The sequence below is a fragment of the Pedobacter psychrotolerans genome, from assembly GCF_004340665.1.
Taxonomy (GTDB): domain Bacteria; phylum Bacteroidota; class Bacteroidia; order Sphingobacteriales; family Sphingobacteriaceae; genus Pedobacter; species Pedobacter psychrotolerans.
The window spans coordinates 1-47,868 of the sequence record NZ_SLWO01000013.1; the positions used below are offsets into that span (position 1 = coordinate 1).

The 47,868-nt window shown below is 39.5% G+C and carries 36 protein-coding genes; 25 read left to right on the forward strand and 11 right to left on the reverse strand.

Annotation, left to right across the window (positions count from 1 at the left end; all coding sequences use genetic code 11):
• The first annotated feature begins 237 nt into the window (after nucleotides 1-237).
• On the forward strand, nucleotides 238-1,998 hold the full coding sequence (locus EV200_RS21345) for a S8 family peptidase (protein ID WP_132536450.1): 1,761 nt from the start codon (nucleotides 238-240) through the stop codon (nucleotides 1,996-1,998).
• A gap of 2 nt (nucleotides 1,999-2,000) precedes the next feature.
• Here EV200_RS21345 and EV200_RS21350 read toward each other — a convergent pair whose 3' ends face one another.
• Genes EV200_RS21350 through EV200_RS21360 form a run of 3 tightly spaced genes read right to left on the reverse strand, consistent with a single transcriptional unit; the run spans nucleotide 2,001 to nucleotide 4,899 of the window.
• Complete coding sequence (locus EV200_RS21350) at nucleotides 2,001-2,786, reverse strand: polysaccharide deacetylase family protein (protein WP_132536452.1); 786 nt, start codon at nucleotides 2,784-2,786, stop codon at nucleotides 2,001-2,003.
• Nucleotides 2,786-3,718 (reverse strand): glycosyltransferase family 2 protein, encoded by a 933-nt coding sequence (locus EV200_RS21355; RefSeq protein WP_132536454.1) that lies wholly within the window; start codon nucleotides 3,716-3,718, stop codon nucleotides 2,786-2,788. The genes EV200_RS21350 and EV200_RS21355 overlap by 1 nt, the downstream gene beginning before the upstream one ends.
• Complete coding sequence (locus EV200_RS21360) at nucleotides 3,715-4,899, reverse strand: glycosyltransferase family 87 protein (protein ID WP_132536456.1); 1,185 nt, start codon at nucleotides 4,897-4,899, stop codon at nucleotides 3,715-3,717. The genes EV200_RS21355 and EV200_RS21360 overlap by 4 nt, the downstream gene beginning before the upstream one ends.
• A gap of 185 nt (nucleotides 4,900-5,084) precedes the next feature.
• Here EV200_RS21360 and EV200_RS21365 point away from each other — a divergent pair, with 185 nt between their 5' ends.
• Both EV200_RS21365 and EV200_RS21370 read left to right on the forward strand, forming a co-directional pair.
• Nucleotides 5,085-5,279, forward strand: coding sequence for a hypothetical protein (locus EV200_RS21365; protein WP_132536458.1), 195 nt, complete (start codon nucleotides 5,085-5,087; stop codon nucleotides 5,277-5,279).
• Nucleotides 5,280-5,480: 201 nt separating this feature from the next.
• Nucleotides 5,481-8,246, forward strand: a complete 2,766-nt coding sequence (locus tag EV200_RS21370; RefSeq protein WP_132536460.1) for a DUF5695 domain-containing protein — start codon at nucleotides 5,481-5,483, stop codon at nucleotides 8,244-8,246.
• 11 nt (nucleotides 8,247-8,257) lie between these two features.
• On the opposite strand, the gene EV200_RS21930 is transcribed toward EV200_RS21370, so the two are convergent.
• Together EV200_RS21930 and EV200_RS21375 are read right to left on the reverse strand one after the other, a co-directional pair.
• A complete protein-coding gene (locus EV200_RS21930) occupies nucleotides 8,258-8,419 on the reverse strand; it encodes a hypothetical protein (protein ID WP_188754137.1) in 162 nt (53 codons plus the stop codon).
• A 152-nt stretch (nucleotides 8,420-8,571) separates the two neighbouring features.
• Entirely contained in the window at nucleotides 8,572-10,935 is a 2,364-nt protein-coding gene (locus EV200_RS21375; RefSeq protein ID WP_132536462.1) for a glycoside hydrolase family 127 protein, read from the reverse strand.
• Between the two features lie 266 nt (nucleotides 10,936-11,201).
• Here EV200_RS21375 and EV200_RS21380 point away from each other — a divergent pair, with 266 nt between their 5' ends.
• The 8 genes from EV200_RS21380 to EV200_RS21415 all read left to right on the forward strand — a co-directional run bounded on the left by EV200_RS21380 (nucleotide 11,202) and on the right by EV200_RS21415 (nucleotide 23,936).
• Entirely contained in the window at nucleotides 11,202-12,875 is a 1,674-nt protein-coding gene (locus tag EV200_RS21380; protein ID WP_132536464.1) for a M1 family metallopeptidase, read from the forward strand.
• Between the two features lie 198 nt (nucleotides 12,876-13,073).
• Nucleotides 13,074-13,991, forward strand: a complete 918-nt coding sequence (locus EV200_RS21385) for a dihydrodipicolinate synthase family protein (RefSeq protein ID WP_132536466.1) — start codon at nucleotides 13,074-13,076, stop codon at nucleotides 13,989-13,991.
• A 12-nt stretch (nucleotides 13,992-14,003) separates the two neighbouring features.
• Nucleotides 14,004-15,587 (forward strand): aldehyde dehydrogenase (NADP(+)), encoded by a 1,584-nt coding sequence (locus EV200_RS21390; protein ID WP_132536468.1) that lies wholly within the window; start codon nucleotides 14,004-14,006, stop codon nucleotides 15,585-15,587.
• Entirely contained in the window at nucleotides 15,584-16,585 is a 1,002-nt protein-coding gene (locus EV200_RS21395) for a 4-hydroxyproline epimerase (protein ID WP_132536470.1), read from the forward strand. Before EV200_RS21390 ends, EV200_RS21395 begins: the two co-directional genes overlap by 4 nt.
• 31 nt (nucleotides 16,586-16,616) lie before the next feature.
• Entirely contained in the window at nucleotides 16,617-17,858 is a 1,242-nt protein-coding gene (locus EV200_RS21400; RefSeq protein WP_132536472.1) for an NAD(P)/FAD-dependent oxidoreductase, read from the forward strand.
• 1,021 nt (nucleotides 17,859-18,879) lie between these two features.
• Nucleotides 18,880-19,782, forward strand: coding sequence for an AraC family transcriptional regulator (locus tag EV200_RS21405; RefSeq protein ID WP_132536474.1), 903 nt, complete (start codon nucleotides 18,880-18,882; stop codon nucleotides 19,780-19,782).
• A 230-nt stretch (nucleotides 19,783-20,012) separates the two neighbouring features.
• Nucleotides 20,013-21,428, forward strand: a complete 1,416-nt coding sequence (locus EV200_RS21410; protein ID WP_132536476.1) for an APC family permease — start codon at nucleotides 20,013-20,015, stop codon at nucleotides 21,426-21,428.
• Between the two features lie 216 nt (nucleotides 21,429-21,644).
• Entirely contained in the window at nucleotides 21,645-23,936 is a 2,292-nt protein-coding gene (locus EV200_RS21415; RefSeq protein ID WP_229676896.1) for a S9 family peptidase, read from the forward strand.
• A 432-nt stretch (nucleotides 23,937-24,368) separates the two neighbouring features.
• Here the strand turns inward: EV200_RS21415 and EV200_RS21420 are convergent, their stop codons facing one another.
• Both EV200_RS21420 and EV200_RS21425 read right to left on the reverse strand, forming a co-directional pair.
• Nucleotides 24,369-25,304 carry a glycoside hydrolase gene (locus EV200_RS21420; RefSeq protein WP_188754136.1) on the reverse strand — a complete coding sequence of 312 codons (936 nt, stop codon included), beginning with the start codon at nucleotides 25,302-25,304 and terminating at the stop codon, nucleotides 24,369-24,371.
• 14 nt (nucleotides 25,305-25,318) lie between these two features.
• Nucleotides 25,319-26,755: a POT family MFS transporter gene (locus EV200_RS21425; protein ID WP_132536478.1), complete on the reverse strand. Its 1,437-nt coding sequence runs from the start codon at nucleotides 26,753-26,755 to the stop codon at nucleotides 25,319-25,321.
• 158 nt (nucleotides 26,756-26,913) lie between these two features.
• Here EV200_RS21425 and EV200_RS21430 point away from each other — a divergent pair, with 158 nt between their 5' ends.
• Together EV200_RS21430 and EV200_RS21435 are read left to right on the forward strand one after the other, a co-directional pair.
• Entirely contained in the window at nucleotides 26,914-28,311 is a 1,398-nt protein-coding gene (locus EV200_RS21430; RefSeq protein WP_132536480.1) for an aminopeptidase P family protein, read from the forward strand.
• A gap of 5 nt (nucleotides 28,312-28,316) precedes the next feature.
• Complete coding sequence (locus tag EV200_RS21435; RefSeq protein ID WP_132536482.1) at nucleotides 28,317-30,089, forward strand: aminopeptidase P family protein; 1,773 nt, start codon at nucleotides 28,317-28,319, stop codon at nucleotides 30,087-30,089.
• Between the two features lie 25 nt (nucleotides 30,090-30,114).
• Here the strand turns inward: EV200_RS21435 and EV200_RS21440 are convergent, their stop codons facing one another.
• Entirely contained in the window at nucleotides 30,115-31,101 is a 987-nt protein-coding gene (locus EV200_RS21440; RefSeq protein WP_132536484.1) for a 2-hydroxyacid dehydrogenase, read from the reverse strand.
• 749 nt (nucleotides 31,102-31,850) lie between these two features.
• Between EV200_RS21440 and EV200_RS21445 the strand changes: the two genes are divergently transcribed.
• Nucleotides 31,851-32,723, forward strand: coding sequence for a universal stress protein (locus EV200_RS21445; RefSeq protein WP_132536486.1), 873 nt, complete (start codon nucleotides 31,851-31,853; stop codon nucleotides 32,721-32,723).
• Nucleotides 32,724-32,794: 71 nt separating this feature from the next.
• On the opposite strand, the gene EV200_RS21450 is transcribed toward EV200_RS21445, so the two are convergent.
• A complete protein-coding gene (locus tag EV200_RS21450) occupies nucleotides 32,795-33,847 on the reverse strand; it encodes a response regulator (RefSeq protein ID WP_132536488.1) in 1,053 nt (350 codons plus the stop codon).
• Nucleotides 33,840-35,039 carry a PAS domain-containing sensor histidine kinase gene (locus EV200_RS21455; RefSeq protein WP_132536490.1) on the reverse strand — a complete coding sequence of 400 codons (1,200 nt, stop codon included), beginning with the start codon at nucleotides 35,037-35,039 and terminating at the stop codon, nucleotides 33,840-33,842. Before EV200_RS21455 ends, EV200_RS21450 begins: the two co-directional genes overlap by 8 nt.
• A 381-nt stretch (nucleotides 35,040-35,420) precedes the next feature.
• Between EV200_RS21455 and EV200_RS21460 the strand changes: the two genes are divergently transcribed.
• The 5 genes from EV200_RS21460 (at nucleotide 35,421) to EV200_RS21480 (ending at nucleotide 39,583) form a co-directional block, all read left to right on the forward strand.
• On the forward strand, nucleotides 35,421-36,275 hold the full coding sequence (locus EV200_RS21460; RefSeq protein WP_132536492.1) for a universal stress protein: 855 nt from the start codon (nucleotides 35,421-35,423) through the stop codon (nucleotides 36,273-36,275).
• A 68-nt stretch (nucleotides 36,276-36,343) separates the two neighbouring features.
• Entirely contained in the window at nucleotides 36,344-36,493 is a 150-nt protein-coding gene (locus EV200_RS21465) for a phosphoketolase family protein (RefSeq protein WP_132536494.1), read from the forward strand.
• A gap of 86 nt (nucleotides 36,494-36,579) precedes the next feature.
• The gene (locus EV200_RS21470) at nucleotides 36,580-36,948 is read left to right on the forward strand and encodes a BON domain-containing protein (protein WP_165877999.1); all 369 of its coding nucleotides are present in this window, start codon (nucleotides 36,580-36,582) and stop codon (nucleotides 36,946-36,948) included.
• Nucleotides 36,949-37,101: 153 nt separating this feature from the next.
• On the forward strand, nucleotides 37,102-37,932 hold the full coding sequence (locus tag EV200_RS21475; protein ID WP_132536498.1) for a hypothetical protein: 831 nt from the start codon (nucleotides 37,102-37,104) through the stop codon (nucleotides 37,930-37,932).
• Between the two features lie 109 nt (nucleotides 37,933-38,041).
• On the forward strand, nucleotides 38,042-39,583 hold the full coding sequence (locus EV200_RS21480; protein WP_132536500.1) for a L,D-transpeptidase scaffold domain-containing protein: 1,542 nt from the start codon (nucleotides 38,042-38,044) through the stop codon (nucleotides 39,581-39,583).
• Here EV200_RS21480 and EV200_RS21485 read toward each other — a convergent pair.
• Complete coding sequence (locus EV200_RS21485) at nucleotides 39,560-40,072, reverse strand: tautomerase family protein (protein ID WP_208864594.1); 513 nt, start codon at nucleotides 40,070-40,072, stop codon at nucleotides 39,560-39,562. The two genes, EV200_RS21480 and EV200_RS21485, sit on opposite strands and share 24 nt — an antisense overlap.
• A gap of 51 nt (nucleotides 40,073-40,123) precedes the next feature.
• On the opposite strand from EV200_RS21485, the gene fumC reads away from it, so the two are divergent.
• Genes fumC through EV200_RS21515 form a run of 6 tightly spaced genes read left to right on the forward strand, consistent with a single transcriptional unit; the run spans nucleotide 40,124 to nucleotide 47,578 of the window.
• Nucleotides 40,124-41,557 (forward strand): class II fumarate hydratase, encoded by a 1,434-nt coding sequence (gene fumC / locus EV200_RS21490; RefSeq protein WP_132536502.1) that lies wholly within the window; start codon nucleotides 40,124-40,126, stop codon nucleotides 41,555-41,557.
• A gap of 45 nt (nucleotides 41,558-41,602) precedes the next feature.
• The gene (locus EV200_RS21495; RefSeq protein WP_165878000.1) at nucleotides 41,603-42,754 is read left to right on the forward strand and encodes a porin; all 1,152 of its coding nucleotides are present in this window, start codon (nucleotides 41,603-41,605) and stop codon (nucleotides 42,752-42,754) included.
• Between the two features lie 10 nt (nucleotides 42,755-42,764).
• A complete protein-coding gene (locus EV200_RS21500) occupies nucleotides 42,765-44,195 on the forward strand; it encodes an anion permease (protein WP_132536506.1) in 1,431 nt (476 codons plus the stop codon).
• Nucleotides 44,196-44,232: 37 nt separating this feature from the next.
• A complete protein-coding gene (locus tag EV200_RS21505) occupies nucleotides 44,233-44,898 on the forward strand; it encodes a succinate dehydrogenase cytochrome b subunit (RefSeq protein WP_132536508.1) in 666 nt (221 codons plus the stop codon).
• Nucleotides 44,898-46,808 carry a fumarate reductase/succinate dehydrogenase flavoprotein subunit gene (locus EV200_RS21510; RefSeq protein WP_132536510.1) on the forward strand — a complete coding sequence of 637 codons (1,911 nt, stop codon included), beginning with the start codon at nucleotides 44,898-44,900 and terminating at the stop codon, nucleotides 46,806-46,808. The genes EV200_RS21505 and EV200_RS21510 overlap by 1 nt, the downstream gene beginning before the upstream one ends.
• Before the next feature lie 23 nt (nucleotides 46,809-46,831).
• Nucleotides 46,832-47,578, forward strand: a complete 747-nt coding sequence (locus EV200_RS21515; RefSeq protein ID WP_132536512.1) for a succinate dehydrogenase/fumarate reductase iron-sulfur subunit — start codon at nucleotides 46,832-46,834, stop codon at nucleotides 47,576-47,578.
• The last annotated feature ends 290 nt before the right edge of the window (nucleotides 47,579-47,868 follow it).

Sequence of the window (47,868 nt, forward strand, 5' to 3'; positions counted from 1 at the left end):
TATGCACTAACTGTCTTCAATAAACATGATGGAAACAGAAATCCTTTTTGTTAAACGAAAATTCTATTTTAAGATTAACCCTAACCAAAAGATTGAAGTGTACAGCAGGACTGAAGCAGCCAAGCGATGCTGGCTTTCATTTCATAATGATTCATTTCTCTTCCTGTTAAAAAATGTAAATTCATTAAATGTCCATATAATAAATCCGTATTATTGTACCATTACGTATTTCATCACATGACTAATCTCTGCCAAAGAAAATTATTTCCGCTTATTTTTTTTATTCTTATTCAAATTGGTGCTTTCGCACAGAATAAAAATGTAAAACTTCCTGCCAATTGGTTTAATTTAGATTTAGCTGAAAATGGTTATTTTGGAATTAGTACAGAGAAAGCTTATCGTAATCTTTTGAAAGGTAAAAAACCAAAAGAAAATATTATAGTAGCTGTAATTGATGGTGGAACAGATATTAATCATCCTGATTTGAAGTCTGTTTTGTGGGTTAATCAAAAAGAAATTCCGGGAAATGGTATTGATGATGATGGAAATGGTTACATCGATGATATTCATGGCTGGAATTTCATTGGTTCTAAAAAGGGTAATCTGGAATTTGATAATCTGGAACTGATTAGACTTTTGAGAATCTATACACCAAAATATCAGTCAACTACCAATCTGACGCCTCTTGATAGTAATCAAAAAGAAGAATTTAGGCTTTACAAAAAAATGGTTGGTGATTTTGGAAAAAAGTATGAAGATGCTAGCAATACATTTTCTGTACTTGTTGCCATTAACAAGGTTTTAGATTCTGTTGCTACTATAAATCATAAGCAAATTCCAACTTATGAAGATATAGAAAAATATAAAGCTGATGATGAAACAGAAGAGCAGATTAAAACCATCATTCGAAAGGGATCAAAAGAAGATGGTGGCTTCGACAAATTCTATAAAAGCATAAAAGATGGTTACAAACAATATGATGCCATGTTAAAGTACAATCTAAACCCTAAATATGATAAAAGGGCAGAATTAGTAGGAGATGATTATGCCAATAGTAATGATAGAATATATGGTAATGCAGATGTAAAAGGTCCGGATGCAATGCATGGAACACATGTAGCTGGGATTATAGGTGCCGATCGCAACAACGGTTTGGGTATTTTAGGAGTAGCCAATCATGTGCGTATTATGCCGATTAGGGTTGTGCCAACAGGCGATGAAAGGGATAAGGATGTGGCTAATGGAATCAGGTATGCCGTAGATAATGGTGCCAGGGTAATTAACATGAGCTTTGGAAAGGCTTATAAGTGGGGCAAAAAAGTTGTTGATGAAGCGGTAAAATATGCTGAATTTAAAGGCGTATTGCTGGTTCATGCTGCTGGTAATGATAATCAAAATAATGATATTGAAGAAAATTACCCTAATAAATATTACGATAGTCCTGAAGCTGAAGCATACAAATTGGCACATCGCAAACCTGTGAAACCAGATTTTACACCGCCAAAGTCTATGGGACAAAATACGATGGGCATGAGGCCTCCAATGGGTATTGCTGTTCCGAAACAAGTTCCGCTTGATTCTGCGAAATTTAGGTTACCAAGTGCTTCCAATTGGATTGAAGTTGGTGCCAGTGCATATAAAGATGATGAGACACTTAAGGCTGATTTTTCAAATTACGGGAAATATAGTGTTGATGTTTTTGCACCAGGCTTTTTAATCAATTCTACTATTCCAGATGGTAAATACGAAGATCTTGATGGTACGAGTATGGCTTCGCCAGTGGTATCTGGTTTGGCCGCTCTAATTTTGAGTTATTACCCTCAACTGAAACCTGCTCAGGTAAGGGAAATTATCATGAAATCTGTTTCTAAAGTAAACCATAAGATTAAATATAAAAACGAAAAAGGTGAGAATACCAGAATGCTATTTAATGAAATTTGCGTTAGTGGGGGCATAGTTAATGCTTACAATGCCTTAAAATTAGCTGAAACGTATTGATATTAATTGGCCTTAGTTTTCGTACTAATAAATTCCTGAAAGGTAGCAAATGAATATTTTTTGTATTTCATCCAGGTAATCAGGCTATCCATTCTTTTGATCATTTTTTGACCTGTATTTTTTCTGATATAAGCCGGAAAGCCGAATCTTTCTACATCATTTAGATCAGTAAATTCCCATGGATGAAAATAAATATTTAAGTATTGATCTTTTTGATAAGTCCAGCCAGCTAAGAACTTGTAGATACCTAAGGGTAGATTATGAAAAGAAAGCCAGAATAGGGGAAACCTTATAAATGGACTAACAGAAGCTGGAATTTGTAATACATTCTGCTTGGTAAAAAAGGTTCTGGAGATATTGAAATTATTATATCGGCCAGGTAAGTAAGTTGGATTAATAGATGTATTATAGGTATAACCAGCCTTTTCTATTTCTTTTTCATCGACGGGCATCATACGGGCCATGCGGTAACCCGTAATTTCTTTTCCTGAGAGTTCCTGTAATCTGAGTTTAGATTGAAGCAAATGTTCTAGTTTGAAATCAGAGTGATAATAGCCATGTGAAGCCAACTCATGTCCGCTCTTTGTAATGCGTTCAATTAAATCTGGAATATTTTCTGCGAAAGTAACGGTACAGAAAAATGTTGCTTTAATCTGGTGTTTATCCAGTAAATCCAAAATGGCTATTGTACCTGCTCTGGAAATAGAAATCTGGTCTGCAAATGAAATATCCTTGCCATATTCAAAGGGCATATCAAATTCTTCAATATCAAAACTTAATAGCACCATTATTTTTGAGGGATATTGGTTGAACGGATAATATAATTTGGACGATTTTTAGTTTGCATAAACATTTTACCCACGTAAATACCAATGATCCCTAAAATAATCAACTGCAAACCACCGAAAAATACAATGGTCATAATCATAGATGCCCAACCGGAAACTTCAACATGATTGACGAATGCGTAAATTACATAGGGAATATATAAAACAGACGCTAATGATAAAATAAAGCCTAAGTAAACAGCTGAATATAATGGTTTTATACTGAAGGAGGTAACGCCATGAAGCGCCAGTCGCATCATTTTTTTTATGGTGTACTTACTTGTTCCTGAAAAACGTGCTGCCGGGTGATACTTAATCGCATATTGCTTAAAGCCCAACCACTTTACCAAACCGCGAAGAAAAGGTTCATTTTCCTGAAAATTCCTGAATACATTCACCACTTTTTGATCCAGTAAACGGAAATCTGCAGCTCCTGGTTCAAGGTCAATGTCTGATAGCCAATTCAATATTTTGTAAAAAAGATTAGATGAGCTTCTTTTTCCTTTAGAAAGGTTTTTATCTTCTGCTCGGATGGTGTAAACCACTTCAAAACCCGCTTCCCACTTTTTAAGCATTTCAGGAATTAGCTCTGGCGGATGCTGCATATCGCAATCCATTGAGATGACACAGTCGCCGAAAGCGTGATCCATACCAGCTTTTACTGCAAGTTGATGCCCAAAATTTCTACTAAATTCCAGGAAGAAAATGTTTTCTGCAGTAGAGGAGTATTCCTTAATTTTTTCTAGCGTATGGTCTGCACTTCCATCATCTACCAGAATGATTTCATAATTGTAATTGATCGTGGAGAAAACGTTTTTAATACTTTCAGAAATAACAAAAATATTATCAGCTTCATTATAAGCTGGTATGACTATAGAAACTAATTTCTTCATTTATCAGCAATCAAATACGATTCAAAATCTTCTTTCATCATTTGGTAAATAATTGCAAACCAAATGATCATGCAAGGTAGGGCTTTGAGTGAATATAGACGAATAAATTCTTTTACAGCTCTTGGGAATAGATCCGTTGGTGATAAGCTGGTTAAGCAAAATGCAAATACAAATAAGGCAATTACCCATTTACTTTTAGGAGTTTGCTGAACTATAAACCAGACCGCCACCCCCGCAAAGGCAATAATATAAGTCGGCGATTCAGATCCACTGCTAAAGATCACAGTAAATATTAATGTAGATGCCAATAGCATTAAGCGAAAGGCAAGATGTTTATATTGGCTGATTCTTAAATATGGCAAAGCGAAAAGGATTAATCCACCAAGTAAAAAGGGCATATTAGGAATATTTACGTTACCACTTATTCTTCTTGCCATACCCATAACCGAAATATCCTGAAAGGAAGTAAGTGAAGCATTCGAGGTGTTTTTATGCACAAGGGAATGAAACCAATTTAGGTAAGATTGCATAACGAAGGCAGGCGAAGAAATGGCCATGGGTAATATGAAGAGCAAAAACATGGCTAGCACTCCTGACAAAATGAACTTTACTTTATACTGGGTAAAGAAGAAAAATGCCAAACCCACAATGCCATATAGTTTCACAAATGTGCCTAAAGCAATAAAAAAAGCGGATTTAATTTCTTGCTTTTTTATTAAATAAGAAAAGCTAAGCAATATAAATCCAGTTAAAGCGATGTTGAACTGAAAACTGAATAATGCCGTGAGTGTTTCATGTGCACAAATCCAGGCAATAACTGTTCTTTTATTCAGCGAAAGAGGTAAACTGTAAATGCCCCAAAGTAAAACCAAAACATTTGCAATGTTCCATAAAATCATGCCTAAGCCATTGGGCAACCAGGCAAAAGGAGCAATGAGTAGTGAAAAGATGATTCCATAATGATTACTATCGCCATATTCTGCATAATTGTTATACAAATTCTGCAAATCAATCGTATGCAAATAAACGTATTTGAAAATAAGGTAATTATTAAATGAATGGTGAAGGTATTGTTTCGTGCCGGCAATAATAGCCAATATCACATATATGCCAATAACACACTGTTTCTTTTGTAAAAGGGCAAAAATTTTGGTAAAGGTTGAGTTTTTTACTGTGCTCATATGATTAGTGCGCAAATATAATCAATTTAACGATCGATTTTTGGGTGTCATTTAAGTTCAGTGATCAATGGCCATATTTTTTTTGCTGCAGTGTATTAGAAATAATTATAATTACTTATCTTGGTGAATAGAATTAATAAAAACATGATAAAGTAGTTATCGTTCATTAACATTAAACAGCAAACATGGCAACTTTTGTAATTTCTTATTCTGGTCTTTTTGAAGATGAAAAATATAATCACACAGATGGTAGGCATGCGATGAGAACTGTTCAAAATGAAGTTCTTGGTGATCATAAACTGAACGAAGTAAAAGACGAAAAAGAAGTTTATACATCCAAATCATTTTTAAAATCATTGATTCAGAAAATTTTCAAATAGCATTATTGTAGAATGGATTGACTGGATATTCCTTAACTCGACCGATTCTCATTGAAATTACTAATTTCCGATATTACCAATCACCATAATTAAGCTTATACTTTACCGATCTTGCCCAAATTGTCAGATCAGTTTTCCTTTATTTCTTTAAAGACTATTTTTGATTGACTATACTAATCATAGTTTTTAATGTTTATCATCATGAATACAACACTTGAAATATCTATAAGGAATAAAAGGCCATTATCCTCAGCTTTAACCTTTTTTATCATGCTCTTTTTCTACGCAGGTGTTGTCAATGCACAATCACCCTGGATTAGTTTAGGCAAAAAACCTTCCACATTAGGTTTAGAAAAAGGCTATCTCTCTTTAAATGCCGGTGCATTTAATTTAAAACTGGTTAAATCAGCTCAAACTGTGGCAGGATTACAGCCAAAAAATGTTAAAGATTTTGATTTTGTGCCCAGTGATAGCTTGAAAGTTAGAAGCTCAGATGGACTTTACCACCTGGGTGATCTTAACTTGAAAATTAGAGAAGAAAATAGCAAAGACTGGACAAGCTACAGCACTGCTGCCAAAAGGATGCCAGTGAAAGCGTTAGCGATGGGCAATAAAGTACTGGCATCGGCAGATCTTGCCGCTACTTTGCCTGCAAGTATTCCCTTACAAATCATTCGAAGTTGGGAAATGAGTGATGGAAAGCTAATCTTGAAATTTTCATTAAGAAACAAAACAGCTCAAAACATAGAAATTGGTGCTTTGGGAATACCCATGATTTTTGATAATATTCTTGAAGGCCGAACATTGGAGCAAACCCATGCTAAAAATGTTTTTTACGATCCCTACATTGGTAGAGATGCAGGTTATTTGCAAGTAACCAGATTAAGCGGTCATGCACCATCATTATTAGTTTTGCCTTTTGGAAAAACGCCATTTGAAGCTTACAACCCTTTAAATGATGACCGTACGCCCAGAGGAATTGCCTTTGAAGGTTTTTATGAGTGGATGATTTATAGCAAGGCTTATGCGGAGAATGAATGGAAAAACGCAGATCAATGGAATGTACCTACATCTACCAGCTTAAAGCCCAATGAAACCAGAACGTTTGGACTCCAGTTTATCTTATCTGGTACGGCAAGGGATATGGAGCAAAAACTGATTGAAAATAAACGGCCAGTAGCAGTTTCTGTTCCGGGTTATGTGCTGCCAAGAGATGTAGATGCTAAGTTGTTCATTAAATACGGCAGTAAAATTAAATCAATTACGGCCTATCCTGAAAAATCAATGGTGATTAAGGCTATTGGCACGACCAAAAATGGTTGGAAAAGTTATGCTGTTAATGGCATTACCTGGGGTAGATCGAGACTCACCATTTTATATGAAGATGGTTTAGAGCAGACAGTAAATTATAAAATTATAGAGCCCGAGGCTAATGTTATCGCTAGTTATGGAAATTTCTTAACTACAAAACAATGGTTCGATCAACCTCATGATCACTTTAAACGTTCGCCATCAGTGATTACCTATGATAATGAAGAACAGAAACAAGTGGTACAGGATAATCGTGCATGGATTGCCGGCCTGAGTGATGAAGGGGGAGCTGGCTCCTGGCTCGGGGCCATCATGAAGCAACTCGTTCATCCTGAAAAAGCTGAAATAGATAAGCTGCAAAAATTTATAGATACCGTGATGTTTGGAAATATCCAGCTTAAAAACGGTGCGCAAAAATATGGCGTAAAAAAGAGTTTGTTTTTTTATGAACCAGATTCGATGCCTAAAAATACTTATTCCAATACCATAAATTTTAAAACCTGGTCTGCCTGGCCTAAAAAAGAAGCTGATAATCTGGGCCGTTCGTATAATTATCCGCACGTTGCAGCTGCACACTGGATCATGTATCGTCTGGCTCGAAATTATAAGGACCTGGTGAACCAATCCACCTGGAAAGAACATCTTATTGATGCTGCTGAAACAGGAATGGCCATGGTAAACATTGCGCCTTATTATGCACAATTCGGACAAATGGAAGGAACCATTTTTTACCTTATCCTTACTGATCTGAAAAATGAAGGCTTAACTGAAGAAGCTGCTAAGTTGGAACTGGAAATGAAAAAACGTGCTGATCATTGGAAATCACTCGAATATCCTTTCGGTAGCGAAATGCCTTGGGATTCTACCGGGCAGGAAGAGGTTTATGTATGGTCGAATTATTTTGGTTATAATGATAAGGCAAAAGTAACACTTGATGCCATTTTAGCGTATATGCCGGTTATTCCTCATTGGGCATACAATGGAAATGCCCGCCGTTACTGGGATTTTTTATATGGAGGTAAATTGCAGCGTATTGAAAGGATGATCCATCATTATGGTTCCGCCTTAAATGCCATTCCGGTGTTAATGGATTACCGTAAAAATCCCACTGATTTTTATCTGTTACGTGCTGGTTATGGTGGCTTAATGGGCTCCATTTCTAATATCACCAAAGATGGATTTGCACCTGCAGCATTCCATGCTTATCCATCTACGTTAAAGAATGATGGCATTACAGGAGATTATGGCTCTGGCTTTTTTGGTTATGCAGTAAATACCTCATCGTATGTGCTGTTGCATCCAGAATTTGGCTGGCTGGCTTTCGGTGGGAACTTGAAGAAGGCGAAACATATTATTGATATTAAACTTACTACTGCCGCAAAATCATCGGTTTATTTAGCTCCAATTGGACTATGGATTTCACTTGATGCCGGTAAAATAGCATCCGTAAAATATAATTCCTTAACTGGCGAAGTAAAGCTGAATTTAGAAAAGGCAGATCAGTATACGCCAACTGCCATCATCAGAATTGCTCAGCCTGCTAAAATATCAGGTGTAGGTACTTATGAAATAAAGTCTGTAAGCACGAAAGAACGTGGAGCGAGTTTCGTTAATCTTTCTCCAACCGGAACTACAGAGGTGCTGATTCAAAAATAACTTTAACCTAATTATCTATTTGAAAGCCCTGTTCTCACAGGGCTTTCTTTTTTTCTGATATCTTGAAAGGTTTGTTCTAAAATATTTGCCAAACGGAGTTGGATAATAATTTTCTGCTTTTTACACCCCAGGCTGCGACCATCCATCTGAAAAAAGGGAATTAAGATTGCCATTCCCCTCTTTGGAGGGGTGCCCGAAGGGCGGGGTGGTTAAAAACAAAAATATCCAGTCTATATAGTATTCTAAAGTATATTCTTAATCGAACTCCTATGTTTACCCTGTAAAAGTAGATATCAAAAGTGCAATTAGTTTGTTGCTGTGTTTATCATTTTTCTTTAATCACTCTGATGCTGTAAACCGGGCCAGCACTATTCTTTGCTTTTGGAGATAGTTTGACCGTTACCTTAGTTTTACCTTTGCTTAGTTCAAGCGGAATTTTATAGGAAATTTCATAGAAGCGACTTTCTTTATATCGGTTTAAATCTTCGGTTGCAATGTTTACGTTGTCGACCAAAATATCAAAGTTTCTTCCCCGGTTATCCATTCCCCAATAAGATGCGATAATGGTATTTTGTGCATTCGGATCTACTTTAACATCAAACTGAATGAAACCCTCTTCACCAGCCATACGCCACTTGCTGCCATGTTCTTCACCCATTGATTCTTTAGCTGCCGTAAAATTGTGGTCACGTTCTGGTTGCATCTCACCAAATCTGAAAACATCTAGCGTTTTATCTTCTAGTTCTTTTTGTTTACGTTTTTGTTCGTCGTAAATTTTCTGCTGCACTGCCCATTTTTCCGGGGTAAATACATCCCAATAAACACTATAAAACTGATTTTTAGTTTGATAGAATGGAATCATGGTTACATCCTGTGGCTGTGCTATATTTTTTGTGTGGAATTTCAATTCGGACTGATCCACAACATTTAACCATTCCTTAGGATCTTTATTTGCACTTACAAATACCGGAACACCTTTAATCGGATCGGGTTCCGTAGTCCCCAAAACTCCGGCAAGCAATACAGGTCCAAAAAATACGGCCCTACGATCTGTATTATCTGGCATGGCCTCAGTGTATAATTTTTCTGGCGTTACATAGCTGATCTTATCGTCGTTTTTCCATTTTCGGGTTATCACATAATATCCGGTTTGATCAGGTGTAATTTTTTGTAGTTCACCATTCACGGCTATAGTTGTTTCCGTTGACCATTTGGGCTTTCTTACCCGAATAGAGAAGGTAGATGCTTTTGTTAACTTGAGGGTGAGTGTGGTTTGGTCTCCCTGTGGTAAAGCTGTTTGTTGCGTTAAGGTTAGGCCTCTTTCTTTCCAGTTTAATACTGATGGAATGAAAAGGTTCACATATAAACTGCCATCGTCTCCTCTCGAATAAATACTTTCATTGTATTTTACATGATTTTCCATGCCCGTGCCTACGCAGCAGGTAAAGGTATTAAACTGATCACTGTATTCTTTTTTACCCCCCATGCGTAATGGAACAAAATAACACATCATGCCATCATCGTGATTTTGTGAGGCCAAGATGTGGTTATAAAGAGCTTTTTCATAATAATCAAATAATTCTGCTGATGGGTTTTCTGCAAAAAGGTGTCCCGTTAGTTTCAGCATGTTATAAGTATTACAGGTTTCCGTTGTATTTTCTGTTAGCTTATCATTTAATTTATTGGGTTCGCTTAAATATTCATAATTGCTGTTCCCCCCGGTAGCATAAGAATGGTGGTAAACAATCGTTTTCCAGAAGAAATCTGCAATTGCCTGATCATTTTGATCACCCGTAATTTCATGCCTTCTAGCACTGGCGATAATTTTTGGGATTTGAGTATTGGAATGTTTTCCAGGTAAGATATCCTGTTGTTTAGCCAAAGGATCAAGAATGCGCTTATCATAAAATTTGTAAGATAAGTCCAGGTATTTTTTCTCACCAGTAATGGCATAAAGGTTAACCAATGTTTCGGCCATTCCGCCATATTCACAGAAAAGCATTTTTTGTAAAAGCTCATCATTCAGTTTGCTAATGATATTTTGGGTCCAATCTGCCAGATCAATGGAAGCGCTGAGGGCTTTTTTATTGCCTGTGTAAAAATAGGCATCTAAAAGCCCTGCCATAATTTTATGAACGGTATACCAAGGAGACCAGCCACCATTCAGATCAAAGCCACCCGTTTTGACATTCCCCTTCGCCAGTTCACCCCAAATTTTATCTTCGTTACCGAAAGCACCCAGATAACCACTTTTTCTTGCTTTCTGACAGGCTACAAGTTCATCAATAATATAATTTACTTTGGCTAAAACCGCCGGATCTTTTGTGGAAGCATATTGCATGGATATGGCCGATAAATAATGTCCTAAGGAATGCCCTGCCAAACCATCACCTTCCCAGCCGCCATAAATTTTGCCTTTAGGCTCAAGCCCTGCATTTTTTCTGAAACCAGATAACAGGCGATCCGGATCAATTACTGCCAGATAGCATTCATCAGCTAGCATAGCGGTTTTAAAAGTGCTTTCCAACAAACTTACCTGCGACAAATCAAAAGCATATGCTTTAATTGGTGTGCTGTTTTTAACTTTTATACGGCTATCATTAAATTGTGGAAAGTAATTTTGTGCTTTGATATCTGCAACGCCTAAAAATGCTACGATGAGCAAGCATTTGATAATAATCTTATTCATGATGGTGGAGGTTTTTATCTAATCAATAAAATTAAACAAAAGGTACTGCTTACAAATCACTATAATTTGCCAGTATTGAGCATATTTTAACCCTATTTTAAAGATTTAAGTAATTTAAGGTGATTATGATACTACAGCAATTGCCATTAATTGTCTGATTCATCCCGTATTTTATCCGATTCTACTAAAAATTCCTGATTGATCAACACATTGGTCATCTTCGTGTAGCGTAAATATCAACCGCATAAACTGTTTAGTTTTTTACGATGAAAAATTCAATTATTATTTTTTTTCTCTTTGTTATTCTATATTCTCCTGCGGCATTTCCTCAGGTAAAAGCACCATCCTACACTTTAGCCGATACCCTTAGGGGAAGCCTGAATGCAGAAAGAACCTGGTGGGATGTACAACGGTATGAGCTTGCTTTCAAACCTGATTACGGTAATAAAAGCATATCGGGAGCCAACGAAATTATTTATAAGGTAGTGCAACCCAATGATGGAAAAATCCGCATGCAAATTGATCTTCAGGAGCCACTGGTAATTGATAGCATCTGGTATAATAAACAATCGAAGCTTAAATTTGAGCATGTAGGGAGTGTTTGGTATGCACATGTTCCTGGCCAGAAAATAAAAACGGTTAACCGTCTAAAGATCTTCTATCATGGAAATGTACATCAGGCAAAACGTGCGCCCTGGGATGGAGGTTTCATTTTCACGACTGATTCTCTGTCGAGGCCATGGATGACTGTTGCCTGCCAGGGTTTAGGTGCATCAGTTTGGTATCCTAATAAAGACCATCAAAGTGACGAACCAGATTTAGGTGCTTCCTTGACGATGACCATTCCTGATACACTTGTGGGCATCGGTAATGGCAGACTGGTTTTTAAAAAAAACAATCATGATGGTACGGTAACCTATAAATATAATGTGGTTAACCCCATCAGCAATTATTGCATCATTCCCTACATTGGTAAATATGTTAATTTCAAGGAGCAGTATGCAGGTGAAAAAGGAAAACTTGATTTAAATTACTGGGTATTGGATTATAACTTGAACAAAGCCAGAAATTATATGCCAGACCAGGTTCATAAAATGATGAAAAGCTTTGAACATTGGTTTGGTCCTTATCCGTTCTATGAAGATGGCTATCAGCTCATCGATGCCTCACATACCGGGATGGAACATCAGTCAGCAGTTTCTTATGGCAATAAATATAAGTTTGGTTATTTAGGCCGGGATATGTCTGGCAATGGCTGGGGGCTAAAGTGGGATTTTATCATCATTCACGAAAGCGGCCATGAATGGTTCGGCAATAACATTACTACCAAAGATCTTGCGGATATGTGGGTACATGAAGGATTCACCAATTATAGCGAAACCCTGTTTGTAGATTATAATTTTGGAACTAATGCTGGCAATGAATATAATTATGGCATCAGAAAGGGTATTCGAAATGATCAGCCGATTATTCCGCCTTATGGTGTGAATGCTCAAGGTAGCGGAGATATGTACCCCAAAGGCGGCAATATGCTGCATTCCATCAGGCATAGTTTAGATAATGATGAACTTTTCAGATCAATCTTAAGAGGGTTGAATAAAGTCTTCTATCACCAAACGGTAACAAGCGCTCAGGTAGAAGCTTATATTTCCAAGCAAGCTGGTTATTCTTATTCAAAAGTTTTTGATCAGTATTTAAGAACTACGCAAGTACCTGTATTCGAATACTACATCAAAAACAATGAAGTATTTTATCGTTACACCAACTGTGTTGATGGATTTAATTTGCCGCTAATCCTTAAAAAAGACGGTGTTAAAACTTTAAAAATTATTCCAACACCAACCTGGGCGCACAGTAAGTTATTACAAGGGGAAGAATCTTTGCTTGAAAAAACAGCGATTGAATTCATGTATTATTTACAGGTTAAAGCTGGCAGTTAGATTTTAACCTAAATAGGTCTATTTATAGTTGGTATCGGTTAAAATCCAATAATTGTAGCCTGAAGCTATGGCGTAACTTTGGATATAAGATGAAGATTGTAATAGAAAAACATCCTGCAGGCTCTATAGCTTATGGAACATCTCATTGGGCAATCTTAGTAATTTTTTGAAAAATATATTTATAAAATTAATAGTAAAATGGCAATAAAATGGACAGGGGTTTTCCCGGCTGTAACCACAAAATTTACAGCAAATGATGAATTAGACTTTGCAGCTTTTGATTTAAACGTCGAAGCCCAACTGGAAGCAGGTGCAAAGGGTATTATTCTTGGCGGATCACTTGGTGAAGCCAGCGTATTAACAGATGAAGAGAAATTCGGATTATTATCGCACACTTTAGAAGTGGTGAACGGCCGTGTGCCTGTTTTACTAAACATATCAGAATCTACTACAAAAAAAGGAATTGAAGTAGCTAAAAAGGCAGAATCTCTTGGTGCGCAAGGATTAATGTTATTGCCTCCGATGCGTTATTATGCATCACCAGATGAAACACTGGCGTTTTTTGGCGCTATTGCTGAATCAACTTCATTACCGATTATGATTTACAACAATCCTGTTGATTATAAAATTGAAGTAACACTGGATATGTTTGAGGTGTTGACAAAATATCCAAATGTACAGGCCATTAAAGAATCTACCAGAGATGTTTCTAACGTAACGAGATTAATTAATCGCTTTGGCGATCGTTTCAAAATCTTCACTGGTGTAGATCCATTAGCGATGGAGAGTATTGTAATGGGTGCCGATGGATGGGTGGCTGGTTTAGTTGATGCCTTTCCAAGAGAAACCGTTGCGATTTTCAATTTGATTAAAGAAAACCGCATTGCTGAAGCCTTAACGATTTACCGTTGGTTTTTGCCTGTGTTAGAATTGGATATTCATCCAAAACTTGTTCAGTATATTAAACTTGCTGAAGTGGCTACGGGCTTAGGAACTGAAGCTGTGAGAGCGCCACGTTTAGCCCTTGAAGGTGCAGAAAGAGAAAAAGTATTAAAAATTATTAACGACGCACTAGCTGTTCGTCCAGAATTACCTTCAGGAAGCTGGGGTAAATAACATCAACCAAATATGAACGGAAAAAATATAGTGGCCAGTGCTTATAAAGAAGCCGTTGAACTTAACCTTAAAGCAGTAAATCCGGCAACGGGTTTATTGCTGGAGGGTGAATTTTGTAAGGCAAGTGAACAGGAAATCAATGAGGCTTTAGTTTCGGCTACCGAATCATTTGAAATCTATAGAAATATCCATAAAGATAAAAAAGCCGCATTTTTAAATGCCATTGCTGATGAAATCGCTGCCATTGGAGAAGATTTAGTGACTCGTGCATCAGCCGAGAGCGGTTTGCCATTACCAAGATTACAAGGTGAATTGGGCAGAACAACTGGTCAATTGAGGCTTTTTGCCAATCTGGTAGCAGAAGGTTCATGGGTTGATGCCATTATTGATACCGCTTTACCAGAAAGACAACCTTTACCAAGATCAGATATTCGCCGGATGCTAATTCCTATGGGTCCGGTGGTGGTATTTGGTGCCAGTAATTTTCCTTTAGCTTTTTCAGTGGCGGGTGGCGATACGGCTTCGGCCTTAGCTGCTGGTTGCCCTGTTATAGTTAAAGCACACCCTGCACATTATGGTGCCAGTGCATTAGTAGGTGAGGCCATTATTAAAGCAGTTGAAAAAACAGGTATGCCTAAAGGTGTATTTTCTTTGCTTTATGATGATGGCTATCAAGTAGGTACCGCTTTGGTATTACATCCGCTTACAAAGGCAGTAACATTTACAGGCTCTTACCATGGCGGGATGGCGCTGATTAATCTGGCGCAACAACGGGCACAACCTATTCCGGTATTTGCTGAAATGGGAAGTATTAACCCTGTTATATTTCTGCCAGAGGCTATAGAAAATCAGGCTGAAGAACTCGCTAAAAAATATGCGGCCTCTATTACTTTGGGTGCAGGACAGTTTTGTACTAATCCAGGTTTAATGTTGGCCATCGCATCGCCAGATCTTGAAAAATTTAAGCAAGCCATAGCCACTGCAATTTCGCTGGTTCCATCTGCAACCATGCTCACCGAAGGAATTGCAAAAAATTATACTAAACTTTCAGGTAACATCATCGCTGAAAATGGCATTGAACTACTTGCAGTTTCTGAGGTAAAAAACACAGCGTTACAAAATCAGTCTGAAGCTAAAGTAGCGCAGGTAGATGCTGTAAGTTTCATTAAAAATCCAAAATTACAGGAAGAAATCTTCGGTCCGTATTCACTTTTAGTGGTAGCTAAGGATAAGCAGGAGTTGGAGGAAGTAATCGCGGTATTGCAAGGTCAGTTAACGGTAACGATTATGGCTGATAAAAATGAACTTAGTCAATATCAGTCCCTCATTCATAAATTAACAGATAAAACTGGTCGTATTATTCTTAATGGCGTACCCACTGGTGTAGAAGTTTGTGCAGCCATGCAACATGGTGGGCCATTTCCGGCAACAAACGACAGCCGGTTTACCTCAGTAGGTTCTACTGCAATTTATCGTTTTGTAAGACCGCTTGCCTATCAGGATTGGGACCAAGATCTTTTGCCAGATGAGCTGAAAGATGGTAATCCTTTGGGTATTTTTAGAATGGTAGACCAGCAATTTACGAAAGACATATGAGTAAAACCTTTTTTTGTGTAGACGCACATACTTGTGGAAATCCGGTAAGGTTAGTGGCAGGCGGCGGACCACAGCTGGTGGGCGCCAATATGAGTGAAAAACGGCAGCACTTTTTAAGGGAGTTTGATTGGATCAGAACAGGGTTGATGTTCGAGCCCCGCGGTCATGATATGATGTCGGGCAGTATCCTTTATCCACCTCATGATCCTCAAAATGATGTGGCTGTTCTCTTCATCGAAACCAGTGGTTGCCTGCCCATGTGTGGCCATGGAACCATTGGTACCATTACGATTGCGATTGAAGAAGGCCTGATTCAGCCGAAAATACCAGGTGTAATCAGAATGGAAGCACCAGCAGGTTTAGTCCAGATTGAATACAAGCAAGAAGGAAAAAAAGTAAAATCTGTTAAGTTAAAAAACGTAGCATCTTATCTGGCAGCTGAAAATTTAGAAATTGAATGTCCGGATTTAGGAACACTTACTTTTGATGTTGCTTACGGTGGTAATTTCTATGCGATTGTTGATCCACAAGCCAATTTTCCAGGTTTAGAAAATTATACAGCATCGCAACTGATTACCTGGAGTCAGACGATCAGAAAGCGCATCAATGAGAAATATACATTTGTTCATCCGCAAGATTCGACTATTAACGGCTGTAGCCACGTGTTATGGACAGGAACGACTTTAGATCCAACTTCGACCGCCAGAAATGCAGTTTTTTATGGTGATAAAGCCATCGATCGTTCACCTTGTGGTACAGGCACATCTGCCCGCATGGCACAATGGTATGCAAAAGGAAAACTCAAAAAAGGAGAAGATTTTATCCATGAAAGTTTTATCGGCAGCAAGTTTACCGGAAGGGTAGAAGAAGAAATTGAATTGGCAGGCTTTAAAGCCATTATTCCAAGTGTAGAAGGTTGGGCAAAGGTTTTTGGCTATAATACGATAAAGATTGATGCAGAGGATGATCCTTATGCATATGGTTTTCAGGTAATTTAGTGGGTGATTTTTATAGGATTAGGAAAATACAATGTCGAAAGTATTAATTATAGGAGGAGGAATTGTTGGACTTACGTCGGCATATTATCTTCAAAAAAAAGGATTTGAAGTAACCGTTCTGGATAAAGGCGATTTAAGCGATAATTGCTCATTTGGAAACGCAGGTATGATTGTACCCAGTCATTTTATTCCATTGGCTGCGCCTGGAATGTTGAGTAAGGGGATCCGCTGGATGTTTAATAGTAAAAGTCCGTTTTATGTTCGTCCATCTTTAAATCCAAGCCTTATTGGCTGGGGGCTGAAGTTTATGAAGCATGCTACAGAAAAGCATGTCACTCAATCTGCAGAACCCCTTCGTGATTTATCATTACTGAGCAAAAAACTTTACGAAGATTTATCAAAAGAACCTGGTTTCAATTTTGAACTCACCAATAATGGCATTTTAGCTTTCTACAAAACTGAACAAGCTGGTGAAGAAGAAGCGCATCTGGCTGATAAGGCCAAAGCTCTAGGATTGGATATGGCCGTTTTAAGTGCAACAGAGTGCAAGGCACTGCAACCAAATTTAAATCTTGATGTACTCGGCGCTGTGCATTACCGATGCGATGCACACCTTTATCCTGGCAAACTGATGAGTGCACTGCTCACCTATCTTAAAGCGAATGGCGTTTCCATTGTGAGCGGCAAGGAAGTTGATAAAATTGAATCTGACGGGAAAAATATCACAAAGGTTTTTACGGGTGATCAGGCTTGGGAGGCCGATCAATATGTGATTGCAACAGGATCATGGTCTCCTGCTGTAGCAAAAATGGCCGATTTAAGAATTTCGTTAATGCCTGGTAAAGGTTATTCTTTTATGGAGCCAGAACCGCAAAACCGCTTAACTATTCCGGCTTTACTTTGCGAAGCGAGGGTAGCCATTACGCCAATGAATGGTAGTATTCGTTATGGTGGAACAATGGAGCTGGACAAGATTAATACCAATATAAATATGCAGCGGGTTAAAGGAATTGTAGAATCTGTGCCTAAATATTTTCCTGATTTGAATCCTTCGCTTCCGAATGAAAAAGAGATCTGGTATGGATTCAGGCCATCATCACCTGATGGATTACCTTATATTGGACGTAGTGACCAAAGAAAAAATCTCATTATTGCTACTGGGCACGGGATGATGGGCCTAAGCCTTGGCCCCGCCACGGGTTTACTGGTTAGTCAGATTATTGCTGAAGAAAAACTGGAAATGGCGGTGGAATCATTTTCCGCTAATAGATAATGGAATCATTTTTAGGTAGAGCTTTAAACTGGTCGTAGCGTCCCGTTACGACCTAAAAGCTATGGCTCTGGCTTTCCTCGGCTACCGATGAAAAATCGGTGCAGATCGGCCGCCGAAGGGCTTCTTCTTTGTTCTTGATCACAAAGAAGCAAGAAATCAAGGCTTGGATCTGATGTCGGATAAACTCGTTGAAGCTTTATGGCGGCTTGTGCTGCCTTGGGTAGTGGTGGTTTGAAAGTTTTTGCAGCAGCTTTAACGTTTTCTCCTTCCATCATCTCCTAGGCCGGAGAGCAGGGTGGCAATAGCGGGGTTCCTCCCTCGCTGTCATTAGTAGCCTGTTGAATGGCTAATAAAAAAAATATCTTTAATGTTGTTTCGAAAAGCTACCATTGATGTAATTACTTATTGTTAAAAATCAATTAATTATAAAAGCGTCAGTTATATTGATTTTTATGAATAAATTATCCCTCTGTATACAGCTAGTGTTTATACCTATGCCTTAGTCACCATATGAAGCTAAACCACAGTTTCTCCGTTCTGCTCTTGGACCGGCATGGTCAATTTTTCGGGGTGGCACTGACCCAGCCAAACTACTGACATCCATAGAAAAATTGCGAGCCGGCAGTTTTGTTTCTTTTGCTGTCAAAAGAAAATAAGCCCGTCCGGCTAGGACAAAATGAAATCCTTTTAACTACGAAGGGTAAGGACATTTTAGTTCCTCGCTACAACTAGACGCAATAGCGATCGTATTAAAATTGGTTCGTACCTCAATGACGGAGATAAAATAAGCAGATTGCGGATTTATCACCCGCCTTTTATATACCTTTGAGATAGCATAAGTTAATTTTATTTGAATCTGCTATATCGGCCTACTTTCAAATTACTGAAAAACAAAAATTCCAGGTGCAGATTCATAGAATATTATCGCATTGTAGCAGGATTTTAACCTAATAAAGGTTTTTTTTAATTTTTACAGTTAATATCCTTATCTTCAATTATCAACAAATAACCAACCAACTACATGAAAGTATTGCCATTTACCATGCTTGTGCCTGATGACAAGAGTGTTATTTCTGAGCACATTGAATTACCCTATTTTTATCAATATCTGCACAGGCACGACGAATGGCAGATCACTTACATTGAAAGAGGAGAAGGAACGCTGATTGCCGGAAGTGATATGCATGCTTTCAGACCGGGAGATTTATTTGTAATTGGCGCAAAGCTTCCGCATCTTTTTAAAAGCAATCCTGAATATTTTGAGAGCAAGAGTGAACGCTCGATAGCAGCTTATTCTGTTTACTTCAATTCTGTAGGAACATTAGGTCCGCTGTTTTCTCTCCCGGAAATGAAATTAGCCAATGCCTTTTTAGGGAAAAATAAACACGGTTTTAAAGTGCCTTTTATTCATACAGAAGAAATTTTAAGTAAAATGGTAGCCGTTTATGAGGCTTCCGGAACGGATTTGCTTTTTGCTTTTGTTAAATTAATGGTGACCCTCCAGGCCATTGGCGATGATACCATTCCATTGTGTTCTGATTTATATTCTTCTAACGTTAGTGAAAATGAAGGAATGCGCCTCAGTAAGATCATTGGTTACATCACAGAAAATTATAATAGTCAAATTACCTTAGAAGATGTAGCGAATGTCGCTTTTATGACACCTCAGGCTTTCTGCAGGTATTTTAAAAAACATACGGGCCACACCTTTGTGTCCTTTTTAAATGAAGTCAGAATTAATGACGCCTGTAAAAGTTTGATCTCAGGAGAAAAAACCGACTGCATTTCAGGCGTAGCTTACAAGGCAGGATTCAATAGCATTACCAATTTCAACAGGGTATTTAAAAGTATTATCGGCCAATCGCCAAGGGCTTACATAGATACTTATAACATGGTAAGTAGGGTAAGCTACATGGGAGCTTAATTAGCTGGTTAAAAACTTTTCATCAACCTGAACTTGATTCATGAACTTTTTAAAAGGAAGTAACCAATTAATCCGTTGCCATTAATCTTAGGATTGTGGCATTCAGAATAAGATAGCTTTTTAATAGTAACATTTCTCAAAATTTTTCAATCATAAAAATATCTCTGGTTTTACACGGATTGGATGCATAATGTTCAATTATTAATCGTTAAAAAACCCTCAAATCACAAATGGAACAAGAAAACAGCCACTTTAAACCCTCACTAAAATTGTTGGATGCAACAATGTTAGTTGCCGGGAGCATGATTGGTTCTGGGATTTTTATTGTCAGTGCAGATATCACCCGCAATGTAGGTAGTGCTGGCTGGCTATTGGTGGTTTGGTTAATTACCGGTTTCATGACCCTTACCGCAGCTTTAAGTTATGGTGAACTAAGCGCAATGTTTCCAAAGGCAGGTGGTCAGTATATTTATTTAAAGGAAGCCTATAATCCACTTATTAGTTTTTTATATGGCTGGAGTTTTTTCACGGTAATACAAACCGCAACGATAGCAGCTGTTGGTGTGGCATTTGCCAAATTCACCGCTTATTTATTACCTGCATTCAGCGAAGATCTAGTTGCTTTAGATTTAGGTTTTCTTACCGTTTCACCAGCTCAGTTACTGGCTATAGGCGTCATTGTGTTTCTCACCTATGTAAACAGTAGAGGCGTTAATGCTGGGAAGGCTATTCAAACTACTTTTACCGTAGCAAAATTACTTAGCCTTTTTGGCTTGATTGTATTTGGTTTATTTTTTCTTGATAAAGGAATCTGGAAGGCAAACTGGGAAAACATGTGGCATTTAGGCTCGCTGTCATCTGATGGAAATATTTCACCTTATACTGCGCTGGCCGCTTTTGGTGCCATTGCTGCAGCCATGGTGGGATCAATCTTTAGTAGCGATTCCTGGCATAATGTTACTTTCATTGCAGGTGAAATTAAAAACCCGGCACGTAATATTGGTTTAAGCCTGGCTTTAGGGACCATCATTGTAACTGTACTTTATCTCTTAACCAATGTGATGTATACTGGTGTATTAAGTTTGCATGATATCGCCTATGCAGATAAAGATCGGGTGGCAGTTTCCGCAGCGAATCATATTTTCGGCACAGCCGGAACCATTACCATTGCTGTGATGATTATGGTTTCCACTTTTGGTTGTAATAATGGCCTGATTATGGCCGGCGCAAGGGTTTATTATTCCATGGGTAAAGATGGCTTATTTTTCAAAAAGGTAGCTGAACTTAACAAGAATTCCGTTCCAGGTTTTGGCTTATGGATTCAGTGTGTTTTTGCATGCTTATGGTGTCTGAGTGGAAAATATGGAGATCTGCTGGATATGATTTCATTTGTGGTGGTTGGATTTTACATGCTCACCATTTTTGGGATTTTTATCCTTCGTAAAAAGCGCCCTGATGCAGCACGGCCATATAAAGCTTTTGGTTATCCGGTTTTGCCCATCATTTACATTTTAATGGGTTTGGCTTTCTGCATTTTGCTCATCATTTTCAAACCTAAATTTACCTGGCCGGGATTAATCATCACCCTGATTGGGATTCCGGTATATTATCTCATTAAACGCGTTAATGAAGTTAAGGCAATATAAGTAGCTTCTAGCCTACGCTTGTTTTTCAACGAGCGTAAATATTCAGACGATTAAATCGTCTTTCTATAACTGCACTCGTTATAAACGAGTGCAAACTTACCGAGAAATAAAAGGAAAAGAAAGGAGTAAAGTAGGTTAAAATATTTGTGTTATGCATCAAAATACAAATGGAATTTAAGTGCTTGTTGAATTATATTTACAGCTTAACATTGCAAAATGAAAATGAATTCCCTGATCCAAAAATTAGCAGTCACCTCTTTTTTTACCATAACTTCTTTTACTGTTCTGGCTCAGCAAACTTCCTACGCACCCAGTGCCGCAGATATTGTTCAGGCCTATCAACGGGCAAATAAATTAGATACCGCTATCCGCAACATCCCCACCAATAATGATATTGTTCCATTTTGGAAAAAGGATGGATCAGCATTCTGGTACAAGAAAAATCTACCAGATAAAAACTGGGAATATATTTATGTTGATGCTGCTACCGGTAAACGTAAACCTGCATTTGATGCGCAGAAATTAGCGCAAAACCTGGAGCAGGTAAGTGGTAAAAAGCAATCTTCCATGCGTTTGGCGTTTTCCGAAATTTATTTTGAAGATCAAAATACCCTAAAGCTAAAAACTCAAAACCAATGGTATCAGGTAAATCTTTTAGATTACAGTGTTGTGCCTGCTATGGATACCATAATTTTCAGATCCAATTCCAAAAAGCCATTGCAGCAAAAGCACTCACGTTGGGAGGGGAGCAAAACCATTCGGCAATCTCCTGACGGAAAAAGCGAAATCGAAGTTCGTGGAGGTAATTTAATATTGATTGATGTGGCATCTAAAGCAGAAACGCCATTGAGTACAGATGGCTCTGCAGATAAACCTTATGGGAATATTGAATGGTCGCCTGATGGAAAAACGGTTGTGGCCTATAAAACTGATCCAAAAGAAATAAAGAAAGTTCACTACATTTTAAGTTCCGTTCCGGGAACTACAAGAGGCGAATTAAAGTCTCGGGAGTATGCACAACCCGGTGATGATTTTACTTCTTATCAGCCTTATGTTTTTAATTTAACGACTAAAAATTCAAAAAAAGTTGATGTAGAACCCACTGATTTTTTCGATCCGCAGCCGTTACATTGGCGCAACAACCGCTACTATACTTATGAAAAAGCAGATCGTGGTCACCAGCGGTTCAGGGTAATTGAAGTAGACGTGCAAACCGGGAAAACGAAAAACATCATTGATGAAAAAACCAAAACCTTCATTTACGAAAACAGAATTTATACCCGTTATCTGCCTAAAACAAACGAAATTCTATACACCAGTGAGCAAGATGGCTGGCAACATTTATATTTGGTGAATGGCATATCGGGCAAACAACAACTTATTACAAAGGGCAATTGGGTAGTTCGCGATATTGATAGCGTAGATATTTTAAAACGCCAGGTTTGGTTTAAAGCCAGCGGAATGAATAAGGGTGAAGATCCCTATTTTATTCATTATTACCGGATTGGTTTCGATGGAAAAGGATTGGTTAACCTCACGCCTGAAGAGGGAAACCATAACCTTACCTTTTCGCCAGATCGAAAATATTATCTAGACACTTATTCGCAGGTGAATATCCCGCCTGTTACTAAATTAAAACTTACTGCAAGTACAAAAGCTTTGCAAGAGATTGAGCATGGTGATGTTGCACCATTTTTAAACACAGGTGTGAAATTGCCAGAAGTTTTTGTAAGTAAGGGCCGGGATGGTGTGACCGATATCTGGGGCGTGGTTTGTATGCCTTCGAATATGGAACCTAATAAAACTTACCCGATTATCGAAAATATTTATGCGGGTCCGCAGGATAGTTTTGTGCCTAAAAGTTTTCTGCCAGCGAGTGAAATGCAAAGCCTGGCAGAACTGGGTTTCATTGTGGTGCAAATTGATGGCATGGGAACAGCTAACCGATCAAAAGCATTTCATGATGTTTGCTGGCATGACCTGGCTGATGCAGGTTTCGCAGACCGGATTTTATGGATGAAAGCCATGGCAAAAAAATACCCTAACGCCGATATCAATAAAATTGGTGTTTATGGAACATCTGCTGGCGGACAAAATTCTACCGGTGCTTTACTATTTCATCCTGAATTTTATAAAGCTGCGGTTTCAGCCTGTGGTTGTCATGATAACCGCATTGATAAACAATGGTGGAACGAACAATGGATGGGTTATCCGGTTGGCGAACATTATGGCGCACAATCAAACATTACCAATGCGGCAAAACTACAGGGAAATTTATTTTTAATTGTGGGCGAAGCTGATGAAAATGTTCCGCCAGAATCTACCTATCGTCTGGCTGATGCACTGATTAAAGCCAATAAAGATTTTGATATTTTAAGTATCCCCGGAATGGGCCACAGCGATGGTGGTGTTTACGGGCGAAGACGGAAAAGGGATTTCTTCATTAAACATTTATTAAATGCGGAGACGCCAAATGTGAATATGACTACCTCTAAATCTGATAAATAAACTGAAGAAGTTTATTGCGTTGGCCCCCTATCCGCCTATCGGCACCTTTCCCCTTAAAGGGAAAGTACCATGAAAATAATATTTATCGAAGCCCAAACACATATCGTAGAATCAAAACTCCCCTCCTTTTTTTAAGGAGGGGTGCCCGTAGGGTGGGGTGGTTAAATTTCGCAAGTCGTAAATTAACTTACGAAGTTTTAAAGGCCAGGAGAATGGTAGAACTTCGTCAGTTTGATCGGGAGCCCCCTATCCGCCTATCGGCACCTTTCCCCTGAAAGGGAAAGGGCGAAGAAAAATTAACTTACGAAGTTTCAAAGGCCAGGAGGGTGGTAGAACTTCGTCAGTTTGATCATGAATTTTGCTTCCTTTTTAGACTGACGAAGTTTCTCCTTCGCAAAAGCCAGCTAAACTTCTTAAGTCGTAGTTAACTCATTAATGTTTCACCGTAGGCCCTCCAAAAGGAATATTCTTTCCATAATAAACATCTGCTGGAATATGATGCCCTGCATAAACTTGTGATAGAATATGATATAGCGTTGGGTCATAAGCTTTCAAATCATCAGGAGATTGTACCTTAATGGTGCCATCATTAAATTCATAATTAGACCAAAACCACCACTGGCTGCCTTCTGCCCAATATTCGGCAACGGTATTAATAGCATACTGCCCTTTATACATTCCTTTTGCTTTCGCCGTTTCATAAGCCTTATTAATTTGCTTATAAAGCTTCGGATCAGCCTTGCCTAAGGCCGACATTACATTATGGCTCCATTCATGTACCATAATGTTTTCACCATAGTACTTCGTGCCGGGGAAACCCAAAAGATTTTCTTCTGCGCAGGAAGTTTGAATGCCGCCCATGCCTCGGGCACGCTGATTCCAATATCCCTTATCCGTTAAACTTGCTATTCCTCCTGGTTTATTGTAGTTTTCTCTTTCAGTCGACGTGAGTCTGCCGTCAGTGATGGCAGGTTTTTTCCAGTTGCTATATTCTGGTAAATCGGTTTGCATTTCAGACCATGCCATAATGGATAGGCGGGCTTTCATGCTCATCATCGCTTTGCGAATATCAGGTCTTTTAAGCAACATATAATTGATAATGTCCCGGGCAACCAATAAGGTTGCATCAGAAACCTTCGCAGATGAAACTACAGGAATACCGAACGCATCAGTATATTTCTCATAAAACTTTGGATAACCCAGGGAATCTGGCGGACGGGTAATCAGCAGTTGTTCGAGGTTGGTCACTAAAGGTTTTGAATTGCTGCTTTGTGCATGAGCATTGGTCGTACCCGTTTCAAAAAGTGCTGTAATGGTAAAAATAACCTTAAAAAAGTATCTTAGGCGCACATTAATTGGTTTGATCATATCACTTGTGTTGGTTAGGGTTGAATGGGTGTTAGATCACCTGTTTCCTGTCGCTCTTTGATTCTTGGTGAAACAAAAAGATAAATTACAATGAAAAAGCCAAGCAAACCAATAAAAAACCAATAATAATCTGCGCCTTTAAACTGTGCAAAGAAACCACCATTAGAAATGCTCCTGTTCACCAATGCTGTAAAAAGATTCCCTAATGCAGTGGTGAGCAGCCAGATTGCGATCATGGTACTTTTCATTGATTTACTGGCTTGCGTATAGGCATATTCCAGTCCGGTAATGGACACCAAAACCTCTGCCGCTGCAAGAATGGCATAAGCCAGAACCTGCCAGCCAATTGATGGACTTGCACCTCCATCAATGCTGGTTTGAATCAATGCAATAATGATAAAAGATACAGCGGTAAGAATAAGTCCGGCGCCTATTCTTCTTAATGGTGTGGTTTTTAAACCCCTTTTATCCAAAAATGGATAGAGCCAGTAATTAAATATGGGAATAAATACCAGCAGGAAAAATGGATTTACCGTTTGAATTTGTTCAGGAAGAAGGTTGATTCCAAGAATATGGCGGTCCATTTTTGTCGCCTGCAATACCCATTCCGATAAATTCTGGTCCCAAAGTGCCCAGAAAATTGGGATGAAAGCGAATACCGCCAGTACATTATAAACTGTTTTTACATCTTCTACCTTTTGGTGATCAAATTTATCTTTCGCCACATCCAGCAGCGATTGTTTTTTCTTTTTAGATCGCCAGTTAATCAATGCATAGACGGAAATGAATACAAAATTATTTTTATTCACACCAGATGGCGGAACATTGATGTAAGTTTTTCTACCCAAAAAGAAAATTACCGTGGCTAAAGCCATTAAAATTCCGGGGATTCCAAATGCCCATTTGGCACCATAACGGTCATATATTAGGGGAATCAGAATAGTTGACAATACAGATCCAGCATTGATGCTAAAGTAAAACCAACCATAAACTTTAGACATCAGGTGCTTGTTGCTTGCGGTAAACTGATCGCCAAGATTCGCCGAAACACATGATTTAATTCCTCCGGCACCTATGGCAATTAAAATTAATCCGTATTTAAATTTTTCCAGATCATGATCAAATAGCGCCAAACACAAATGGCCAATACAATAAACTATCGACACATAAATAATCACCTTATATTTCCCGAAAAACCAATCGGCTACCAGGCCACCTATAAAAGGAAGTGCATAGGCGAGCGACACAAAAAAGTGTGTGGTTTCATTCGCCTTCGCTTCAGCAGTAATTTGCAAAGCAGGATTGAGGGTAGGATTGAAAAAATGAAAAACCAGAAAAGTTGCCAGAATAGAGCGCATGCCGTAAAAACTAAATCGTTCAGCACCCTCATTGGCAATAATGTACCCGATACTTTTTGGGTAGCTGCTTCTTTTCGATTCCATTTTATCCATACGCTAATTTGGTGTAAATCTCCCGATCAATCTTTCCTGATTTTCACCCTATAGCGCATGATCTTATCCTGTTTGAGATTGTGACGTAAATGAGCAGGCATTATTTATCGCTTTTATTACTTTTGATCAAATTTATGACCCACTAGAAAATAAAGCAAATGTTCCAAACAAGTGTTTATGTAGAAAGAAGAGCAGCATTGGCTCAAAGATTAAAATCTGGCTTACTTCTTTTTTTTGGCAATGAAGAAAGTCCGATGAATTATGCAGATAATGCATATAGCTTTAGGCAAGACAGCACATTTTTATACTATTTCGGAATTGCACATCCAGGTTTAGTAGCCATTATCGATATAGATGAAAACCAGGAAATGATCTTTGGAAATGAAATGAGCATTGATGATATCGTGTGGATGGGCAGGCAACAAACTATTCAGGAAAAAGCAAATTTAGCGGGTATCTCAAAGGTGTTGCCATTTGGTGAACTTTCTGAATATATTAAAAAGGCTACAACTGTAAAAAGAGCCATTCACTTCTTGCCACCTTACCGGGCAGAAAATAAAATCAAGCTGGCAGATTTATTAAACCTTGATGTAAATCATTTAAAGCCATCAGCATCTGTACCCTTTATTAAAGCAGTTGCGGCACAACGGGCAATTAAATCAGCTTTAGAAATTAATGAAATAGAACAAGCTGTTAATCACAGTATAGATATGCATTTGCTGGCCATGCGTAAAACCAAGCCAGGAATGAAAGAAGAAGAGATTGCCGCATTCATTCATGGTGAGGCGCTGCGGACTGGTGGCAATATTGCCTATCCGATCATTTTAACCGTTCATGGCGAAATTCTGCACAATCATTTTCATGGAAATGTAATGCAAGATGGGCAAATGGTGTTAAATGATTCGGGGATGGAAACCGCAATGGGTTATTGTGGCGATTTAACCAGAACCTTTCCGGTAGGTAAAAAATTTGATAGTAGACAACGGGAGGTGTATTCTATTGTTCAATCTGCGTTACAAAGTGCCGAGGCCGTATCAAAACCAAATGTAAAATATATTGATGTTCATGATGCAGCCTGTAAAGGTTTGGCCGAAGGCATGAAAGCAATGGGATTAATGAAGGGCGATATGGATGAAGCCGTGGCTGCAGGTGCACATGCCTTATTTTTTCAGTGTGGTACCGGCCATATGATGGGGCTTGATGTTCATGATATGGAAGATTTAGGTGAAGAATATGTAGGTTATGATGATGCTTTAAAGAAAGAAAAAGAATTGTTTGGACTTAAATCTTTAAGGTTAGGACGTGCTTTGGAGCCTGGTTATGTATTTACCATCGAGCCTGGAATTTATATGATTCCTGAACTGATTGATTTATGGAAGGCTGAGCGGAAATTCGAATCCTTTATTAATTATGACGCAGTAGAAAAGTTTAAGGATTTTAGTGGAATCCGTTTAGAGAATAATTATGCTATGACCAATGAAGGCCTCCAACTATTAGGAAAACCTTTGGCGATAGACATTAGCGAAGTGGAAGAAATTAGAAACAATGCTTATTAATGGATATGACCCATCAGGATATATTAAATGCCATCCGGATAAAAATGAAGGAAGCAGGAGTAGATGCGTACATCATTCCTTCTTCTGATCCACACATGAGTGAATACGTTCCCGATCGCTATAAATGCATACAGTTTGCTTCGGGCTTCAGCGGTTCTGCCGGAACATTGGTGATTACCCAAGACTTTGCGGGGCTTTGGGCTGATTTCCGTTATTTTGAACAAGCCGCACAGCAACTTGCAGGGAGCGGATATGAATTGGTCAAGTTAAAGGTTCAGCATACACCTGAATATATTGCCTGGTTGGGTGAAATGTTAGCTGAAGGATCGGTAGTGGCATTTGATTATCAACTGATGTCGATGGTTTTAGGCGAAGAAATTAAAATTGCCCTGGCTACTCATCACATTGATATTCGGCATTTAGATTTAATGGATGAAATTTGGGAGAACCGACCTGCGTTGCCAACTGATCCTGCCGTTTTATTGCCTGAAAAAGATTGCGGGGAAACCTTCAAAAGCAAGCTTTCAGCACTTCGGGTAGCGTTAAAAGAACATCAGGCTGGCGTTCATGTGATCTCTAGTTTGGATGATTTGGCTTGGCTTTTCAATATCAGGGGAAATGATGTAAGTTATAATCCGGTGGTACTTTGTTATGCATTAATCACTACAAATGAAGTTACCTTATACCTTAATCATCAAAAATTAGCTGCTGCTGATGTGAGTTTATTAGCAGAAAGGGGCGTGAAGCTGAAGGGCTATCACGAAATCAGTTCTGATATTCAACAACTGGAAGATTGTACGATTTTGCTGGATGGAAAACGAACCTCCTATCAGTTTTTAACGCAGCTTTCCTCAACAGTGGGCGTGATTAGGGAAACTAATCCTGTGGTGCTGTTAAAGTCTATCAAAAACGCAGTAGAAATTGAAAATATCCGTGCGGCGATGATAAGTGATGGTGTGGCGCTCACCCGTTTTTTTAAATGGCTGGAAGAAAATATTGGAAAAATAAAGATTACAGAATGGTCTGCATCGCAGAAGGTGAAAGAATTTCGTGAACTCGGTAAAACTTTTGCGGGCATCAGCTTCGCTTCCATTGCAGGTTATGGGCCAAATGCCGCACTGCCACATTATGCGCCTGATGAAATCAACCCGCTCGAGTTGCTTCCTCAAGGACTTTTCCTGTTAGATTCTGGTGGGCATTATTTCTACGGCACAACTGATATTACCAGAACGGTTCCATTAGGTGAAACCACCGAGGAGGAAAAAATGGATTATACCTTGGTGCTTTCTGCTATGATTTTTGGATCTGCGGCTAAATTTCCTAAAGGTACCCGCGGGTATCAAATTGATGGAATTTGCCGTCAGCAACTTTGGCAGCAAGGCATTAATTATGGCCATGGTACAGGTCATGGCGTGGGCTATTACCTAAATGTTCATGAAGGTCCGCAAAATATTGGCCCGTCAAATGCTGCGGTATCAATAGATCCAGGGATGTTGACTTCCATAGAACCTGGGATTTACCGACCGGGTAAGCATGGTGTGCGGATTGAAAACCTCGTGCTTACCGTTACCGGAGAAACGACTCGTTTTGGTGAATTTCTTCAGTTTGAAACAGTAACAATGGCTTACATAGATACTTCGATCATCCAGGCAGAATGGCTGCTTCCCGAGCAAATTAACTGGCTGAATACCTATAATCAAATGGTTTATGACCAATTGAAGCCAGCATTAACTGAAGAAGAAGCCTTGTGGCTGGCAGAAAAATGTAAGGCAATTTAATTATATATTAATTTTTCTTGTTTATTTATGGCTTTATTTCATTAGGCATTGCCGCACCAGTAGCAAAGGCATCTGCATTGGCGAAAGTAATCTCAGCAATTTGTTGCATCGCTTCACGTGTAAAAAATCCCTGATGAGAAGTGATCAAAACATTTGGGAACGACATTAAGCGGGTGATCTGGTCATCCTGAATAACTTCGTTAGAAAGGTCATGAAAGAACAAGGCTGATTCCTGTTCATATACATCGAGTCCTAAATAACCAAGCTGGCCAGATTTTAGTGCTTTAATAATATCTGAAGTATTTATAAGCCCACCTCTGCTGGTGTTAATAAGCATAGCGCCTTTTTTGAAAAATTTTAAAGTCTGCTCATTAATCATATGGAAGGATTGATCTGATAGTGGGCAATGCAAAGAAATAATTTCGGCATCACATAGGGTATCTTTCAGATTCGCATAAACTAATCCTTCTGAAATTAAATTTTCGTCTGGATAAGGATCAAATGCAACAACCTTACAGCCAAATCCTTTTAGAATCTTATACAAGGCCTTTCCGATATTTCCAGTACCAATTAGTGCAACCTTACAACCGTTTAAATTAAAGCCCATTAAAGATTCCAATGAGAAATTACCATCTCTGATTCTGTTGTAGGCTTTATTGGTTTTGCGGTTTAAAGTGAGCATCATAGCCATGGTATGTTCTGCCACTGCTTCAGGAGAATAAGCGGGTACCCTTAAAATTTTGATCCCTAATTCTTCTGCAGCCTCAAGATCAATATTGTTAAACCCTGCGCAACGTAAAAGGATCAGTTTTACACCATTATCTTTTAGTTTTTCTAAAACCTCGTAGTCTGCCCTGTCATTTACAAATAAGCATACTGCATCGAAATCCTTTGTTAATACTACACTCAATAAACTAAGCGATTGTTCATAAAAAACAACTTTATGGCCGGTGTTAAATTTCTCTAAAAATTCCTGATCATAGGAACAGGTACTAAAAACAGCAATTTTCATATTCATAAGGATTTGAGGTAAGGTAGGCATAATAAGTTTTCCAATGGCTTTTATCTTAAATGCTATTTGCAGATTTACCTATCGGTTGGTGAAACACCTCAGTGTTCGGAAGATTAATTAGTAGTCTGTATTACACAACTATGAGGGGAAGTGGGTGGTTAAGTTATGGGGTTCCGATAAAATTGACGAAGTTTTACCATCCTCCTGGCCTTTGAAACTTCGTAACTTAATTTTTTATTGCCCTTTCCCTTTCAGGGGAAAGGTGCCGATAGGCGGATAGGGGTTATTTACTCAAAGGTCGTCCTCTACTTTGTTTAAACAATCAGGATTTATTGATAAACGTAATTTACTAAGTTCAAAGATTCCTCCACTGCGGTCGGAATGACGGAATTTTTCGAAGCGAAGGTTATTCAACCACCCCGCCTTTCAGGCACCCCTCCTTAAAAAAAGGAGGGGAGTAGCGACCGCCATAACTATCGGTCGGTGTCTCACCGACCGAAATTAAATAACCAACTTTTGTTGCAGTAATTTTCGTCATAATTACTCCTGATCAGGATCATAAAAGTAGGATATTGTCAATTTTGTCTGATTTTCAGCATAATGATTAGCATATCCATGCTGGAAGCCTATTTAATGAGAAATTTTTTTCAGATATTCTGGTGATCAAGTTCCATATCATATTTTGCATTGATGGTGCTCATGGTACATTAACTTGAGATTGGTAAACTTTGCTATATATAATTGAAAAGATGAAAACAATACTTATAGCAACCGATTTCTCAGCAGTCTCCAACCAGGCTGCAGACTATGCTTGCCAGTTTGCTGCTCAATTGGGGGCTGACATAAAGCTCATTCATGCCTTATCCGTAGATGCGGATTCTCCATTACAGGTCATCTGGCCAGTAGAAGATGAACAGACTACAATCAGGCGAAATGATGTTCTTTTAAACAAAGTTTCTGAAAAGCTACATACAGACCTCCTCGAATCTTGCAAAGGTGAAGGGTACATACCCAAAATTACGGTCAGATCTGCACTTGGACCTGTAGGTGACGTACTAAGGGAAACTGTTCAGTCGGATAATATAGGAATGGTTATTCTCGGGCTTTCTGGTAATGGAGATATGAAACGCTTAATAAAGGGCAGTTGCAGCAGAGATAGTATCGATTTTGCAGAATACCCACTCATGCTTATCCCAAAAGGTACGGATTTTGTTCCAATAAAAAAGATAGCCTTTGCAACAGATTTGAATATCAGCGATATGGAAACCATTCAATTGTTAGCTTTATTTGCGGGTAAGCTTAATGCAGAACTCTTAATTGTTCATGTAATTATAAATCGTGAAGATAAATTGTTGCCTCAACGGATTGATTCATTTATGAGTGAACTTAAATCTAAGGTTACTTATAATAAGATGTACTATGAAAATGTTTATCAAGCTAAAATAGAAGATGGATTAAACTGGTTGAGCAATCATGGAGGTACAGATATGCTGGCCGTTATCCACCGGAAGCATAAGTTGGGGGCAGATGTTTTACATAACAGCCATTCGCAAAAAATGGCCAGGCATACTCATCTCCCCTTAATGGTTATCCCGGAAGGCTATAAAGGAATGCTGTTTTAATACAATAATAAGCCAGTAAAAAAATCATAATATAAATTGCTATAGGGAATAGTATTTGAGAGTTATAGCCATTAATTTTTCATTTTAGCAAGCCCTTCATGGTTAAGTACTGTAATTTTTGTGCCGTTTCTATCAATGAGCAGTTCATCTTTAAAATCAGATAAAGTGCGGCTTACCGTTTCTGTGGCCATACATGCCATTGCAGCAAGGTCTTCTCTGGAGATATTTATTAAATTGTCATCTACTTTTCTTTGTCCGTAAAGGCGGAGCAGTGTGCCAGCCATTTTCTTTCTTACTGAATGATAGGCTAATTCCAAGAGCTGCTCTTCCTTTGCTCTATTATCTCTTGAAAGTAAATGAATAAACTTTCTCGCCACCTCCGGATATAAATTTAGTATGGTTTCCATTTGATCTAATGGAATGAGGCACACCCTACTATCTTCCAGGGCTGTTGCCGTATCAGCATAACAACTGTCACTTAACACTGCATTAATTCCTAAATAGTCACCCTGACCATAAATCCCGGTCATTAGTTCCCTGCCATCCTCTGCCAGTTTTATCGTCTTAACCCTTCCTTGCGTAATCAGATACAGCCCTTTTCCATGGTCACCTTCATAATAGATCACCTGGTTCTTTTTAAAATCCCGGCTTTTTTTTTCTTCAATAATCTTATTAAATTCAGCAAGACCATCTGTTTTCTCAACCAACACTTTAAACTCTTCAGTTTTGTTTTGGTGAGAAAGATCATTTGCGGCCTTTTTTCTTAAACGGATATCAATGGCATTTAATAACTCCATATCATCAAAAGGCTTGATCAAATAATCATCGGCCCCCAGTTCCATACCTTTTCGAAGGTCTGCATGCTCGGCCTTTGCAGTAAGAAAAATAAAAGGGATTCCTGTTGTTTGCTCATGCCTGTTGAGCATATATAAAACCCCATAGCCATCAAGTTCTGGCATCATGATATCACAAAGTATGATGTCTGGAACATGTTTTATAGCCAAATCAACGCCTAGTTTTCCATTCTGTGCCTGGTATACCGTATAACGGGCCATTTCAAGGATTTCAACCAGGTTTGCACGGATATCATCATGATCTTCAATGATCAATACTTTTTTACTCATGGTTATTTTTTTGTGGGAAGGTTAGTGTAAATAACGTTCCCCTGTTCACTCTGCTTTTGAAACTGACATGCCCATTCATCAGTCCGGTATATCTGGATAGTATGCTTAATCCCAATCCGTTACCAGATATGTTTCCGGTATTATGCGCTCTGAAAAAGGCCTCAAAAAGATGCTTATGATCACCTTCAGGAATACCTATCCCATCATCACATATTCTAATGGTACAATTATGGTCATTAATCTTGGTATAAAACTGAATCTGACTATTATCTCCTGAATATTTAATGGCATTATCTATTAAGATGATAATACAATTTTTCAATAGGTTTTGATCGAGTGTGATCTTTTGGCTCGTACCCTGGTGTTTAAAGATGATCTTTTGCTTACCCCGTAAAACAACCTGCATCTCATCAGTAATTTCTTCTGCCATATCTGATAAGTTAAAATGGCTTAGCGTTGGCTTAACTTTTCCACTATCCAATTTTTCGAGAGATAAAAAGTCATTTAAAATAGCCGTAATATTAAGTACCGCATCCTTAATTTTGCCAACATGCTTTCCTATATTTTTTTGATCAAGCGATTCGGCATATCGATCAATCAGGGAGGCGGATAGTTGAACTAAACTCAATGGCGTCCTGAACTCATGAGAAGCAATAGAGACAAATCTGCTTTTTAACTGGCCAAGTTCTTTTTCTTTGTTGAGTGACTGGTTCAAATCAACTTGAGTTTTTTGGAGTTCGTCCACACTCATCCTTAAAGAATGCGTTCGCTCTTCCACCTGTATTTCCAGTTGTGCCGCATAATCGTGTAGTTTCCCTTCTGCCTCTTTTTCTCTCGTCAGGTCATGAATAAAGCCAGCATAGATTATCCTACCAGAAAACCTGACTTCACTTACACCCAGACGAAACGGAAAGTGGCTTCCGTCTTTCTTCATGCCTGTCAGCTCTCTTCCAATGCCAACAATATTTGCCTCGCCGGTTTGTTTATAATTAAAAAGATAACGGTCATGATAAGATCTATCAGGTTGAGGCATTAACACGGAGATATTTTGTCCAATAACCTCTTCTGGCGCATAGTCGAAAAGCCGGCAGGCAGATGGATTAATCGACTCTACTATACCGCTGTCATCAATAGTGATCAATCCGTCTATTGCGTTGTCAATAATTGCCTTAAGCAATACGGCATTTTCCATAATTTATTGATTAACAGTCAAATGTTTTGGCTGCTCTAGTAGAACCATCCCCGGAGGGGATTGTTTGAATTTTATTCCTTCAAAGAATATTAGCCCTGCAATTCGTCATTCAAAATGTAAAAACGGTTTGCTCCTCATGATGAGCATCATCAATTTAGGTAGGTGCAATCATTTCTACTGATGAATAGGGTGATACTTTTGTTTTATGAAAAACCATCAACCAATTCTTGTATTGACTGATAAGCAATTTTTGCCGGTATGCTGCCATAGCTCTTAGTTCAATTTTACAAGTTAATTTCAAGTAAAACCATCAAAATAATGGGTGTTATACAAATTAGTGCCCACAAAAAATACATGAACTGAACATATAAAATACCAGCTATGAAAAATGTACTCTTATTAACGGATTTTTCCGCTAATGCAAACCATGTTGCCGCATATGCTTATGACTTTTCGAAAAAAATTCATGCCAATATTACCCTTTGTAATGCCATCACCATTCCATCCGAACTTCCGAATGCAGGGTTGGTTTTATGGCCTATGGAATTACCAGAGGTGATAAAAAACCGGAGCGAAGTAAATCTCAATAAACTGAGGGTACATTTGCAGCAGCGAGATCAATCCCAAATTGAAAAACCACAACTAACCATTATCAATCAGACTGGAAGCCTTCAGGATGTTGTTGCTGAAATTATTTCAGATCGGCCAGTGGATTTACTTGCCATGGGTACTCATGATGACCATATGGATGGCTTTTTGAAAATGGACCAGGCCAGAACAATGATTGACTCTTTGCAGGTGCCAGCCTTAATAATCCCATTAAAATCAAAGTTTGAGCCCATTCGCAACATTTACTTTGCATCAGACCTCAGCGATCTTCATGGAGACAAAGTTTTTCTCAGCAAGCTTGTCAAGCTAGCCAGATCATTTATGTCTGAGATATCTATAGTCCATATTTCCGCTACGGAAGCAGGTGCGGCGTTAAAAGAAAAAATCTACGATATGATCAATGATTTAAGGCACGCACTGGGCTATCCTGGTATACATTTTCGTAAAATAAATGGGGATAACGAGGTCGCCACTTTTGAGAAACTAATGATCGAGAAACGTATGGATTTATTAGTGGTGGTTCACCGGGAGCACGGTTTCTTTAGCAGGTTATTAAAAGGTAGTGTAACCAAAAAACTTGCCGGCCAGCTGAGTATCCCAATGCTCATTTTTAATCAACATCAATAGAAATCATATCATGATTATCCATTAAGCTTATCGCAGCGCGCCTGTTTTAATGCTTAATTCAAAATACCATGCAAGAAATTTCAGAAGCAGTAACTGAGAAAATACGCCAATATTGGCAAGCGGTAAATTACTTATCTGCAGGTCAGGTTTATTTACAGGCCAACCCATTACTGCTTAACCCAGAAATCAAAAAATGGAAATTTAAAGGAGCCAGATAATTGTTTTGTTTGCTATTTGTACACAAATAAATGTAAATATTATGTTAAGTAGAAGCGTATTTAGCTCATTAATAATGGAGATTATTATGAAAAATAGAGATAAAAAACTAGAGCAGGAGGTTAGAGCAGCCATTCGTGCTGATGCTCTGATTGATGTAGAGAAAATAGAAGTTGTGGTAGAGAATGGTCTTGTTACCCTTAAAGGTTCAGTGGACAGTTATGCGAAAAAGTTTGCTGCGGAACATGCTGCCAAATCTGTTAAAGGGGTAAAAGAGGTTATTCAGAAAATAGAAGTCCGGTTTTCATTTAAGAGCAACCTAATCGTTTACATGGGTATAAACTTGGTCTTGGATGGTAAGCATTTATTTAAAAATGATACTGACCAGCCTATGAATCTCATTGGTCCCCTGCGTCCGGATTTTCACATTGAAAGGAACGGCAACGAAATCTGGTAAAAAAGAAATAATAGGAGGGGCTACAAGATCTCTGATTTTCTGCCAGATGCTATTATCATGACCACCCGCAATCAATAAGGTGATTGCCATCATTTCATTTGCTTCAAGCTATACCGATCTTTATTATCAACGTATAGCTTAAACCAATATCAAATGAAATCCATTATCATCATTAACGATCAGAGCACAGAGGCTGAACATGCCGCCGTATTTGCACTCATTTTGGCACAACGTTTAGAGGTAAATATTATCCTGGCTGATATACCGGTGCTAAAATTAACTACAGCCGAGTATGGATGGACAGAAACACTTCCAGCGGAAAAGAATTCTCCAGCGGTCGATTCTAAACTGATGAAGAATTTTTTGGAAAGAAAAATGATACATCCTGGATTCAAACCCGTGATTCAGGAATTAACGTTTTCTTGTGAAAGTGAAGACCTGTATAAGCTTGCATGCGAAAACGAGATTTTAATGGTGGTAAAGGGTTTGGATGAATTTTTGCCCCAGGCTTTGCTCAATGTAAATCTTGCCATTAATAACTTGTTGCATAAAATTCATGTACCGCTACTCATCATTCCTTCCTCTTGGTCTGAAAATGAACTTAAAAGGATCGTGTATCTGACTGATCTTCGTTTCTGCGGCATGAGCACAGTAAAGTTTTTAGCACACCTGGCCAACTGTTGCGATGCCAATCTGGTTATCGCACACTCCTCAGCCAGTGGTCTTCCCCTAATGGACATCAATCAGGCAGAGGAAGTATTTAATGAAGAAGTTAGTTGCCATATAGGTTATGAGAAGCTTTTCCTAAATATGTTGGATCAAGGCAAATCTACCGATACCCTGGAAGTTGTAGTTAGTGAAATGAAAGCTGACCTTTTGGTTCTGGTTGACCAGCATTTTCATTTTAATTTCATTACGCGGCAATATTTCAAAGATAAGTGCTCCCTATATCAACCCGTTCCACTACTCATATTTCCATCATAATTTACGTCCCAATTTAGTTATCAAATTTAATCAGGCATATCAAAAACATATGTGAAAAGCTATGCCAGTTTAATTTCTTTTAATATCATCCCATCCTCAATCATTACAAATGAAAAATCTCCTTAAATCCGATCATCAGCCAAAATATAAAAGGATAATATTTATCATTTGGTTGGTCTGCATGTTTGTACATGTATCATTAAATGTGTTTGCGCAAAACCCTGTAATATCTTTTACCAAGAAGGGTGAAAAAGTAGAAGAGTTGATCACGAAGGAAACAAAAGCGCAGCTATTGAAATATAAGAATATGCTTAACTACCCAAAATCAGTGGAGAGATTTTATAAGGCTAAATCTTATCGGCTATCATGGGTAACTAAGCTTAATCATAACAGACAGCTGGCACCAGCCATGCTGATCCTGGATTGTATCTCACAATATGGTTTGAACCGTCAGGATTTTCATCCCAATGAACTTGTTTATAACCAGATTGAAGTGCTCGCTGAGCAGCCCGATATGCTTAGCGACGGGCAAAGGGCAATCTTTGATGTATTAATGACTGATGCGATGATCACCTTTATGAACCACTTGCATTACGGGAAGTTTAATATTTTATTAACTCCTGCCAAAGTTGATGAGGGCGAAATAGACGAATTTAACGCCGTGCTTAAATTAGCTCAACTCATGGAAAGCAAAGATTTTTACAATGAAATCTCCACCGTTCAACCTTTAAGTAAAGCATACGCTGACCTGCAAAAATACCTGCACCTGGTTCGGGGGCAATACCTGGAAGATAGCTATGCATTCCCTGAAAAAAGCGTTCGAACGATGACGATCAATATGGAACGTTTGCGTTGGAACACCAGTAAGCCCGGGCCATCTTTAACGATCAACATTCCCGCACAAATTGCCAGGCTAAATGTTGAAGACTCGGTATATATATTCATAACCATAGTAGGTAAAGCCTCATCACCAACACCTAATTTAGAAAGTTCCATTACACATTTTACTACCGCTCCTGAACGGAAAGTACCTTATACAATTTTCGTTAATGAATTATTGCCTAAAGCAATCAAAGATGAAAATTATCTTGAGAACAATCATTTAACCATCTATGATGCAAGAGGGAATTATGTAGCAGTGAGTGCTAAAAAGTTACAGTACATTAAAGCGCACCCAAAGAATTACTTTGCAAGGCAATCAACCGGATGTGATGATGCAATGGGCAAACTGGTATTTAGATTTAACAATCCCGCTCCGGTTTTGTTGCATGATACCCCACAGCCTAAATTGTTCCTGTCTGAAAAAAGGGTGTTGAGTCACGGATGTATTCGGGTGGAAAAAATAGAAAAGCTGGCCTCACTTATTTTGTCGGCAGATGGCAGCAAAGCCCAAATACCCATCATGCGAAAAGCAATAGCAACCGATCAAAAAAAGGATTTTGTACTCAGAACCCCGTTGCCATTATCCATAAATTACATTACATGCGAAATGATTGATAGCCAGCTAGTGATTTATAATGATTTTTACGCCCAGGATCGGGCACTGGAAATGACCATGTATGGTTCTCCAAGGCTACTCGCTTCTGATTTGCGGATAAGTTTGAAAGCGCTAAATTCAGTTCCTTCATTACAAAGAGCCTTCATCTGGTGACCACTCTGAACTAAAGCTTCCCAGGCGCTGATGATACATTTCATCTCCGCTGTGCTGTGTAAATTCGATGTTAAGCTGGCCAGTTTCCAATCCTAGCACCTCATTGCACATATCAATTAAGGCTCTTGAAAGTGCTGTTCTGGTATGGGCATCACGGCCCTGGCGAATGTCACACATCATAATTGCAGCAGGCATGGGTTCTCCATCACCACACCTCCAGATTGCGCCTTCTCCCAGTTCCCTGATGCTTACGGTAATCCGGTTCGCATCAGCTTTCATGATTCTGGAATAAGTTTCGCCAATGCGCTTAGCCAAGAGTTTTTTCGTGGCGTAGGGATAATTTCTGATGACTTCAAGTTGTAAATAAGGCATAACGATTCTGTTTAAAAACAATGCGGATACCAAACTGGTAAACACAAGATACAAAGTAGGTTTATTTATCGCTATTTCCTGCTGATTCACATCATTATCTGGCTTGATTAACATCATGGTATACGCATTGAAAGCTGCCCATCTTTACATAAATCCTAATTAAAGAATATGCCAACCCTAGAAGAAATCAATACTGCAAATCTTTCTGCATTAAGAACTGAACACGATAGTATGGGCAATGTCCAGGTACCATTAAATGCTTACTGGGGTGCGCAAACTGAGCGTTCAAGAAACAATTTCAAGATCGGCCCGAAAGCATCCATGCCCGAAGAAATTATTGAGGCATTTGGGTATTTGAAAAAAGCAGCCGCCTTCGCCAACAAAGATTTAAATGTACTGCCTCGAGATAAAAGAGATCTGATTGCAAAAGTTTGTGATGAAATTATAGATGGACGGCTTTATGGAGAATTTCCATTGGTGATCTGGCAAACCGGTTCAGGAACGCAGTCGAATATGAATGCCAATGAAGTCATTTCCAACCGGATTCATGTGCTGCAGGGGAATGAAATGGGGAAAGGCACGCCATATGTTCACCCCAATGATGATGTAAATAAATCGCAGTCTTCAAATGATACCTTTCCGACTGCTATGCATATTGCAGCCTATAAAATTCTGGTTGATGTGACCATTCCGGGACTAGAAAAGTTAAGAGATACCTTAAGGGTTAAATCGGATGACTTTATGGATGTGGTGAAGATTGGCAGAACGCACCTGATGGATGCCACACCTTTAACACTCGGACAAGAAATTTCAGGTTATGTTTCTCAGTTGGATCACGGGTTGAGCGCTTTACAACACACCTTGGATCACCTTTCTGAACTGGCATTGGGTGGTACAGCGGTAGGTACGGGAATGAATACGCCGGCAGGTTATGATGTACTCGTTGCCAAATACATTGCTGAGTTTACCGGGTTTCCATTCCGTACGGCAGACAATAAATTCGAAGCCCTTTCTGCTCATGATGCAATTGTGGAAAGCCATGGTGCATTAAAGCAGATCGCCGTTTCACTGATGCATATTGCGAACAATATCCGAATGTTAGCTTCCGGGCCGAGATGCAGTATTGGTGAAATTCACCTGCCAGAAAACGAGCCAGGCTCTTCCATTATGCCTGGTAAAGTAAACCCCACCCAAAATGAAGCCGTAACCATGGTTGCCGCACAGGTAATGGGTAATGATGTAGCCATTACCATTGCCGGATCAAACGGACAATTTCAGCTCAATGTATTTAAACCCGTTATGGCGGCTAATTTTCTACAGTCGGCCAGGTTGATTGGTGATGCCTGTTGCTCATTTAATGAAAACTGCGCCATGGGTATTGAACCCAATTATGATGGGATTAAAAAACACCTGGAAACTTCCCTCATGCTTGTAACCGCATTAAACCCACATATTGGATATGATAATGCGGCAAAAATTGCCAAGGCTGCACTTAAAAACAATCAATCATTAAGAGAATCTGCCATCAGTCTTGGCCTGGTTACCAATGAGCAGTTTAATGAGTGGGTCCGTCCTGAAGATATGATCGGAAGTATCAAATAGCAGGTTTTTTAGCTCTATATAAATCATACCTAACTCCATCACATCGTGAAACACTTCTATTTATTTTTTATTACATGCATCTTCGGCAGCCCATTTTTTGCCAATTCGCAACAAAAAGACCGCACCAGGCTCACAGATACGATCAAAAACTACTCTGCCTATAAAAGAAAGCTAACATTTGCAGGAGTGCTGCAAACCAGGTATGTACTCGCTTTAGATAAAAATGCAGACATCAACGGCAAAAACTTTGATCCGGCAACGTCGAAAGCGATCTCCAACACTTTTCTGGTGAAACGGGCAAGGGTAATGTTGAAAGGAGATATCAACGATCATTTCTCGGCCAATATCCTGGCTAACCTTGCTGAATTTAACAGCGATCCGACCAATAAAGTACTGGAAAACGCCTACATCAAATATTCGCTTAACCAGTATTTTCATATTCAGGCTGGCCAGTTCAGGCCCTTTTTCGGAATAGAGGATGTAATTCCTGTTGATATTATCCGCACTTTGGATTTTTCTAACCAATACTATGCGTTTGGAAAAAATGGATGGCAGAGTTTTCAGACTGGAATTTCCATTCTGGGCAATGTAATCCCCGGTGGTAAACTCCGCTATTTTGCAGGGGCTTATAACGGCAATAACAAAAACCAGTCTTCGGATGATAATAACACCAAAAATCTTTATGGCAGGCTGGAAGCAGATTTTCTTAAAGGTTTTACCGTGGGTGTTAACGCAGGTTCAGGGAGTATGGCCGCCAGTGACATTGGCCAGGCCTATGGAGCCGATGTGACGGCTAAAATACCTTTAAGTGGAAAATTCGACCTATTACTCATGGCAGAATACAAAAAGGGTGCAAATTTTCTAGCCTACAATACCGATAAACAGCTCATCCGTCCGGATCTTGATGAATACCAGATGCAGGGATTTTATTTTTTTCCAACCCTTCGCTACAATCACGAAAGCAGACGCTTGCGGGCTATAGAATTTTCTTGCAGGTATGAATATTTTGATGAAAACTATAAGCTAGCCAGCAATCCCCGCCAAACCCTCATTCCAAATGTCTCCCTGATTTTTGCCGATGATTTTTATGCGGCCCTACAACTGGGCGTAGCCATTGATAAATTTAAAAATGAAGTTCCCTTAAGCACCACCTACAACCATAATCTGGGCTATGTTCAGTTACAAATACGCTTTTAACTAAAATATTATGAAAGAGATCAATTTTAAATCACTCATTATCACCCTTGTTGTTGGTGTAGTCATCTGGTTTATTCCGGTGCCCGATGGGGTAAAGCCCAACGCCTGGCATTTGCTTGCCATTTTTGTGGCTACCATAGTGGGGATTATTTCTAAAGCCGCATCTATGGGTACTATGGCAATCATTGGGATTACCCTTTGTGCCGCTACACAGGTACTCGCCCCCGGCGATCCCACCAAGTCCATCCTCAATGCATTAAGTGGTTTTGGTAATTCAACCATCTGGTTAATCGGTCTTGCCTTTTTTATTGCCAGGGGATTTATCAAAACAGGTTTGGGAACGAGAATCGCTTACAGTTTCATTAAAGTGTTTGGTAAAAGTCCACTTGGACTGGCTTACGGTTTAAACACTGCCGATCTTATTCTCGCTCCAGCCATTCCAAGTAATACCGCAAGGGCAGGAGGGGTAATCTTTCCAATTATGAAATCCATTGCGGTGAACATGGGATCGATCCCTGAAAAAGCTGAAACGCACAGAAAAATTGGCGCATTCCTAACCCTGAGTAGTTATAATGCCAACATGATTACCTCGGTGATGTTTTTAACCGCCACCGCCAGTAATCCCATGGCACAGAAATTTGCAAAAGATTTGGGTGTAACCATCACCTGGGGAAGCTGGGCCATAGCAGCACTTGTTCCGGGACTGGTTTGCTTTCTGCTGGTTCCGATATTTCTGTATAAAGTTTTTCCGCCAGAATTAAAAGAAACCAAAGAAGCGCCTGCCATTGCTGCCAAACAATTAAAAGAAATGGGGCCGATTACCATTAAAGAATGGTTGATGGTAGCCACCTTTATTATTTTGCTCGTACTCTGGATTTTTGGAAACTTATTTGCCATCGATGCCACAACTGGCGCATTGATTGGTCTTTGTATCCTATTGTTATGTGGCGTACTCACCTGGGAAGATGTAAAATCTGAAAAAGGGGCCTGGGATACCATTGTATGGTTTTCATCATTAGTGATGATGGGGTCATTTCTAAATTCTTTAGGCTTTATAGGTTGGTTTGGACACCTGGTGGGTGGACAAATGGCTCATTTAAGTTGGCAAATGGCTTTTCCCGTTATTATTCTGGTGTACTCTTATTGCCACTATATGTTTGCCAGCGCCACCGCACAGGTTGCAGCCATGTATTCTGTGTTTCTGGCGGTGGGTATAGCCGTTGGTGTACCAGGAACCATGCTTGCCATCTTTTTAGGAGCCTGTGCATCACTGATGGGATCACTTACCCACTATGGCCACGGCCCGGCACCAATATTTTTCGGGAGTACTTATGTAGATCTGAAAGACTGGTGGAAACAAGGTTTTTTCATGAGTGTACTCTTCCTGTTAGTTTGGTTTATCGTGGGCGGTATGTGGTGGAAAGTGATTGGCCTTTGGTAGGCAAGCACATTTCTAAATTTTTGAAAACAAATCAACTATGAAACAAACAACATTAATGTATAAACTGGTGATGGCTGTCACAGGGCTTTTCCTTTGCTTCTTTCTCATCATTCATTTACTGGGGAATCTCCAGTTGCTATCGCCTCCTGCCATTGCAAGAGAACAGTTTAACTGGTATTCTCATTTACTGTCCGGGAACATCCTGATCAAGATTATTTCTTATGTACTATACCTCTCCATTATAGCGCACGCCGTATATGCACTGATTCTTACCCGGGTAAATATTAAAGCGCAGGGCAGCCAATATGTATACGATAAACGTGGCCAAGTCAGTTCATGGAATAGCCGGAATATGGGTATACTGGGTACCATTATCCTCATTTTTCTGGTCATCCACTTTAAGGATTACTGGTATGTGTACAAATTTGGCCATCTTCCGCTGGATGCAAAAGGAAATAAAGACCTCTATTCCATTGTTATCAGCTCATTTCAGCAGGGTTGGTACATCATCCTTTATGAACTTTCCTTTATCGCCCTTGGTTTTCACCTCCTGCACGGTTTTTTCAGTGCCTCAAGAACGCTGGGGCTTTATCAGCCCAAATATGCTAAAGTAGTGCGTGTTTTTGGATGGGCATATTCGCTGCTGATCACCTTTGGTTTTATGCTGATTCCCCTTTACATATATTTTAATTTCAATTCCTAATGATAGACGCTAAAATTCCTGAGGGAAATCTTGCCGATAAATGGAGCAATTACAAGGATAGCTCAAAACTCATCAACCCTGCCAACCGAAAGAAACTGGATATTATTGTGGTGGGAACCGGACTTGCAGGTTCGTCTTGTGCCGCTACACTGGCAGAACAGGGCTACAATATAAAATCTTTCTGTTTTCAGGATTCGGCGAGGAGAGCACACTCGGTGGCCGCTCAAGGTGGGGTAAATGCAGCCAAAAACTATAAAAATGATGGAGACAGTGTGTACCGGATGTTTTACGATACCATTAAAGGTGGCGATTTCCGCTCCCGTGAAGCTAATGTGTACCGCCTGGCAGAATGCTCCCTGGCCTTGATTGATCAGGCCGTAGCACAAGGCGTTCCCTTTGCCAGGGAGTATGGCGGATATTTAAATAACCGCTCTTTTGGCGGGGTTCAGGTATCGCGAACCTTTTATGCCCGCGGTCAAACCGGGCAGCAGCTTATGATTGGTGCCTACCAGGCATTGATGCGGCAGGTTTCGGCAGGTAAAGTAAAAACCTATACCCGACATGAAATGCTTGATTTGGTTATGGTGGATGGAAAGGCCCGTGGCATCATTGCCCGAAACCTCGAAACCGGCGAAATTGAACGGCATTCGGCCAATGCTGTGGTACTGGCAACAGGCGGCTACGGAAAGGTATATTACCTCTCTACCCTCGCTATGGGCTGCAATACTTCGGCCATTTGGCGGGCACATAAAAAGGGCGCATTAATGTCAGGAGTGAGCTGGATTCAGTTTCACCCCACCTGTTTGCCGCAAATCGGAGAAACCCAGTCTAAACTCACCCTGATGTCTGAATCCCTGCGGAATGATGGCCGAATCTGGGTGCCTAAAAAAGCAGGAGACGACAGGGTGCTGAACGATATACCCGAGGAGGAAAGAGATTATTACCTGGAAAGACGTTATCCTACTTTCGGAAATCTTTCACCGAGGGATATTTCTTCCAGGGCAGCCAAAGAAAGGATTGATGCAGGTTGTGGTGTTGGCCCGATGAAAAATGCCGTTTGTCTGGATTTTTCAAAAGCCATCAAAGAGCAGGGTTTAACCAAAATTGAAGAGAAATATGGCAACCTTTTTCGGATGTACGACAAAATTAACGGCGTAGATGCGTATAAAGAACCCATGCTGATTTCTCCGGCAGCCCATTTTACCATGGGTGGACTTTGGGTAGATTATAACCTGATGACCACCATACCGGGGCTATTTGCTTTAGGAGAAGCCAATTTTTCTGATCACGGAGCGAACCGCCTCGGAGCCAATTCACTGCTTCAATCATGCGTAGATGGTTATTTTATTGCGCCATATACCATTCCGAATTACCTATCCGGTGAGCTAAAGGCGGAAAAAGTAACCACTGATCATCCGGCATTTGCCGAAGCAGAAAAGGTTGTACGAGAACAACTGGAAAGGTTTTTAAACCTGAAAGGACGTTTCTCTGCCGATCATTTTCATAAAACACTCGGCAAATTGCTTTATGATAAATGTGGCCTTTCCAGAACGAAGGAAAGTTTAGAACAAGCCATTGTCGAAATCAAAGCACTTAAGAAGTCATTTGACCACGAACTGAAAATTACTGGTGATGAGCAGGTAAACTCCGAACTCGAAAAGGCAGGAAGGGTTTCTGATTTTCTGGAACTGGGTGAGCTGATGTGTTATGATGCCCTGCAAAGGGAAGAATCTTGCGGTGCGCATTTTAGAGAAGAGTATCAAACTGCCGATGGCGAAGCTGTTCGGAATGACGAAGATTTCTGCTACGTATCTGCCTGGGAATGGAAAGGTGAAGGCAAACAACCCGAACTACACAAGGAACCATTGGTTTTCGATACCGTGAAACTAAGTGTAAGAAGTTATAAATAAGTACCTATTAGATTAAATTGATTATGAAATTATATTTGAAAGTGTGGCGCCAGGAAAACAGGGAATCTAAAGGTGATATGGTAAGTTATGTGGTTGAAGGCATATCCGAACACATGTCATTTTTAGAAATGCTCGATCTGTTGAATGAGCGGCTGATCCAAAAAGGGGAAAGGGTAATTGAATTTGATCATGATTGCCGGGAAGGGATTTGCGGGGCATGCGGAATGATGATCAACGGCCGGGCGCATGGTCCTTTAAGTGGAACAACCACCTGCCAGCTGCACATGAGGAGTTTTAAAGATGGAGAAACCGTTTATATTGAGCCTTTCAGGGCCGCAGCTTTTCCTGTTCTTCGCGACCTGAAAATCGATCGTTCTGGTTTTGATCACATTATCCAATCGGGAGGGTATATTTCGGCTTCCACTGGTCAGGCACCAGAATCTAATAGCATTCCCATTGCGCATGAAACAACAGAAGCCGCATTTGATGCTGCGGCCTGTATTGGTTGTGGTGCCTGTGTAGCTACCTGTAAAAATTCAAGTGCTGCACTTTTTACCTCCGCCAAAATTTCTCACCTGGTACTATTGCCACAGGGAAAGCTGGAAGCGGCAGACAGGGTGATTAAAATGGTGAGTCAAATGGATGCCGAAGGTTTCGGACACTGCTCCAATACAGAAGCCTGTGAAGTAGAATGCCCCCAGGAAATTTCGGTGTTGCATATTGGCAGGATGAATTATCAGTACAATAAAGCCCTGATATTAAAAAAGTAATAAATTTTTCATGATCTTTTCATCGCCCTTTCCCTTTTAGGGGAAAGGTGCCGCTAGGCAGATAAGGGCTTTACGTCTTTACATCTAGTTCTGTCATTCAGAGCGCAGCGAAGAATCCCTGCGTTTCTAACCACTTCCATCTTCCATGCCCCAGCTCCTTTCAATCTTCCAGCTGCGAAAATTCAACCACCCCGCCTTTCAGGCACCCCTCCTTAAAAAAAGGAGGGGAGTAGCGATCGCCATAACCTATCGGTCGGTGTCTCACCGATTGAAATTAAGTTTTAGCTTCG

Coding starts and splice junctions, on each gene's coding strand:
- EV200_RS21455 (WP_132536490.1), bottom strand. CDS start 35,039: ATGGAAAATGCCGTATTGCTTAAGGCAATTATTGACAACGCAATAGAC.
- EV200_RS21445 (WP_132536486.1), top strand. CDS start 31,851: ATGAAAACAATACTTATAGCAACCGATTTCTCAGCAGTCTCCAACCAG.
- EV200_RS21380 (WP_132536464.1), top strand. CDS start 11,202: ATGAAAAATTCAATTATTATTTTTTTTCTCTTTGTTATTCTATATTCT.
- EV200_RS21440 (WP_132536484.1), bottom strand. CDS start 31,101: ATGAAAATTGCTGTTTTTAGTACCTGTTCCTATGATCAGGAATTTTTA.
- EV200_RS21360 (WP_132536456.1), bottom strand. CDS start 4,899: ATGAGCACAGTAAAAAACTCAACCTTTACCAAAATTTTTGCCCTTTTA.
- EV200_RS21405 (WP_132536474.1), top strand. CDS start 18,880: ATGAAAGTATTGCCATTTACCATGCTTGTGCCTGATGACAAGAGTGTT.
- EV200_RS21475 (WP_132536498.1), top strand. CDS start 37,102: ATGAAATCCATTATCATCATTAACGATCAGAGCACAGAGGCTGAACAT.
- EV200_RS21515 (WP_132536512.1), top strand. CDS start 46,832: ATGAAATTATATTTGAAAGTGTGGCGCCAGGAAAACAGGGAATCTAAA.
- fumC (WP_132536502.1), top strand. CDS start 40,124: ATGCCAACCCTAGAAGAAATCAATACTGCAAATCTTTCTGCATTAAGA.
- EV200_RS21355 (WP_132536454.1), bottom strand. CDS start 3,718: ATGAAGAAATTAGTTTCTATAGTCATACCAGCTTATAATGAAGCTGAT.
- EV200_RS21400 (WP_132536472.1), top strand. CDS start 16,617: ATGTCGAAAGTATTAATTATAGGAGGAGGAATTGTTGGACTTACGTCG.
- EV200_RS21425 (WP_132536478.1), bottom strand. CDS start 26,755: ATGGATAAAATGGAATCGAAAAGAAGCAGCTACCCAAAAAGTATCGGG.
- EV200_RS21410 (WP_132536476.1), top strand. CDS start 20,013: ATGGAACAAGAAAACAGCCACTTTAAACCCTCACTAAAATTGTTGGAT.
- EV200_RS21415 (WP_229676896.1), top strand. CDS start 21,645: ATGAAAATGAATTCCCTGATCCAAAAATTAGCAGTCACCTCTTTTTTT.
- EV200_RS21385 (WP_132536466.1), top strand. CDS start 13,074: ATGGCAATAAAATGGACAGGGGTTTTCCCGGCTGTAACCACAAAATTT.
- EV200_RS21470 (WP_165877999.1), top strand. CDS start 36,580: ATGAAAAATAGAGATAAAAAACTAGAGCAGGAGGTTAGAGCAGCCATT.
- EV200_RS21350 (WP_132536452.1), bottom strand. CDS start 2,786: ATGGTGCTATTAAGTTTTGATATTGAAGAATTTGATATGCCCTTTGAA.
- EV200_RS21510 (WP_132536510.1), top strand. CDS start 44,898: ATGATAGACGCTAAAATTCCTGAGGGAAATCTTGCCGATAAATGGAGC.
- EV200_RS21395 (WP_132536470.1), top strand. CDS start 15,584: ATGAGTAAAACCTTTTTTTGTGTAGACGCACATACTTGTGGAAATCCG.
- EV200_RS21480 (WP_132536500.1), top strand. CDS start 38,042: ATGAAAAATCTCCTTAAATCCGATCATCAGCCAAAATATAAAAGGATA.
- EV200_RS21450 (WP_132536488.1), bottom strand. CDS start 33,847: ATGAGTAAAAAAGTATTGATCATTGAAGATCATGATGATATCCGTGCA.
- EV200_RS21375 (WP_132536462.1), bottom strand. CDS start 10,935: ATGAATAAGATTATTATCAAATGCTTGCTCATCGTAGCATTTTTAGGC.
- EV200_RS21460 (WP_132536492.1), top strand. CDS start 35,421: ATGAAAAATGTACTCTTATTAACGGATTTTTCCGCTAATGCAAACCAT.
- EV200_RS21435 (WP_132536482.1), top strand. CDS start 28,317: ATGACCCATCAGGATATATTAAATGCCATCCGGATAAAAATGAAGGAA.
- EV200_RS21930 (WP_188754137.1), bottom strand. CDS start 8,419: ATGGCAATCTTAATTCCCTTTTTTCAGATGGATGGTCGCAGCCTGGGG.
- EV200_RS21485 (WP_208864594.1), bottom strand. CDS start 40,072: ATGATGTTAATCAAGCCAGATAATGATGTGAATCAGCAGGAAATAGCG.
- EV200_RS21430 (WP_132536480.1), top strand. CDS start 26,914: ATGTTCCAAACAAGTGTTTATGTAGAAAGAAGAGCAGCATTGGCTCAA.
- EV200_RS21505 (WP_132536508.1), top strand. CDS start 44,233: ATGAAACAAACAACATTAATGTATAAACTGGTGATGGCTGTCACAGGG.
- EV200_RS21390 (WP_132536468.1), top strand. CDS start 14,004: ATGAACGGAAAAAATATAGTGGCCAGTGCTTATAAAGAAGCCGTTGAA.
- EV200_RS21465 (WP_132536494.1), top strand. CDS start 36,344: ATGCAAGAAATTTCAGAAGCAGTAACTGAGAAAATACGCCAATATTGG.
- EV200_RS21365 (WP_132536458.1), top strand. CDS start 5,085: ATGGCAACTTTTGTAATTTCTTATTCTGGTCTTTTTGAAGATGAAAAA.
- EV200_RS21500 (WP_132536506.1), top strand. CDS start 42,765: ATGAAAGAGATCAATTTTAAATCACTCATTATCACCCTTGTTGTTGGT.
- EV200_RS21370 (WP_132536460.1), top strand. CDS start 5,481: ATGAATACAACACTTGAAATATCTATAAGGAATAAAAGGCCATTATCC.
- EV200_RS21345 (WP_132536450.1), top strand. CDS start 238: ATGACTAATCTCTGCCAAAGAAAATTATTTCCGCTTATTTTTTTTATT.
- EV200_RS21420 (WP_188754136.1), bottom strand. CDS start 25,304: ATGATCAAACCAATTAATGTGCGCCTAAGATACTTTTTTAAGGTTATT.